Source organism: Streptomyces sp. NPDC040610, assembly GCF_055594065.1.
In genome coordinates, this window is sequence record NZ_JBVIXA010000001.1 from 198279 (window position 1) to 255189 (window position 56911).

52 protein-coding genes, 4 tRNA genes and 3 pseudogenes (2 of these 59 only partly in view) are annotated in these 56911 nt (G+C 69.2%); 41 read left to right on the top strand and 18 right to left on the bottom strand.

Translation table 11 applies throughout. The features are described 5' to 3' along the window. From ACZ6AA_RS00975 to ACZ6AA_RS00990, 4 genes are all read right to left on the bottom strand, one after another. On the bottom strand, positions 1-1522 hold the 5' portion of the coding sequence (locus tag ACZ6AA_RS00975) for a 2-oxoacid:acceptor oxidoreductase subunit alpha (RefSeq protein ID WP_471455693.1). It extends 413 nt beyond the left edge of the window; the window shows 1522 of its 1935 coding nt (coding positions 1-1522); it begins with the start codon at positions 1520-1522; the stop codon falls past the left edge of the window. Positions 1523-1826: 304 nt separating this feature from the next. Continuing rightward, positions 1827-2486 (bottom strand): response regulator, encoded by a 660-nt coding sequence (locus tag ACZ6AA_RS00980; protein ID WP_468451688.1) that lies wholly within the window; start codon positions 2484-2486, stop codon positions 1827-1829. A gap of 384 nt (positions 2487-2870) precedes the next feature. Next, complete coding sequence (locus tag ACZ6AA_RS00985) at positions 2871-4256, bottom strand: sensor histidine kinase (RefSeq protein ID WP_468450603.1); 1386 nt, start codon at positions 4254-4256, stop codon at positions 2871-2873. Between the two features lie 174 nt (positions 4257-4430). Then, positions 4431-5615 carry a sensor histidine kinase gene (locus ACZ6AA_RS00990; RefSeq protein ID WP_468450605.1) on the bottom strand — a complete coding sequence of 395 codons (1185 nt, stop codon included), beginning with the start codon at positions 5613-5615 and terminating at the stop codon, positions 4431-4433. Positions 5616-5875: 260 nt separating this feature from the next. On the opposite strand from ACZ6AA_RS00990, the gene ACZ6AA_RS00995 reads away from it, so the two are divergent. The 12 genes and pseudogenes from ACZ6AA_RS00995 to ACZ6AA_RS01050 form a co-directional block, all read left to right on the top strand. Continuing rightward, entirely contained in the window at positions 5876-6277 is a 402-nt protein-coding gene (locus ACZ6AA_RS00995) for an NADH-quinone oxidoreductase subunit A (RefSeq protein ID WP_468450607.1), read from the top strand. Next, positions 6268-6894 carry an NADH-quinone oxidoreductase subunit B gene (locus tag ACZ6AA_RS01000; protein ID WP_471455694.1) on the top strand — a complete coding sequence of 209 codons (627 nt, stop codon included), beginning with the start codon at positions 6268-6270 and terminating at the stop codon, positions 6892-6894. The genes ACZ6AA_RS00995 and ACZ6AA_RS01000 overlap by 10 nt, the downstream gene beginning before the upstream one ends. Further along, a complete protein-coding gene (locus tag ACZ6AA_RS01005; RefSeq protein ID WP_471455695.1) occupies positions 6891-7934 on the top strand; it encodes an NADH-quinone oxidoreductase subunit C in 1044 nt (347 codons plus the stop codon). The genes ACZ6AA_RS01000 and ACZ6AA_RS01005 overlap by 4 nt, the downstream gene beginning before the upstream one ends. After that, positions 7931-8899, top strand: a complete 969-nt coding sequence (locus tag ACZ6AA_RS01010) for a complex I subunit 1/NuoH family protein (RefSeq protein WP_471455696.1) — start codon at positions 7931-7933, stop codon at positions 8897-8899. Before ACZ6AA_RS01005 ends, ACZ6AA_RS01010 begins: the two co-directional genes overlap by 4 nt. Beyond that, positions 8899-9543, top strand: coding sequence for a NuoI/complex I 23 kDa subunit family protein (locus ACZ6AA_RS01015; RefSeq protein WP_471455697.1), 645 nt, complete (start codon positions 8899-8901; stop codon positions 9541-9543). The genes ACZ6AA_RS01010 and ACZ6AA_RS01015 overlap by 1 nt, the downstream gene beginning before the upstream one ends. Beyond that, positions 9540-10184 (top strand): NADH-quinone oxidoreductase subunit J family protein, encoded by a 645-nt coding sequence (locus tag ACZ6AA_RS01020; protein WP_468480372.1) that lies wholly within the window; start codon positions 9540-9542, stop codon positions 10182-10184. Before ACZ6AA_RS01015 ends, ACZ6AA_RS01020 begins: the two co-directional genes overlap by 4 nt. Then, positions 10184-10606, top strand: coding sequence for an NADH-quinone oxidoreductase subunit NuoK (gene nuoK / locus ACZ6AA_RS01025; protein WP_468450619.1), 423 nt, complete (start codon positions 10184-10186; stop codon positions 10604-10606). Before ACZ6AA_RS01020 ends, nuoK begins: the two co-directional genes overlap by 1 nt. Continuing rightward, positions 10603-12597 (top strand): NADH-quinone oxidoreductase subunit 5 family protein, encoded by a 1995-nt coding sequence (locus ACZ6AA_RS01030; protein ID WP_471455698.1) that lies wholly within the window; start codon positions 10603-10605, stop codon positions 12595-12597. The genes nuoK and ACZ6AA_RS01030 overlap by 4 nt, the downstream gene beginning before the upstream one ends. A 6-nt stretch (positions 12598-12603) precedes the next feature. Continuing rightward, positions 12604-14184, top strand: a complete 1581-nt coding sequence (locus tag ACZ6AA_RS01035; protein ID WP_471455699.1) for an NADH-quinone oxidoreductase subunit M — start codon at positions 12604-12606, stop codon at positions 14182-14184. Next, complete coding sequence (locus ACZ6AA_RS01040) at positions 14181-15719, top strand: NADH-quinone oxidoreductase subunit N (RefSeq protein WP_471455700.1); 1539 nt, start codon at positions 14181-14183, stop codon at positions 15717-15719. Before ACZ6AA_RS01035 ends, ACZ6AA_RS01040 begins: the two co-directional genes overlap by 4 nt. A gap of 173 nt (positions 15720-15892) precedes the next feature. Further along, complete coding sequence (htpX, locus tag ACZ6AA_RS01045) at positions 15893-16756, top strand: zinc metalloprotease HtpX (protein ID WP_030359066.1); 864 nt, start codon at positions 15893-15895, stop codon at positions 16754-16756. After that, a pseudogene (locus ACZ6AA_RS01050) lies at positions 16753-16881 on the top strand (YccF domain-containing protein); the annotation flags it as partial. The gene htpX and the pseudogene ACZ6AA_RS01050, both read left to right, overlap by 4 nt. Here the strand turns inward: ACZ6AA_RS01050 and ACZ6AA_RS01055 are convergent. Next, complete coding sequence (locus tag ACZ6AA_RS01055; RefSeq protein ID WP_471455701.1) at positions 16847-18814, bottom strand: recombinase family protein; 1968 nt, start codon at positions 18812-18814, stop codon at positions 16847-16849. The pseudogene ACZ6AA_RS01050 and the gene ACZ6AA_RS01055 overlap by 35 nt on opposite strands. 218 nt (positions 18815-19032) lie before the next feature. Further along, positions 19033-19404: a replication initiator gene (locus ACZ6AA_RS01060; RefSeq protein ID WP_471455702.1), complete on the bottom strand. Its 372-nt coding sequence runs from the start codon at positions 19402-19404 to the stop codon at positions 19033-19035. Between ACZ6AA_RS01060 and ACZ6AA_RS01065 the strand changes: the two are divergent. Continuing rightward, positions 19367-19513 (top strand): annotated as a pseudogene (locus tag ACZ6AA_RS01065) (GntR family transcriptional regulator); the annotation flags it as partial. The gene ACZ6AA_RS01060 and the pseudogene ACZ6AA_RS01065 overlap by 38 nt on opposite strands. 410 nt (positions 19514-19923) lie before the next feature. On the opposite strand, the gene ACZ6AA_RS01070 reads toward ACZ6AA_RS01065, so the two are convergent. Further along, a complete protein-coding gene (locus tag ACZ6AA_RS01070; RefSeq protein ID WP_471455703.1) occupies positions 19924-20220 on the bottom strand; it encodes a hypothetical protein in 297 nt (98 codons plus the stop codon). A 333-nt stretch (positions 20221-20553) separates the two neighbouring features. Continuing rightward, positions 20554-21114, bottom strand: coding sequence for an ATP-binding protein (locus ACZ6AA_RS01075; protein ID WP_468450632.1), 561 nt, complete (start codon positions 21112-21114; stop codon positions 20554-20556). 223 nt (positions 21115-21337) lie between these two features. Here ACZ6AA_RS01075 and ACZ6AA_RS01080 point away from each other — a divergent pair, with 223 nt between their 5' ends. The 3 genes from ACZ6AA_RS01080 (at position 21338) to ACZ6AA_RS01090 (ending at position 23948) form a co-directional block, all read left to right on the top strand. Further along, positions 21338-22630 carry a tetratricopeptide repeat protein gene (locus ACZ6AA_RS01080; protein WP_468450634.1) on the top strand — a complete coding sequence of 431 codons (1293 nt, stop codon included), beginning with the start codon at positions 21338-21340 and terminating at the stop codon, positions 22628-22630. A 137-nt stretch (positions 22631-22767) separates the two neighbouring features. After that, positions 22768-23460 (top strand): hypothetical protein, encoded by a 693-nt coding sequence (locus tag ACZ6AA_RS01085; protein WP_468450636.1) that lies wholly within the window; start codon positions 22768-22770, stop codon positions 23458-23460. After that, entirely contained in the window at positions 23457-23948 is a 492-nt protein-coding gene (locus ACZ6AA_RS01090) for a hypothetical protein (RefSeq protein WP_468450637.1), read from the top strand. Before ACZ6AA_RS01085 ends, ACZ6AA_RS01090 begins: the two co-directional genes overlap by 4 nt. Before the next feature lie 90 nt (positions 23949-24038). Here the strand turns inward: ACZ6AA_RS01090 and ACZ6AA_RS01095 are convergent, their stop codons facing one another. Then, positions 24039-24479, bottom strand: a complete 441-nt coding sequence (locus ACZ6AA_RS01095) for a YccF domain-containing protein (protein ID WP_468450639.1) — start codon at positions 24477-24479, stop codon at positions 24039-24041. Positions 24480-24602: 123 nt separating this feature from the next. Between ACZ6AA_RS01095 and ACZ6AA_RS01100 the strand changes: the two are divergent. Both ACZ6AA_RS01100 and ACZ6AA_RS01105 read left to right on the top strand, forming a co-directional pair. After that, positions 24603-24992: pseudogene (locus ACZ6AA_RS01100) on the top strand (YccF domain-containing protein); the annotation flags it as partial. A gap of 236 nt (positions 24993-25228) precedes the next feature. After that, a complete protein-coding gene (locus ACZ6AA_RS01105; protein WP_030359052.1) occupies positions 25229-25495 on the top strand; it encodes a GlsB/YeaQ/YmgE family stress response membrane protein in 267 nt (88 codons plus the stop codon). A gap of 92 nt (positions 25496-25587) precedes the next feature. Here the strand turns inward: ACZ6AA_RS01105 and ACZ6AA_RS01110 are convergent, their stop codons facing one another. Then, on the bottom strand, positions 25588-26076 hold the full coding sequence (locus ACZ6AA_RS01110; RefSeq protein ID WP_030359047.1) for a YajQ family cyclic di-GMP-binding protein: 489 nt from the start codon (positions 26074-26076) through the stop codon (positions 25588-25590). Between the two features lie 203 nt (positions 26077-26279). On the opposite strand from ACZ6AA_RS01110, the gene ACZ6AA_RS01115 reads away from it, so the two are divergent. Both ACZ6AA_RS01115 and ACZ6AA_RS01120 read left to right on the top strand, forming a co-directional pair. Further along, positions 26280-26361 (top strand) — tRNA-Tyr (locus tag ACZ6AA_RS01115). Positions 26362-26476: 115 nt separating this feature from the next. Beyond that, the gene (locus ACZ6AA_RS01120) at positions 26477-26701 is read left to right on the top strand and encodes a hypothetical protein (RefSeq protein ID WP_471455704.1); all 225 of its coding nucleotides are present in this window, start codon (positions 26477-26479) and stop codon (positions 26699-26701) included. Between the two features lie 26 nt (positions 26702-26727). Here ACZ6AA_RS01120 and ACZ6AA_RS01125 read toward each other — a convergent pair whose 3' ends face one another. Both ACZ6AA_RS01125 and ACZ6AA_RS01130 read right to left on the bottom strand, forming a co-directional pair. Continuing rightward, on the bottom strand, positions 26728-27384 hold the full coding sequence (locus ACZ6AA_RS01125) for an SDR family oxidoreductase (RefSeq protein ID WP_471455705.1): 657 nt from the start codon (positions 27382-27384) through the stop codon (positions 26728-26730). Between the two features lie 162 nt (positions 27385-27546). Continuing rightward, entirely contained in the window at positions 27547-28950 is a 1404-nt protein-coding gene (locus tag ACZ6AA_RS01130; protein ID WP_471455706.1) for an amidohydrolase family protein, read from the bottom strand. Positions 28951-29251: 301 nt separating this feature from the next. On the opposite strand from ACZ6AA_RS01130, the gene ACZ6AA_RS01135 reads away from it, so the two are divergent. The 8 genes from ACZ6AA_RS01135 (at position 29252) to ACZ6AA_RS01170 (ending at position 34235) form a co-directional block, all read left to right on the top strand. Continuing rightward, a tRNA-Thr gene (locus tag ACZ6AA_RS01135) sits at positions 29252-29324 on the top strand. 49 nt (positions 29325-29373) lie between these two features. Further along, positions 29374-29446 (top strand) — tRNA-Met (locus ACZ6AA_RS01140). A gap of 89 nt (positions 29447-29535) precedes the next feature. Continuing rightward, a complete protein-coding gene (gene rpmG / locus ACZ6AA_RS01145) occupies positions 29536-29700 on the top strand; it encodes a 50S ribosomal protein L33 (RefSeq protein WP_003956487.1) in 165 nt (54 codons plus the stop codon). A 135-nt stretch (positions 29701-29835) separates the two neighbouring features. Beyond that, on the top strand, positions 29836-30300 hold the full coding sequence (locus ACZ6AA_RS01150; protein WP_468450664.1) for an FAS1-like dehydratase domain-containing protein: 465 nt from the start codon (positions 29836-29838) through the stop codon (positions 30298-30300). A 2-nt stretch (positions 30301-30302) separates the two neighbouring features. Beyond that, complete coding sequence (locus ACZ6AA_RS01155; RefSeq protein ID WP_468450666.1) at positions 30303-30731, top strand: MaoC family dehydratase; 429 nt, start codon at positions 30303-30305, stop codon at positions 30729-30731. A 181-nt stretch (positions 30732-30912) separates the two neighbouring features. After that, positions 30913-31485 (top strand): TetR/AcrR family transcriptional regulator, encoded by a 573-nt coding sequence (locus tag ACZ6AA_RS01160; RefSeq protein WP_468450668.1) that lies wholly within the window; start codon positions 30913-30915, stop codon positions 31483-31485. Positions 31486-31617: 132 nt separating this feature from the next. Continuing rightward, a complete protein-coding gene (locus tag ACZ6AA_RS01165) occupies positions 31618-33051 on the top strand; it encodes an MFS transporter (protein WP_471455707.1) in 1434 nt (477 codons plus the stop codon). Between the two features lie 128 nt (positions 33052-33179). Then, complete coding sequence (locus ACZ6AA_RS01170; protein WP_471455708.1) at positions 33180-34235, top strand: UDP-N-acetylmuramate dehydrogenase; 1056 nt, start codon at positions 33180-33182, stop codon at positions 34233-34235. 40 nt (positions 34236-34275) lie between these two features. On the opposite strand, the gene ACZ6AA_RS01175 is transcribed toward ACZ6AA_RS01170, so the two are convergent. Continuing rightward, positions 34276-35295 (bottom strand): adenosine deaminase, encoded by a 1020-nt coding sequence (locus tag ACZ6AA_RS01175; protein WP_468450674.1) that lies wholly within the window; start codon positions 35293-35295, stop codon positions 34276-34278. Between the two features lie 133 nt (positions 35296-35428). After that, entirely contained in the window at positions 35429-36655 is a 1227-nt protein-coding gene (locus ACZ6AA_RS01180) for a pyridoxal phosphate-dependent aminotransferase (protein WP_468450676.1), read from the bottom strand. A gap of 193 nt (positions 36656-36848) precedes the next feature. On the opposite strand from ACZ6AA_RS01180, the gene ACZ6AA_RS01185 reads away from it, so the two are divergent. From ACZ6AA_RS01185 to ACZ6AA_RS01245, 13 genes are all read left to right on the top strand, one after another. Beyond that, positions 36849-36921: transfer RNA gene (locus ACZ6AA_RS01185), tRNA-Trp, on the top strand. Between the two features lie 106 nt (positions 36922-37027). After that, positions 37028-37315, top strand: coding sequence for a preprotein translocase subunit SecE (secE, locus tag ACZ6AA_RS01190; protein WP_030359036.1), 288 nt, complete (start codon positions 37028-37030; stop codon positions 37313-37315). Positions 37316-37392: 77 nt separating this feature from the next. Further along, entirely contained in the window at positions 37393-38361 is a 969-nt protein-coding gene (nusG, locus tag ACZ6AA_RS01195) for a transcription termination/antitermination protein NusG (RefSeq protein ID WP_471455709.1), read from the top strand. Between the two features lie 266 nt (positions 38362-38627). Next, positions 38628-39155, top strand: a complete 528-nt coding sequence (locus tag ACZ6AA_RS01200; RefSeq protein WP_468450680.1) for a hypothetical protein — start codon at positions 38628-38630, stop codon at positions 39153-39155. Between the two features lie 214 nt (positions 39156-39369). Then, on the top strand, positions 39370-39804 hold the full coding sequence (gene rplK / locus ACZ6AA_RS01205) for a 50S ribosomal protein L11 (protein WP_030359033.1): 435 nt from the start codon (positions 39370-39372) through the stop codon (positions 39802-39804). 106 nt (positions 39805-39910) lie between these two features. Next, positions 39911-40633 (top strand): 50S ribosomal protein L1, encoded by a 723-nt coding sequence (gene rplA / locus ACZ6AA_RS01210; RefSeq protein WP_055698213.1) that lies wholly within the window; start codon positions 39911-39913, stop codon positions 40631-40633. A 220-nt stretch (positions 40634-40853) separates the two neighbouring features. Continuing rightward, entirely contained in the window at positions 40854-41753 is a 900-nt protein-coding gene (locus tag ACZ6AA_RS01215; protein WP_468450683.1) for an SCO4651 family lipoprotein, read from the top strand. Between the two features lie 128 nt (positions 41754-41881). Continuing rightward, positions 41882-42739, top strand: a complete 858-nt coding sequence (locus ACZ6AA_RS01220) for an SCO4651 family lipoprotein (RefSeq protein WP_468450685.1) — start codon at positions 41882-41884, stop codon at positions 42737-42739. A gap of 334 nt (positions 42740-43073) precedes the next feature. Then, on the top strand, positions 43074-43601 hold the full coding sequence (rplJ, locus tag ACZ6AA_RS01225) for a 50S ribosomal protein L10 (RefSeq protein ID WP_030359029.1): 528 nt from the start codon (positions 43074-43076) through the stop codon (positions 43599-43601). 111 nt (positions 43602-43712) lie between these two features. Beyond that, positions 43713-44102 (top strand): 50S ribosomal protein L7/L12, encoded by a 390-nt coding sequence (rplL, locus tag ACZ6AA_RS01230; RefSeq protein ID WP_016645187.1) that lies wholly within the window; start codon positions 43713-43715, stop codon positions 44100-44102. Between the two features lie 599 nt (positions 44103-44701). Then, positions 44702-48187, top strand: coding sequence for a DNA-directed RNA polymerase subunit beta (gene rpoB / locus ACZ6AA_RS01235; RefSeq protein WP_016645186.1), 3486 nt, complete (start codon positions 44702-44704; stop codon positions 48185-48187). Positions 48188-48281: 94 nt separating this feature from the next. Then, on the top strand, positions 48282-52193 hold the full coding sequence (locus ACZ6AA_RS01240; RefSeq protein WP_468450688.1) for a DNA-directed RNA polymerase subunit beta': 3912 nt from the start codon (positions 48282-48284) through the stop codon (positions 52191-52193). 105 nt (positions 52194-52298) lie between these two features. Continuing rightward, positions 52299-52841, top strand: a complete 543-nt coding sequence (locus ACZ6AA_RS01245) for a DUF1707 and DUF4190 domain-containing protein (RefSeq protein ID WP_468450690.1) — start codon at positions 52299-52301, stop codon at positions 52839-52841. A gap of 40 nt (positions 52842-52881) precedes the next feature. Here the strand turns inward: ACZ6AA_RS01245 and ACZ6AA_RS01250 are convergent, their stop codons facing one another. The 4 genes from ACZ6AA_RS01250 to ACZ6AA_RS01265 all read right to left on the bottom strand — a co-directional run. Next, positions 52882-53721, bottom strand: a complete 840-nt coding sequence (locus ACZ6AA_RS01250) for a M48 family metalloprotease (protein ID WP_471455710.1) — start codon at positions 53719-53721, stop codon at positions 52882-52884. Positions 53722-54188: 467 nt separating this feature from the next. Next, positions 54189-54686, bottom strand: a complete 498-nt coding sequence (locus ACZ6AA_RS01255) for a Pycsar system effector family protein (protein WP_471455711.1) — start codon at positions 54684-54686, stop codon at positions 54189-54191. Further along, complete coding sequence (locus ACZ6AA_RS01260) at positions 54683-55825, bottom strand: PE-PGRS family protein (RefSeq protein WP_471455712.1); 1143 nt, start codon at positions 55823-55825, stop codon at positions 54683-54685. Before ACZ6AA_RS01260 ends, ACZ6AA_RS01255 begins: the two co-directional genes overlap by 4 nt. A 4-nt stretch (positions 55826-55829) precedes the next feature. Beyond that, positions 55830-56911 carry the 3' portion of a hypothetical protein gene (locus tag ACZ6AA_RS01265; protein WP_468450698.1) on the bottom strand. The gene runs 1114 nt beyond the window's last position, so 1082 of the gene's 2196 nt are visible here — the last part of the coding sequence; its start codon lies beyond the right edge, outside the window; its stop codon occupies positions 55830-55832.

The following is a 56911-nucleotide window of genomic DNA, read 5'->3' on the forward strand; positions in this document are numbered from 1 at the left end:
TGTTGCCCGTGCCGTCCTGCTTCTCGATGCCGCCGATGCGGTGCTCGAGACCCGGCGTGCCCGGGACCGCCCACGGCCGGGCGAGCGTCTTCGGGTCGCGCAGATACGGCCAGAAGACGTCGGTGCCGTCCTCCAGGGTGTGGTTGGGGCCGGAGGCGAACTGCACGCGCAGGTCGGGCAGTTCGTCGGTGTCCGGAACGCGCCACGGCTCGGAGCCGTTGGCCAGATAGCCGTCGGACAGCAGGAACACCGGCGTGCGGTACGTGACGGCGATCCGGGCCGCCTCGATGGTCGCGTCGAAGCAGTCCGCCGGGGTGCGCGGGGCGACGACGGGCACCGGGGCCTCGCCGTTGCGGCCGTACATCGCCTGCAGCAGGTCCGCCTGCTCGGTCTTGGTCGGCAGGCCCGTGGAGGGGCCGCCGCGCTGGATGTCGACGATCAGCAGCGGCAGCTCCAGGGACACCGCGAGGCCGATGGTCTCCGACTTCAGCGCCACACCGGGGCCGGAGGTCGTGGTCACGGCCAGCGAGCCGCCGAAGGCCGCGCCGAGCGCCGCGCCGATGCCCGCGATCTCGTCCTCGGCCTGGAAGGTCCGCACGCCGAAGTTCTTGTGCTTGCTCAGCTCGTGCAGGATGTCCGAGGCCGGCGTGATCGGGTACGAGCCCAGGTACAGCGGCAGGTCCGCCTGGCGCGCGGCCGCGATCAGGCCGTACGACAGGGCCAGGTTGCCGGAGATGTTGCGGTACGTGCCCGTGGGGAACGCCTTGGCCGCGGGTGCCACCTCGTAGCTGACCGCGAAGTCCTCGGTGGTCTCGCCGAAGTTCCAGCCCGCGCGGAACGCGGCGATGTTCGCGGCCGCGATCTCCGGCTTCTTGGCGAACTTGGTCTTCAGGAACTTCTCGGTGCCCTCGGTCGGCCGGTGGTACATCCACGAGAGCAGCCCGAGCGCGAACATGTTCTTCGACCGCCCCGCGTCCTTCCGCGAGAGGTCGAACTCCTTCAGCGCCTCCACCGTCAGCGTGGTCAGCGGCACCGGGTGCACCTGGAAGCCGTCCAGCGAGCCGTCCTCCAGCGGCGAGGTCTCGTACCCCACCTTCTGCATGGCCCGCTTCGTGAACTCGTCCGTGTTCACGATCACCTCGGCGCCGCGCGGCACGTCGCCGATGTTCGCCTTCAGGGCCGCCGGGTTCATCGCGACCAGCACGTTCGGCGCGTCGCCCGGGGTGAGGATGTCGTGGTCCGCGAAGTGCAGCTGGAACGACGACACACCGGGCAGCGTCCCGGCGGGGGCACGGATCTCGGCGGGGAAGTTCGGCAGCGTCGACAGGTCGTTGCCGAAGGACGCCGTCTCGGAGGTGAACCGGTCACCCGTGAGCTGCATGCCGTCACCGGAGTCACCCGCGAACCGAATGATCACCCGGTCGAGGCGGCGCACGTCCTTCTCGCCCGCAGCGGCCTTGCGCTGCTCCCCTACGACGGCTTCGTCGGCCTGCTCGGCCGGGCTACTGACCTGGCTGGTCACTGAACTGGACCTCCCTCGAGGCGGCTGTGCGGGAGCGGCAGGCCGCCCTGCCCTCCCATCGCCCACCCTACGTCTGTAAGGGTCACCTTCTTAGGGCCGCTCGCATGGTGGACGCACCTTTGAGACGGCTGGATGCCCTGGTTTGTCATGCTGTGACTCGCCCCCCGGCCTTTCATGAAGACGCTCTCCGCTCATCCTTTGGTTCTAGGACCGTGTTGCGGTGGTGCGGTGTCGCTGTGCGTGACCTTGTCCCGGTGGCGGGACGAAGGGCCCCTCGGTTCAGGAGCTCGGTTCGGAAGCCCGGTCAGGAATTGAGATAGGTCAGGACCGCGAGTACCCGCCGGTGGTCCCCATCACTGGGCGAGAGCCCGAGCTTCAGGAAAATGTTGCTGACGTGCTTCTCGACCGCCCCGTCGCTCACGACCAGCTGGCGTGCGACGGCCGAGTTGGTCCGCCCCTCCGCCATCAGACCGAGGACCTCCCGCTCGCGCGGAGTGAGGCCCGCCAGGACGTCCTGCTTGCGGCTGCGCCCGAGCAGCTGCGCCACGACCTCGGGGTCGAGCGCGGTGCCGCCCTGGGCGACGCGCACGACCGCGTCCACGAACTCCCGGACCTCGGCGACCCGGTCCTTGAGCAGATAGCCCACGCCCCGGCTCGACCCGGCGAGCAGCTCCGTCGCGTACTGCTCCTCCACGTACTGCGAGAGCACGAGCACGCCGAGCCCCGGATGGCGCTGCCGCAGCAGCACCGCCGCGCGCACCCCTTCGTCGGTGTGCGTCGGCGGCATCCGTACGTCCGCGACCACGACGTCCGGCAGCGTGCCCTGTGCCGCCAGCTCCGTGATCGTCTTGATCAGCGCCTCCGCGTCACCGACCCCCGCGACGACGTCGTGCCCACGGTCGGTCAACAACCGGGTCAGGCCCTCCCTGAGCAGCACTGAATCCTCGGCGATGACCACCCGCACCTTGTCCTCCACGATGTTCTGGACCCCCACAGCCTGTCCCCGCCCCATTGACAGGCTCCAGCATCCCAGCATTCGGACGAGCCCGCGCCGGGCTGAGGTGAAGAGTGTCGTACGACTCCGAGAAGGTCCTCGCCAAAAGCCGAGGGCGACCACTCAGCCCGTCCGGCGCTTGAGGACGAGGCCGAAGGCCGATCGGCGCAGGCTGTCCCACCCGCACGACCGGCCCGCTCCGGCAATTCTCAGCCCGTCCGGCGCTTGAGGACGAGCGCGTAGCGCGATCGGGGGCGCCCCCGTCCCACCCGAAGGGGAACACCCACCCCCGGGGTCCAGGGGCGGAGCCCCGGTTTCGGGAAGGGGCGGGACTGGGGAATGCCCCGCGAGGGCTCAGCCCCGCCAGGGCAACTCGGCCGTGATCAACGTAGGCCCGCCCACGGGCGACTCGACCACCAGAATCCCGTCCACCGCGTCAAGCCGCTCGGCGAGCCCCGCAAGCCCGGACCCGGCGGAGACATCGGCCCCACCCCGCCCGTCATCACCGACCTGCAACATCAGCCGATCCTCGACCTTCCACACATCCACAGAAGCCCGCCCCGCCCCACTGTGCTTGCTGATGTTCTGCAGCAGCTCGGACACGGTGAAGTAGGCGATCCCCTCGATCGCGGCAGCGGGCCGCGCCACCAGATCCACCTCGACCTCCACCGGCACGGTGCACCGCGCGGACAGCGCGGACAGCGCGGCGTCGAGCCCCCGGTCGGTGAGAACGGCGGGATGGATCCCCCGCGCCAGATCCCGCAGCTCCTGCAACGCGACCTTCACCTCACCGTGCGCCTCGTCCACCATCCGCGCGGCCGCCTCCGGATCCTCGGCCAGCTTCTCCTTGGCGAGCCCGAGGTCCATGGCGAGGGCGACGAGCCGCGCCTGCGCCCCGTCGTGCAGATCCCGCTCGATGCGCCGCAGGTCCGCCGCGGCGGTGTCCACGACGACCCCCCGGTCCGACTCCAGCTCGACGACACGTGACACCAGGCGCGAGGGGCCGAGGAGGCCGAGGACGAGCAGCCGGTCGACGGTGGTCAGGGCGCGGACGATCCAGGGCGTGGCCAGCGTGACGAGAAGGCCCGTACCGGCGGTGAGGCCGATTTCAAAGGGGTTGTCCAGGTATATCCGGTGGCCGTCGTCTCCGTAGAGCTGGATCCCGTCCTGCCCTCCGTAGACCGGGAACAGCCAGAACCACAGCGGGTACGTCAGCATCGCCCAGCCGTACGTCCAGAAGAACGCCGTCACCACGAACGAGAACATCGCCCAGGGCATGTGGAGCAGCGAGTACAGGACGTGCCGCCAGGAGACACCACTCTTGAGGACGGCCCCCATCCACGCCATGGCGCCCTTGTCCCGGGGCTTCAGCGGGTGCGGGTCCTTGACGTCCACGCCGAGCAGCGTCCGGGCCCGGACCCGCTCCAGGGCGCCGAAGCCGCGGCAGGCCATGAGCCCCAGGGCGAGCACGGGGATGCCGACGAACGTGATCAGCAGCCCCACCCCGACCGACAGCATCATGATCGCGAAGATGAAGCCGATGATGCTGATCGGGAACGAGAGGAGCACGTAAAGGAGTTCACGCCAGGTGCGCCCCTCAAGCGGTGCGCGCAGGGCGACCGGGAGGCGGTGCAGCCGGCTCTCGCCGCGCCCGTCGCCCCGGTGGCTGCCGTGGCCGCGGTGGCCCTCGACGTCGGCTTCCATGACGTGTCCGTACCCCTGTCCGTAATCCGTGGCCATCAGTGTCATCCGTTCTGCTCGGCCCCGCGCGGGTTCGTGCCTGCTCCGCGTGAGCTTCTCCTTGTCGTACCCCCAGCGTGCGCCCCGGCGCCCGGTCGCGGCCATGGAGTGGGTCGGCGTCTTGAGCGGGGGGTTTTCCCTACCCCGCGGGGGTGCGCGGCACCCTGAGGGCCCTCAGCCCTCGCCCCGGTCGCGCCACGGCAGCTCCGCCGTGATGGTCGTCGGCCCACCTGCCGGCGAGTTGATGACGAACAGGCCGTCCACCGCGCCGAGCCGGTCCGCGAGGCCCGCCATGCCGCTGCCACCGTCCAGGCTCGCGCCGCCGCGGCCGTCGTCCCACACCTGTATCAGCAGGCGCTGCTCGGAGCGCCACACCTCGACGCTCGCCGTCCGCGCCCCGCTGTGCTTGCTCACGTTCTGCAGGAGTTCGGAGACGGTGAAGTACGCGATGCCCTCGATCGCGGCCGCGGGGCGCGTCGGCAGGTCGGCCGTCACCTTCACCGGCACCGTGCACCGGGAGGCGACCGACGAAAGGGCGGCGTCGAGGCCGCGGTCGGTGAGGACGGCCGGGTGGATGCCGCGCGCCAGGTCCCGCAGCTCCTGGAGGGCCAGCTTCACCTCGCCGTGCGCCTCGCCGACCATCGCCGCCGCCGCTTCCGGGTCCTCGAGGAGCTTCTCCTTGGCGAGGCCGAGCCCCATGGCGAGCGCCACCAGCCGTGCCTGCGCGCCGTCGTGCAGGTCCCGCTCGATGCGCCGCAGGTCGGCCGCGGCGGTGTCCACCACGACTCCGCGGTCCGACTCCAGTTCGGCGATGCGCCGCTCCAGTTCGTCGGAGCGCGACAACAGGCCACGCACCATCGCCCGGTCGGCGTTGGCGAGCAGCCGCGCGATGAACGGCAGCACCGGCCACAGCACGAACACGCCGACGGACATGACGGTGAACGTCACCACGGCCCACGGCAGCCGGATGAAGCAGTACAGCATCGTGCGCCAGCCCACCGGGTCCTTGAGGGTGGACCAGAGCCAGGTGAGGAAGCTGCCGTCGCGCCGTGACGGCGACGGCATCGGGCTCGGCTCCTCGATCCGCACGCCGAGAAGCAGCCGCGCCCGCCAGCGCTCGGCCTTGCCGAGCAGCCGCGCGCCGAACAGCGCGAACGCGAGCAGCGGCAGGCCGATCACCGTGACCGACAGTGCGCCGCCGATGCCCAGCGCCGCCACCACGTACACGAAACCGGCGATCCCGATCGGCAGGTTCACCAGGAGATGCACGATCTCCTTCCAGGTGTGCACGTCATAGGCGAAACGGGCAGGCGGTGGGCCCTGTGGCGGGGCTTCCGAGGTCGTGGTGCTCGCGGTCATACCGCAAAGGGTGCCCGGCTCGCCGCGCTCGCGCCATGAGGGGGGCCGCCGGATCGCACTGTGGATAACCCCACCCCGCCCATGCTTGGCCATGACGGTCTGCTTACCGCGTCTTTAGCAGGCCCTAGACTCCCGTGCGTACAGATCGTCGAACGGACGTGACGGCAAGCTGCTTCGTGGACCCGGTGTGACGGCGAATCGGCGAGACACGGGTGAGACGTGAGTGATGCACGCGTGAGTTTCGGGAGTGAGGGGCTGAGGTGCCAGTGACGACGCACCGCACGGACGTCGCGGCGAGCTACTTCGAGTCGTACTCCGTCGTCGGGCTGCTCGCCGTCGTGGGCGTGCTGTTCGTCGCCGTGGCCTTCGGCGCGGGCCGGCTCCTGCGGCCGGTCGTACCGACCCCGGAGAAACTGCTCACCTACGAATGCGGCGTCGACCCGGTCGGCGACGGCTGGGCCCACACCCAGGTCCGCTACTACGTCTACGCGTTCCTCTACGTCATCTTCGCCGTCGACTCGATCTTCCTCTTCCCGTGGGCGACGGTCTTCGCCGCGCCCGGTTACGGCGCCGCGACCCTCGTCGAGATGTTCATCTTCCTCGGCTTCCTGGCCGTGGGCCTGCTGTACGCATACAAGAAGGGCGTCCTCGCATGGACGTGAACCAGGAGCCCGCGGCGGAGCCCGTGCTCCTCCCGGAGCCGAAGCGCCTCGGCGTCCTGTCCCGCCTCGCCCCCGAGCCGATGAAGGTGGTCCTCAACTGGGGCCGCCGCTACAGCCTGTGGGTCTTCAACTTCGGCCTCGCCTGCTGCGCCATCGAGTTCATCGCGGCGTCCATGGCCCGGCACGACTTCATCCGCCTCGGCGTGATCCCGTTCGCGCCAGGACCGCGCCAGGCCGACCTGATGGTCGTCTCCGGCACGGTCACCGACAAGATGGCGCCCGCCGTGAAGCGGCTCTACGAGCAGATGCCCGAGCCCAAGTACGTGATCTCCTTCGGCGCCTGCTCCAACTGCGGCGGCCCCTACTGGGACTCGTACTCCGTCACCAAGGGCGTCGACCAGATCATCCCCGTCGACGTGTACGTCCCCGGGTGCCCGCCGCGCCCGGAGGCGCTGCTCCAGGGCATCCTCAAGCTCCAGGAGAAGATCGCCCGCGAGTCGCTCGGCGAGCGCTACGGAGCGAACGGGACGCGGCCGTCCACGACGGCGCTGCAAAGCGGCCTGGTCGCGCCGCCCGTGCCGGGCGCCGCGCCGGTGACGGGGGAGGACGCCGGATGACCGGCTGGCTGCCCGCTCCCGTCGAGGAGCTGTTCGGCGCCGAGGCGAGCGCCGAGGAGTCGTACGAGGTCCTGACGGTGGACGTGCCCGTGGCCTCCTGGCTCGACGCCCTGCGCACCGCCCGCGACGACCTCGGCTGCACCTACTTCGACTGGCTCAGCGCCGTCGACGAACCGGGCACCGGCTTCCGCGTGTCCGCCCACGTCGTCGCCCTTGCCCCGGTGCGGAGGCTGCTCGTCCGCACGACCGTGCCGCACGAGGCCCCCGTCCTGCCGACCGCCGTCGACGTCTACGCGGGCGCGGCCTGGCACGAGCGCGAGACCCACGAGATGTTCGGCGTCGGCTTCGACGGCCACCCCCATCTCGTACCGCTGCTGCTGCCCGAGGGCTTCGAGGGCCACCCGCTGCGCAAGGACTTCGTGCTCGCGGCGCGGGTGGCGAAGGCCTGGCCCGGGGCGAAGGAGCCGGGGGAATCCGAGCACGGCGGGCCCAAGCGCCGTCAGATGCTGCCGCCGGGCGTGCCCGACCCCAACGAGTGGGGCCCGCTGAAGGGACAGCTTCCGGCCGCTCCCGCACGGCCCGCGCGCGGGGCGGGGCGGGCCGCGGGGGAGCGCCCGGCCCGGCGCACGCGGACCGCGGGCGAGGGGTCCGCGAGCCAGGCGGAGGCGGCCCCGGCACGGCGGGCACGCAGCGTGTCGCAGGGGTCGGCTTCGCAGCGGGAGGAGGGCGCCGCGGCGGAGGCGGCGACTCCGGTGACCCCGGCCGCGGAACCTGTGGAGCCCCCGAAGGCGAAGGACGAAGCCCCCTGGCACAACGCCCGCCCGGCCTTCGACGAGACCAAACCGGAAGGCGCGCAGCCCGTGCAGCCCGCGAAACCGGAGGCTCCGGAAGCGCCGAAGGCCGCAGAGGCCCCCGCCGCCCCGGAAGCCGCAGCGGCCCCCGAAGCCCCGGAAGCCGCAGAGGCCCCCGCCGAGCCCACCGCCCCGGCCGAGCCCACCGCCCCCGACGACCCTGACAACCGCCCAGGAGGCCCGCAGTGAACGACGCCCTCGACGTCACGCTGCGACTCCTCGTCGTCTTCGTCGTCTTCCTGACGTTTCCCCTGATCATCGGCCAGACCGAGCACAAGGTGATGGCCCACATGCAGGGCCGCCTCGGCCCCATGTACGCGGGCGGCTTCCACGGCTGGGCCCAGCTCGTCGCCGACGGCGTCAAGTTCGCCCAGAAGGAAGACATCGTCCCGGCCGACGCCGACCGCCGGGTCTTCCAGCTCGCCCCGGCCGTGGCCCTGCTGCCGTATCTGCTCGTGCTGCTCGCCATCCCGATCGGCCCCGGCGAGGGCGCCGTCGGGCAGGTCGTCGACGCGGGCATCTTCTTCGTACTCGCCGTCATGGGCGTCGGCGTCCTCGGCTCCCTGATGGCGGGCTGGGCGTCGGCCAACAAGTTCTCCCTCCTCGGCGGCCTGCGCACCGCGGCCCAGCTCCTCGCGTACGAGCTGCCGATGCTGCTCGCCGCCGCTTCCGTGGCGATGGCCGCGGGCACGGTCTCGCTGCCCGGCATCGTGGACGCCTTCGAGTGGTGGTGGCTGCCCTGGCAGATCGTCGGCGCGATCGTCTTCTTCGTCGCCGGACTCGCCGAACTCCAGCGCCCGCCCTTCGACATGCCGGTCGCCGACTCCGAGATCATCTTCGGCGCGTACACCGAGTACACGGGCCTGCGCTTCGCCCTCTTCCTGCTCGCCGAGTACGCCGGGATCGTCGTCCTGTGCGGTCTGACCACCGTCCTGTTCCTCGGCGGCTGGCACGGGCCGTGGGGCGCCGACGGGCTCGGCTGGGTGTGGACGCTCCTGAAGACCGCCGTCCTCGCGTTCGTCGTGATCTGGCTGCGCGTCACCTACCCCCGCCTCCGTGAGGACCAGCTCCAGAAGCTCGCCTGGGTCCTCCTCGTCCCGCTCGCCCTCGCGCAGATCGCGCTCACCGGAATCGTGAAGGTGGCGATCAACTGATGCCCCCGGTCCCCGGTTCAGGCCTCGCCAAGGGCCTCGCCGTCACCCTCCGCACGATGACGAGGAAGACCGTCACCGAGCAGTACCCCGAAGTGCAGCCCGAACTGCCGCCCCGTACCCGTGGCGTCATCGGCCTGTTCGAGGAGAACTGCACGGTCTGCATGCTGTGCGCCCGTGAGTGCCCGGACTGGTGCATCTACATCGACTCCCACAAGGAGACGGTCCCGGCCGCCGCCCCCGGCGGCCGCGAGCGCAGCCGCAACGTCCTCGACCGCTTCGCCATCGACTTCTCCCTCTGCATGTACTGCGGTATCTGCATCGAGGTGTGCCCCTTCGACGCGCTGTTCTGGTCCCCGGAGTTCGAGTACGCCGAGACCGACATCCACGAACTCACCCACGAGCGCGACAAGCTCCGCGAGTGGATGTGGACCGTCCCCGCCCCGCCCGCGCTCGACCCGGGCGCCGAGGAGCCGAAGGAACTCGCTGCCGCCCGCAAGGCCGCCGACAAGCTGGCCGCCGAGGCCGAGAAGTCGGCCGCCGAACAGGACGCGAAGCCGGAGCCCGAGCCGAAGCCGGAGCCCGAGCCGAAGCCGGAGCCCGAGCCGAAGCCGGCCCCCGAGGCCGCGCCGGAGGGGGACGCGTGAACCTCCACATCGCCGCCGACGCCCCCCAGGGCTTCCTCTCTCCGACCGGCGTCGAGATCGCCTTCGTGCTCGTCGGACTCGTCACCCTGGGCGCCGCGGTCATCACCGTCACCACCCGCCAGCTCGTGCACGCCGCGCTCTGGCTGGTCGTCGCGCTCGGCGGCCTCGCCGTCGAGTACCTGCTCCTGACCGCCGAGTTCATCGCCTGGGTCCAGGTCCTCATCTACGTCGGCTCCGTCGTCGTCCTCCTCCTCTTCGGCCTGATGCTCACCAGGGCGCCCATCGGCCGCTCCCCGGACGCCGACTCGGGCAACCGGCCCGTCGCGCTCGCCGTCGCCCTAGCCGCGGCCGGCGCCCTGGTCTGGGTCGTCGTGGACGCCTTCCGCACCCAGTGGATCGAGCTCGACAAGCCCCAGGGCACCACCGACGTCACCGGCTCGATCCTGTTCCGGCACTGGGTCCTGCCCTTCGAGGCGCTCTCGGTTCTGCTCCTCGCCGCCCTCGTCGGCGCGATCGTGCTGTCCCGCAAGTCCAAGGACGAGCAGGACGACAACGGCCGCCAGAACCGCAACGGCCCCAAGGCCCCCAAGACCCCGGCCGACCAGAAGGCACCGAAGGACCAGAAGGAGAGGACCCGCTGATGCACCTCGCCTATCCCGCCGTCCTCGCCGTCCTCCTGTTCTGCGTGGGCCTGTACGGCGTCCTCGCCCGCCGCAACGCGATCCTCGTCCTGATGTCCGTCGAGCTGATGCTCAACGCCGTCAACCTCAACCTGGTCGCCTTCGACGTCTGGCTGCGCGACGCCCTGCACTCCGGCCAGGCCCTGACCCTGTTCACCATCGCCATCGCCGCCGCCGAGATCGGCATCGGCCTCGCGATCGTCCTCGCCGTCTACCGCAACCGCGGCACCTCCGCCGTCGACGACCTCCGCGACACCGCCGAACTGCCCGACGGCGGCGACGGCGACGACGGCGATGACGACAGTGACTCCGAAGGCGCCGCCGCCGAGGAACCCGACGAGCCCGCCCCCGGGGCGTCGCAGAAGGCTGAGGCCACCGCGTGACCACGACCACCCTCGCCGTCCTCGTCCCCCTCCTGCCGTTCCTCGGCGCCGTCGCCGGTCTGCTGCTCGGCCGCACGGTGCCCGGCCTCGTCCGCCCCCTCGCGGTGCTGCCCGCCCTGACGTCGCTCGGGCTCGCCGCCGTCGTGGCCGTGCGCCAGGGCGGCGACAAGGCCGTGGACGCGGCCACCCAGCTCACGCCCACCGGCTCGGTCCCCATCGACCTCGCCCTGCACATCGACGGCTTCGCGGCCCTCGTCGCCGTCCTCGTCGGCGTCGTCGCCTCCTGCGTGCAGATCTACTCGACGGCCTACCTGCGCGACGACCCGCGCTACCCCTCGTACGCCGCCCTGGTCTCGCTCTTCACCTCCGCGATGCTGCTCGTCGTCTACTCCGGCGACCTGATGGTGCTCCTGGTCGGCTGGGAGATCATGGGCATCTGCTCGTACTTCCTCGTCGGCCACTACTGGGAGACGCCCGAGGCGCGCGCCGCCTCCCTGAAGGCCTTCCTGGTCACCAAACTCGGCGACGTCCCCTTCCTGATCGGCCTGTTCGCCCTCGCCGTGGACGCGGACTCGTTCCGGATCACGAAGATCCTCGCCACCGTCGCGAACGGCGGCCTCGACCACCCCACCCTCATCGCCCTGCTGCTCCTCGCGGGCGTCGCGGGCAAGTCCGCGCAGTTCCCGCTGCACACCTGGCTGCCCGACGCGATGGCGGGCCCGACCCCCGTCTCCGCGCTCATCCACGCCGCGACGATGGTCGCCGCCGGTGTCTACTTCGTCGCCCGGCTCCTCCCGGTCTTCGCCGCCTCGGCCGCCGCCCTGGTCGTCCTCGCCGTCATGGCCGCCGTGACCATGGCCGGTTCGGCGCTCGCCGCGCTCGCCCAGGACGACATCAAGCGCGTCCTCGCGTACTCGACGATCGGCCAGCTCGGCTACATGACCGGCGCCCTCGCCGTCGGCGACCGCGGCGCCGCCGTCTTCCACCTCCTGTCTCACGGCGCCTTCAAGGCGCTCCTGTTCCTCGCCGCGGGCGTGATCATCCACGCCGCGGGCACCAACTCCCTCGCCGCCATGTCCCGCATGAAGGACCTGCGCGACCGCGTCCCCGACGCCTACTGGACGATGACCGTGGCGCTCCTCGCACTCGCCGCGATCCCGCCCTTCAGCGGCTTCTTCTCCAAGGAGGCCGTCCTCGGCGCCGCCGAGCACACGGCCACCGGCCACGCCGAGTCCGCCCCCGTCGCGGCGGGCTGGATCGTCCTCGTCGCGGGCCTGGTCGCGGCCCTCCTGACCGCCGCGTACGCGACCCGCCTGTGGCTGCTCGCCTTCCACGGCAGGGGAGCCGACGCCCCGGACCACGGCAGGCAGCCGGTCGCCATGACCGCCGTGCTCTGGGTGCTCGCCGTTCCGTCGCTGGCCTTCGGCGTGACCGTCGGCACCCTCCCGGACTGGTTCGACGGCCACAAGCTCGCCCCGACCCTCACCACCTCCGTCCTCGGCACGGGCGTCGCCCTCGTCGGCGCCCTGGTCACGTACGGCGCGTGGCGGCACACCACCGCGCTCGCCGCCCGCGTCCCGATCGGCGCGGTCGCCGCGCACCCCGACGCCGACGCGGGCCAGGTCGAGGCGGAGGCCATCGCGACGCACGCCCCGGCATACGGAGATGTCGCGAGCGCCCCCGACCCGGCGGACCCGGGCCGCCTCCTGCTCGGCCCGCTGCACCGCCACGCCGCCGTCGGCTTCCACCTCGACGCCCTCTACGCGGCCCTGTTCGTCCGCCCCGTCCAGGCCGGCGCCCGTCTCGTCCGCTTCCTCGACCGCGAGGTCGTCGACACGTACGTACGCGGCGCGGGCACCGCACCCCGCTGGCTCGGCGCGGCCGTCCGCCGCGCGCAGACCGGCAACGTGCAGACCTATCTGAGCGCGCTGCTCGCGGGCACCGTCGTCCTGGCGGTCGCCGCCGTCCTCGTCGCCACCGCCGGAGCGTGAGCAGCCGTGATCGGTATCAGTGAGTCAGTGATGCAGTTCCTTCTCGCGTTGATCGTCGTCGGCCCGCTCATCGGCGCCGTGGCCGCGCTCCTCCCGGCCCCGCCCGGGCTGAAGGGGAAGTCCCCGGACCAGGCCGTGCTGCGCCACGGCGTGACCGTGACCGGCGTGATCCTCATCGCCGCGATCGTCCTCGCGCTCGGCTTCGACCACGACCATCCGTCGAAGATGCAGGCCACGACGGACATCAGCTGGATTCCCGCACTCGACGTGCGCATCCACCTCGGCATCGACGGCATCTCCCTCCCCCTTCTGGTCCTGACCGCGCTGCTGACCTTCCTCTGCGCGCTGTACTCCTACTTCAAAATGCCGACCGGGCCGTCCCCCAAGGCATTCGTGGCGCTGATCCTCGTCCTGGAGTCCGGCACCCTCGCGACCTTCGCCGTCCTCGATCTGCTGCTGTTCTTCCTCGCGTTCGAGATGGTCCTCATCCCGATGTACTTCCTCATCGCCCGCTGGGGCGGCGCCCAACGGACGCAGGCCGCCTGGAAGTTCATCCTCTACACGCTGCTCGGCTCCGTCGTCATGCTGCTCGGCCTGCTCCTCATCGGGTTGCGGGCGGGCACATTCGACATGGTGGCACTCGCCACTGACAACGACCGGCAGTTGAGTACATCGGTGCAGGTCATCGCCGTTCTGGCGATCGGGATCGGGCTCGCGGTCAAGACGCCGATGTGGCCGCTGCACAGCTGGCTCCCCGACGCCCACACCGCCGCGCCCACCGTCGGTTCGGTCCTGCTCGCCGGCGTCCTGCTGAAGATGGGTACGTACGGATTCGTCCGGATCCTGCTGCCGATCGCGCCCGACGGGATGGAGACGTTCGCGCCCTACCTCGCCGCGTTCGCCGTCGTCGGGATCATCTACGGATCCCTCGCCTGCCTCGCCCTCGCCAGGCCCGGCGCGAAGGGCGACCTCAAGCGCCTCATCGCGTACTCCTCCGTCGGCCACATGGGCTTCGTGCTCCTCGGCATCTCGACCATGACGCCGACCGGCGTGAACGGCGCGCTCTTCGCCAACATCGCCCACGGCCTCATCACCGGCCTGCTGTTCTTCCTGGTCGGCGCGCTCAAGGACCGCACCGGCAGCAGCGACCTCGACACCCTCGCCAAGGAGTCCGGCGCGGCCCTGTACGGCAAGGCTCCGCGCCTCGGCGGCCTGCTCGCCTTCGGTGCCGTCGCCTCGCTCGGACTGCCGGGACTCGCCGGGTTCTGGGGCGAGATGCTCGCCCTGTTCGGCGCCTTCGAACCCGCCGACGACCTCAGCCGCCCCGCCTTCCTCACATTCATGGCGATCGCCGCGTTCGGCACCCTGCTCACGGCCGCGTACATGCTCATCGTCGTACGCCGCGTCTGCATGGGCCCGACGGCGGCGACCCAGGAGGCGCCGAAGCTCGCCGACGTCCAGGGCTACGAATTCGCCGCCTGGACCCCGCTCGTCGCCCTCACCGTCCTCGCCGGCCTCTGGCCCGCGGCCCTCCTCGGCCTCACCGACCCGGCCGTCCAGCAGCTCCTCGCAGGAGGCAAGTCGTGATCGCCGCCGAATCCACCACGAGCCTCGTCCAGTCCGTCGACTGGGTGGCCGTCGCGCCGCCCACGATCGTGGCGGTCGTCGGCCTCGCGGTCCTCGTCGCCGACCTGTTCCTGAGCGAGCGCAACAAGCACCTGCTCGGCTGGGTCTCCCTCGCGGGCCTGACCGTGGCGGGCCTGTTCCTGCTGCCCCTCACCGACTCGCACCGTTCGACGTTCTGCCTCAGCGGCCCGCGAGCCACCGCCTGCAGCTACACGGTCGACGAGTTCACCCTCGTCATCCAGCTCCTCGTCATCGGCGGCGCGCTGCTCACCGCCCTGCTCTCGATGACCGCCCTCAAGGACGCGCGGAACGCCGACAAGGAACTCCCCGAAGGGGAGTACTGGTTCCTGCTGCTGTCCTCGGCCGCGGGCGCCGCCCTGCTGCCCGCCTCCCGCGACCTCGCGACACTCGTCGTCGCCCTGGAGGTCGCCTCCCTGCCCGCCTTCGCGCTCGTCGGCCTCAAGCGCGGCGACAAGCGCTCCTCCGAGGCGGCCCTGAAGTTCTTCCTCTCCTCGGTGACCGCGACCGCCGTGACCCTCCTGGGCGTCAGCTTCGTGTACGCCGCGACGGGCACCATGCACCTCACCGAGGTGGGCGAGAAGCTCGGGAACGTCGACGGACAGCTCGACACGCTCGCGCAGACCGGTGTGGTCCTGACCCTGGTCGGCTTCGCCTTCAAGGTGGCCGCCGTCCCCTTCCACTTCTGGGTGCCCGACACCTACGTAGGCGCGCCGTTGCCCGTCGCCGCGTACCTCTCCGTCGTCGGCAAGGCCGTCGGCTTCACCGGCCTGATCCTCGTCACGGTCGTCGCCTTCCCGGAGTACGCCGACGTCTGGGGGCCCGCGCTCGCCGGGCTCGCCGCCCTCACCATGACCGTCGGCAACGTCGCCGCCCTGCGCCAGCAGTCCACGCGCGCGTACAGCGCGGTCCGGCTGCTCGCCTGGTCCTCGGTCGGCCAGGCGGGCTACCTCCTGGTGCCGATCGCGGCGGCCGGGTACGCCGACCGCCACTCCGACGTCCTGGAGACCACCGGCGCGACCGTCGCGTACGCCCTGATGTACGCCGCCGTGAACCTCGGAGCGTTCGCCGTCGCCGCCCTGGTCGGCCGCACGCAGAAGCTGAACCGTGTCAGCGACTACCGGGGCCTGTACGCCAAGAGCCCCCTGTCGGCCCTGGTCCTCGCCTTCTTCCTGCTCTGCCTGGCCGGTCTGCCGCCGGGCATCATCGGCCTCTTCGCGAAGGTCACCGTGTTCTCCACGGCGGTCGACGCGGGCCTGGGCTGGCTCGCCGTCGTCATGGCAGCCAACGTGGTGATCGCGCTCTACTACTACCTCCAGTGGACGGCGCTGCTGTTCCGCGCCCCCGAGGGCGAGCCCGCCAAGCACCACGTCCCGGCCCCCCTCACCGCGGCCATCGCGGTCACCGCCGTCCTCGGCGTCGCCCTCTCCGGGGCACCCCAGCTCGTCCTCCAGTTCGCGGAACACGGCGTGCGCTGAGCCCGGACGCACGGCCCGGATCGCCGCCGTCACCCGCGCGGCCCACACCGCTCCTGAGCGCACAAGGGAACTAGCACCCTCCGCCTGGCGTTGACCAGTAAGGGAGGGTCCACTGAACAGTGGAAGCACCAGCAAGCAGAGGGTTCCCCCGCGCACCACCAGGAGGGCGTACCGTGCACCGCCGGACCAACGGGCTGAAGACCGCCGTACTCCTCGGGGGACTGTCCGCACTCATCATCGTCATCGGCAGCTTCTTCGGGCGTATGGGCCTGATCGTCGCGCTCTTCGTGGCGGTCGGCACGAACGCGTACGCGTACTGGAACAGCGACAAGCTGGCCCTGCGCGCGATGAGGGCCCGCCCGGTGAGCGAGTTCGAGGCCCCCGAGCTGTACCGCATGGTGCGCGAGCTCTCGACGCAGGCGCGGCAGCCCATGCCCCGGCTCTACATCTCACCGACCGAGGCGCCGAACGCCTTCGCGACCGGCCGCAACCCGCGCAACGCCGCCGTCTGCTGCACGGACGGCATCCTGCGCATCCTCACCCCGCGCGAACTGCGCGGCGTGATCGGCCACGAACTGAGCCATGTCTACAACCGCGACATCCTGATCTCCTCGGTCGCGGGAGCACTCGCCTCCGTCATCATGTTTCTGGTCAACTTCGCCTGGCTGATTCCGATCGGACGCTCGAACGACAACGAAGGCCCCGGCATCTTCGGGATGCTGCTGATCATGCTGCTCGGTCCGCTCGCCGCGTCCATCATCCAGCTCGCCATCAGCCGTTCCAGGGAGTACGAGGCCGACGCGTCCGGCGCGCAACTCACCGGCGACCCACTGGCTCTGGCCAGCGCCCTGCGCAAACTCGACGCCGGTACGAAGCAGTTGCCGCTTCCGCCGGAGCCCCGGCTCGAAACGGCGAGCCATATGATGATTGCCAATCCGTTCCGGCCCGGCCAGGGCATGTCGAAGCTGTTCTCCACCCACCCGCCGATGGCGGAGCGCATCGCCCGGCTCGAACAGATGGCAGGTCGTCAGCAGTGAAGACAGTTCTGAACGTCATTTGGCTCATCCTGTGCGGCCTGTGGATGTGCTTGTTCTATCTGTTCGCGGGCGTGCTGCTGTGCATCACGATCATCGGCATCCCGTTCGGGGTGGTTCTTCTGCGTGAAGCATCGCGCTCGGGTCGACTCGCCCTTCGATGAACAGCGGAGGCAGCAACTCAGGCTCCGGAAGCGGGACCCGTTTCGTATCTGCCAGGGCCGCGTTCACACGCTCCCAGGTGTCGCCGGACGTCCAGACATTGAAGTGCCTTGAGGCTTGAACGGTGACGCCTGTGTCCTTGATGACTTGGGGCCACGACTTCCCCGTCCGCGCCTTGTAGAAGATGGCGTCCACGGACCGGCGGACTGTGTCCTTGCGGCCAGTCGGCAGCAGAGAGGAAACCCTGGCCCACTCGTCGTCTGAGAGCGAAACTGCGGGTACGTGGAGGCCAGCAGCGGCGTACCAGGCCCGCACGGTGCAGGGAACACCGCCCCGGCGATCAACGGGAACGGGACCAGTCACCGTCGCCTTCAACTCCAGCATGGACAGGATGTCCGCCTGCTGCTCGGCTTCCATGCTGGGGAACGAGTCCTTTGCCATGCTGACGAATGCTTGGATGTTGCGAGCACGGCGGTCTGACTCCTCCATCTCAGCAAGCCATTCGGCCGCTTCGTCACGTAGATTTTGAAGCTGCTGAAGTTCTTCGTTCAGGGCCGCCGTCGCGGCCTCGATAGCGTCCGCCGACTTGCTCTGCTTCGCTGTGGCCACGATCACGGCTGTGATCGACGCGTTCATTCCCTCGATCTGTTCGTCCAGGTCTGAGATCCGATCAGTCAGAGCGGACTTGTCGCCCTCCGCCATACCGATCCATTCGGCGGCCAACTGTTGGAGCTTCTCGCCGTCGCTCGCAATCTCTGTGACCTTCTCCCAGACGTGTGCTTCGAGAGCGTCAGCTTCGATGTACGAGCAGCCGCAGGACTTCTCACCAGGCGCTCGGGACATGTTGCCTCCGCATCGGTAGTAGCGGGCACCTTCCCGTTCCGAAGCACGGCTGATCCCTGTGTACGTTTTCCCGCACAGGCCGACGACACGACCACTGAGAGCATAGAACTCTCGCTTCCCACTGCTCTTCTTCGCTGTCTCAGAGACCTTGCGGCGCAGCTCCGCACTCTGCTCCTCGGTCAGGATGCGAGGCAATTTGATCGTGACGGACTCGCCCCAGACGGGGTTACCTTCCTCGTCTCTCTTTGCGTGCTTGCCACGGAAGACCAGCATGCCGTCAAGCACTGGCGTCGACATGATCCGGTCACGCAGATTCTCGCGCCTCCATGCCTTACCTGAACGAGTCTTGATTCCTTCGGACTGGAGGCGAATGGCGACCTTGCGGAGGTTGAGCCCTTCGCCGACCACGAGTTCGTACACGTACCGAATGACTGTCTCTTCGGTCTCGTCGATCGCCAAGTGCGATTCAGGTGTCCCCTTTTGGGCGACGTAGTAGCCGTAGGGAGGTGGGCCGCCGATATGGGCAGCAGGGATCAGCTCGGCTTTCTCTTGCAAGCCGCCCTGCGTGCGGTCGCGGATCGTCTCCCATTCAGTTTCGGCGTAGTCCGCGTCGCGGCGCATCTTCTTGCGCCCCTCGGTGGTGGTGTTGTCGTAGTCGTCTGCGACGACAGCGACGTATACCCCAATATCCTCAAGCGCCCAGACCCAGCGCCAGAATGCGCGGCCTTTGCGGCCGATCACGCGGCCATCCGGCACAACCACAATGTCGAAAGGGCGTGGGGTTTGCTGGGCGTCTTCCATCAGACGCTTCAGGTCACCTCGCTCCGCTGCTTCAAGGGAGCCCGAAACACCTTCGTCCTTGTACGTGCTGACGTGGGCCCATCCCTTGACGGCGATGTGCCGCGTGGTCTTCTTGCTCTGCCTGGCTACGCCATAGCCCTTCTTCTGCTCCTCAGTTGACACCCGCAGGTAGTCGACGGCGCGCAGGGTGCGTGCGCCAGTTACCGAAGAAGCCGTGTTGATGGCTAAGGGCAGGGGTGTGCTTCCATTGGACATGTCGACTCCTAGTCAGTCGGCCAGCCCCGGGGCGGTGCCAGCCGCTGCCGGGGCGTCTTCGTCAACTGCCATGATATCTGCGAGATGTGACACGTCGTCGGATCTCTCGCGATGTCCGCCGCCATGAGTACGTGATCGGAACAGAATCCGTAGAAGCCGTTGCCGCTCGGCCGGTGACAGTGTCTTGTCCGGAGTCCAGATGACCTTGGTCTCGGGCACTATGCCCACCCCCAGTCGGCCATGGCCTCGCGAGCACTCTCGCGGCTGGTGGTGAGGTCTTCTGCGATTCCTGCGGCGAGTTGGGCGGCCCCGGGGGTATGGCCAGAGCCGATGTAGTGCCAGGCGGACTCTGTGGTGGTGTGTGGATCGGCGGCCAGCGTCCTAGTCGCGGCGCGCAGATGGTTGACGCGATCGGCACGCAGCGCCGCGTACGTGGTGGAGTAGGCGCGGGACTTGGTGAGGATGTGCCCGCGAAAGCCGAGGGCGTGGGCCCAGGCCCGCAGGCGTAATGGCGCGTACTCCGCGAGCCCGCCGAGACGCCAGCAGGTGCGAACGCCGATCCTGCACCTGGCCCGCGTCACGTACGGCACCAACGACCGCCCGCTGATCCTCGAAGAACTGCGCGTCGGTGCGGACCGTGCCGAACTCGCCTACCGGATCACCGCCGAAAAACAGCCCGCGCGGCGCGCTCGCACCTGATCGCCAACGGCCATCGGTCGAAACCTTCTTCACTTCCTCAAGGGCGCGCCTGCGGCGCGCCGGGCCGCTCGGGCGCCCCGGCCGGGCGTGCGGCGTGGCCGCCGGTCCCGGCCGGTCGCCCGGCGCCCTGGTCCACGTCGCGCAGGGGAAGGGCGTGCGTCGGTCGGCTGACACGGGCCGGGGCGCACGTGGCTGGGGGTCGACGGCCTCCGAGGCTTTAGGCAGCTCCCATGGGGCGAGCCTCGAAGAACAGGGGGCCAATCGGGCACTAACGCGGGCAAGGCAGGTGCCTGCCCGATTCGCCGGGCGAGCGTAAGGCCCCCTGTTCACTCGCCCCATGGCAGCTACCACCCAAAGCCTCTGCGGCCGGCGACGTGCCCACCTGCGGCGCTCATCAGCGAAAAGGCACCTCATACCACACTGCCGTCCGCGCCTGTGGCCGACTCCAGGAACCCGGCAAGGCGGTCCACCGCTCCCGGCCAGCCCGTGACGCGCACGACCCCGCGACCGTCGCCCCCCGTCGACGCGACCGCCCGCACCTCCGACAGACCGAAGCCTGCGCCAAGGAGCGCGCGGTTCAGCCGATCAGCAGCCTCCCGCGCATCGCGCCAGCCCGTCACGTAGCCCACGCCGGGAACCCACAGACCGCAGTCATCGCTCTCCACGTCGAGGCCGTCGCTCAGCCAGTCCTCACCCGCGCCAGTCACCCTGCCCACCTCTGCCTTGATCTAGATATCGGATCCTCAACTCCCTTTGGCCAAGGCCCAGATGCACGACAGCGGCCCCGGTACCATCAGGCACCGGGGACCGCTGCGTCCCCCTCCCGGACCACCCCAGTTGCTGCCACGCGCGGGGGTGGTCCGGTCTCGGTATGAGGTTGTGAAGCGCGGCCCCTCCTCAGGAAGGGAGCTCCCGAGGCGTCCGAAGGAGCCGCGCTCCTCGCAGCCGGGCTGGGTCGGCAACCGGCTGCAAATCCAGCTCGTCGCCCACTCCTCCCCAGCGCGCAGGAGGGCGTACAGGCAGCGACGGGCCGGAGATCTCTACGGCGGCCGCTCGTCGGTCACGGCGTCAAGATCGAAGCGGCACCACACCGTCTTGCCTCCCGGCTGCTCCGGCGACCACCAGACGGAGTCGGCCAGGCGCTGAACGATCAGCAGCCCACGCCCCCGGTCCGGTAACAGGGCCTCCGGGAAGTCGCCGACCAGAGCAGGCGAGACGGACTGACCCGCTGGAAGGTCCGGCGGAGTCGAGTCTTCATCGGCTACGCCGATGCACAGCAAGCCGGGCCATGTCATCAGCGATACGTCCACGCGCCGACTGGCACCAGGGCACGCGAGGCAGCCGTCCGGCACGGCATGCTGCACGACGTTCCCGACCAGCTCCGAGACGGCGAGCCGAGCATCATCGGCCAGGCGGTCAAGCCCCCAGTCCTGAAGGCACGTTTGCACCATCTCCCGCGCCACGCGGACCGCGTCCGCTGACTCGGCGAAGAGCGTCAGCGCCCGGAAGTGCCCTGGGTTCGTGGACACCGCACGCTGTGAGGTACTCGCGTCCTGCTCGCTCTCCAGGCGCCCGCTCTGACGTAATCCCCTCGCACTCATGCCACGGCCCACCGTCCGATCTGTCGGGACGTTCCCGGCAGAGTCCGCTGAGAGTGCACCCTCTGTACCGACGGCCGCTCCCCCCTCTTGGGGACCCCCCTCGTGGGTACACTCGCGAAACGGGCAAACGAGAACGTCAGGTCTTTCACGATGGGGAAGTGAGATGGCCGGAGTCGCTCCGACACCAGCAGCGCTACCGCCGCACGTTCTAGAGCGCGCCGACGTGCGCGCAGCGATCGCCAACCATGACTTCGGCGAGGTCTTCAGGCTCGCGAGGGTGCACGGCAAGATCAGCTACGCCAAGATCGCCGAAGCCGTCGGCTACAAGCGCGAGCACATCGGCAAGATGGCCCGGCCCGAAACCAACGGCACGGGTGTGCGGCCCCGGATCACGCAGCATTTCAAGATCCTCGAAGTGGTGGACGGGCTGCGTATCCCCGGTCACCTTGCAGGGCTCGCCCCACGGCCGTGGGAGCTGGAACGAGCACCGGCCGCTTCCCGGGCGGAGGACCCGAGCACTCTCCTCGCGCAGGGCGGCGCAGGCCTGTGGGACGTTGCCGAGCTGCTACGGCGGACGGAGATGTCCAACATCAACAGCGCGGCCCTGGAGTCGATTGAGCAAGGCATCGACCAGTTGGCCCGCGCCTATCCCTACGCCGACGCCGACTACCTGCACCAGCGCACCCGCAACGGCTTGCAGTACGTCACCAAGCAACTCGAAGGCCGCATGACCCTGCGGCAGCACCGAGAACTCCTCGTCGACGCCGGATGGCTGTTCCTGCTGAACGCGTGCGTCCAGTACGACCGGGGTCAGCGCGAGGCCGCCAACCTCAGCAAGGTCGCAGCGCTCCGGATCGGCGACGAGGCCGGACACGGTGAGATCAAAGCGTGGGCATGGGAGATAGAGGCGTGGTTCGCCCTCACCCAATGCCGGTGGGACGACATGGTCACGGCCGTCGAGGCCGGGCACGCCGCTGACCAAACTCACTCTGTCGGCGTGCAGTTGTACGCACACAAGGCCCGCGCCGCTGCCCGCATGGGAGACGCCCGCTTGGTCCGCGACTCCCTGGACGCCGGGCGCGCGCGGCTGGAACGGCTTCCGCGTCCGGGCCATCCCGAGCACCACTTCATAATCGACCCGGACAAGTGGGACTTCTACGAGATGGACGCCTACCGCCTCCTCGGAGACGACGAGCGCGCCGCCACCCACGCCCGGTCAGTGATTCGGATCAGCACGGGACCCGACGGGACCAAGATCTCGCCCATGCGCGCGGCAGAGGCCCGCCTCACCCTCGGAGTTGCCGCCGCTCGCACTGGCGAGATCGAAGAAGCAGTGGGCATGGGGACCGCAGCCCTTGAAGCCAACCGGAAGTCGCTCCCGTCGCTGCTCTTGGTCGCGGACGAGTTGGACAGAGAACTCCGCTCCCGCTACCCCCGCGAAGCCACAGCGCGCGACTTCCACGAGCAGATCACAACCATCAAGCGCGGCGCAGCCAGGCCGGAACTGCCCTTCTGACGCGCAGGCCTAGGCGGCTCCTCCACCGCTGTCTCAAATCTTGCTCAGAAGATCCACTGAGTGATCGACCGTGACCGGTGAGTAGCTATACGTTTTCCCCGACCCGCCTGACCAGGCGAAACTAAGAGGGGGAAACCATGCGCAGAACGTCGATGCGGCGTGTGCTCATACCGGCTGCGGCCCTTGTCCTCACTACGTCGCTGGCGGCCACTGCCAACGCCGAGGAATCCGCTGCGGACGCGGCGCCCGAGGAGGTCAGCTCCGAGCAGATTGCCAGCGAGGAGACTGCCGACAGCGTGGTGGAAGGCCCCAGCATGTCGGCAGAGGAAGTAGCCAGCGAGGACAAGCTCGACGCTCTGCCCGAGGTAAGCGATGACGCGTCTGCCCCGCCCCGGTGCGACTACCCGTACAAGAAGTGGTACAAGATCACCAGCAAGAAGAATTACCACGTACCTTCGCGCTGGAACGGCACCACGTTCAAGGACGGCCCCGGCGGCACGATGAAGGTCAAGGTCGAGAAGTCCGGCAAGATCGGTGTCGAGTTGAGCGGCAGCGTTGAAGCCAGCACCAATGCCATCATCGCCAAGTCCAAGGTGACGTTCGGCGTCAAGGTCGTCGGCGAGGTAGGGGTCACCGTCGGCCACGAATACAGCCACGACATCCCTGGCCGCAAGTACGGCCACTTGCAGTACGGCTCATGGGGCTACAACGTCAAGTGGACTAAGTACGCGACGAGTGCGGACCGTTGCGGCAAAGTGAAGCTTGGGTCAGGCTCGGCCAAGCTCCCCACCAAGTCGACCGGCTGGCGATACTGGTCGACGAGTTCATGAGTACCTCGCAGCGGTGCGCATGGGCCCTCTGCACCACGCTGACCCTCGCGCTCGTCTCCGGGTGCTCGGGTGACTCGGACGGGTCGGGGGAGTCAACCGAAAAGGGCAGCCCAAAGCCCACCAGGACCGCGCCCGTCCAGGACGATCCGAAGCTCGGCCAGCGCGTGAAGGAGGCGCTGGGCACGGACGAACTCGAGGACACCGGCCCGTTGGTCGAATCCGGCCTCGAACGTGTCAGCGACGGTGTTCACACACGACCGAAGCTGTCCCCGGGAAGGTCGTACCAGGTGGCGGTCGCTTGCGCCGGGAAGGGCAAGATCAGCCTGTCCATCCGTGCGGAAAAGCACACTCGTGAAACCGTGAACTGCGACGGCGTCCCGGTGACGCAGCGCACTGTGGGACCGCGAAGCAATCTGGAGATCGACACGAGCGGGCTGTCCGGAGCCACGGGCATGGTCGGTTGGCGCGTCAGCAAGGTTGCGAAGTAGACGCATCCGTCTGCGCAGCACCAACTGTGCCCCGCACCTCGAAGCAGATGCGGGGCACAGCCCGTTAGCTTTCCCGTCTTGCCGCGCGGGCTACCAGCCGGGGTTCTGAGGGTGGCCTGCCGGAGCCGGGCCGCGAACAGATGCCGCGCTGAACGGCTGGTCCGTGGGAACGATGTCGCGACCAAGCGGCATGAGTGAAATCGGGATCAACTTGAAGTTGGCGAGGCCCAGCGGGATGCCGATGATCGTGAGGCACAGCAGGACTCCGGTGACGATGTGGCCGAGGGTCAGCCACCAGCCCGCGACGATGATCCAGACCACGTTTCCGATGAGCGAAGCCACCCCTGCCGTGGGCTTCTCGACCGTCGTACGGCCGAACGGCCAGAGCGCAAAGCCAGCGATACGCAGCGCAGCGATGCCAAACGGGATGGTCACGATCAACACGAAGCAGATGAGCGCCGCGACGGTGTACGCCAATGCCATCCAGATTCCGCAGAAGATCAACCAGATGATGTTCAGGATCAGCTTCACGATCGTTTCTCCTTCGCGGCCACCGCTCGTACCCGGCCCCACCAGTAGTACCCGATCTGGTCATTCAGATGTGCGACCCGAACCGGAACGGTCGTACATGCTCATGCGGAGTGTCGCGCAACGATCCCGTTCGGCCTCGCGTCGTTCCGCATCGGCCTGTTCGCGCTGTGGCCCTTCGGACGCAAGGCGGTCGAGCGCGGGGACGCGGGCGCGCCCTCGCTGATCGGCAACATCCTCTGGCTGATCCTCGCGGGCTGGTGGCTCGCCCTCGGCCACGTCTTCACCGGCCTGCTGCTCTGCATCACGATCATCGGCATCCCGCTGGGCCTCGCCAACTTCAAGATGATCCCCATCTCGCTGCTGCCCCTCGGCCGCGAAATCGTGCCCACGGACGAGCCGTTCACGGCCGCAGGCCCGATCGGCGCTCCCGCCCGCGCAGGCGCCGGACCGTCCCCGTACGGCGCTCCGGGCGGCCAGCCGCCGTCCGGCTCCCTGCCGCCCGGCCGGGACTGACCACAGCCCACCGGGCGGGACTCCACCCCACCCGGACTGCACCCCACCCTCACCTCACAGCCGCCGCCCTGCCGCGCCCGCTGCGCCCCCGCACGCCCCTGCGCTCAGCTGTGTCCTGCGCCGCATCCAGCGGGCGCCCGGGAACCGCGCACGCCCCCCACCACGTCCTTCAGGACAACACCCCACGAAAAGGTACGAAGAGCCACCCGCACGACAGCACGAAAAGGCAGGTCACCATGGGCATCATCAGCTGGATCGTTCTCGGGCTGCTCGCCGGTGCCACCGCCAAGCTCCTGCTCCCCGGCCGCGATCCGGGCGGCTTCATCGGCACGACGCTGATCGGCGTCGCGGGAGCCTTCGTAGGCGGCTGGATCTCGGCGCGCTTCCTCGACCGCCCGATAGCCGACCACTTCTTCGACGGCGCGACCTGGGCCGCGGCCATCGGCGGCTCCCTCGTCCTCCTGATCGCCTACCGCATCCTCTTCGGCCACTCACGCCGCTGACGACGACACAGACTGCAGCCAGCAGCAAGGGCGGGCACCCGATCCGGGTGCCCGCCCTCCGTCGTACGTCAGCGAGCCGAACGGCCCACGAACTACCGATAGTTCACAAACTGCAGGGCGAAGTCGAAGTCCTGGCCCTTCAGGAGCGCCTGCACGGCCTGCAGGTCGTCACGGCTCTTGGAGCTGACACGCAGCTCCTCGCCCTGGACCTGCGCCTTGACGCCCTTCGGGCCCTCGTCGCGAATGATCTTCGCCACCTTCTTCGCGTTCTCCTGGGAGATGCCCTCCTGGATCGTGGCGAAGATCTTGTACTCCTTGCCGGACAGCTGCGGCTCGCCCGCGTCCAGCGCCTTCAGGGAGATGCCACGCTTGATCAGCTTGGACTGGAAGACGTCGAGGATCGCGTTGACCCGGTCCTCCGAGTTGGCCTCCATCAAGATCTTCTCGCCGGACCAGGAGATCGAAGCACCGACGTTCTTGAAGTCGTAGCGCTGCGAGATCTCCTTGCCCGTCTGGTTGAGGGCGTTGTCGACCTCCTGCCGCTCGACCTTCGAGACGATGTCGAAACTGGAGTCGGCCATGTCCTGTGGCTCCTTGTATCGGGGTCTGCGTACTCAGCGGGTACACGGCCTTCTAGTCGCCGACCGCATCCGTAAAGCCTAGCCACTGCCTCCCCGCCGGGTGCCGATCAATCGGGTGGCGAAGCACCCCCGGTCATCAGGTATCGTTTACGTCGTTGCCACGGAGCACCGCGAGAGCGGACAGCCCCGGAGCAGCATCCCCTGGCGGTGTGCCCGAGCGGCCAAAGGGAGCAGACTGTAAATCTGCCGGCTTCGCCTTCCCAGGTTCGAATCCTGGCGCCGCCACATGAAGGAAACCCCCTTCGTCCTGCGACAAAGCAGGCACGGAGGGGGTTCTTCGTTTTCTGCTTCCGGGACCGGTTGCCGCAGGTCCGGCCCCGGCGTGGGCACACTGGGACGTATGTCGTCGTCCAGCTCGTCCCGTCGCAGACACTGCCCCGTGTGCTGTCGTGAAATCGCGGTCGTGGGCGGGAGGTTCGCCCGCCACGATCCGCCCGGGCCGCGTGGCGCCGGGGACCTCGTCTCGTGCCCCGGGTCCCGGCAGCACGCCCAGCTCGGCGCCGCGCAGCCCGCGCTCGACGGGTACGTGGTGCCGGAGTTCCCGGGGCAGCTGCCGCTGTTCTGACGCTTCGGCCGGGACAGCGGCGCGCGTCAGTTGCCCGCGACCGACTTCGCCGCCACCGAGACCGGCGTCGAGCCACTGATGAGTTCGAGGGTGAGCCCCGCCGTCGCCGGGGTCTCCAGGAGCTCCGCGAGCACCGCGGCCACGTCGTCGCGCGGGATCGGGCCCCGTCCGGTCGACGCCTCCAGGCGTACGAGACCCGTCCCGGCGTCGTCCGTCAGCATGCCGGGACGCAGGACCGTCCAGTCCAGGGCGGCACGGCTGCGTACGTACGCGTCGGCCTCGCCCTTGGCCCGCAGATAGGCGTCGAAGATCTCGTCGCCGGGGTGGTCGGGGTCCGCGCCCATCGACGACACCACGATGTACCGGCGGGCCCCGGCACGCTCCGCGGCGTCCGCGAACAGGACGGCGGCGTCACGGTCCACCGTGTTCTTGCGGTCCGCCCCGCTGCCGGGCCCCGCGCCCGCCGCGAACACCGCCGTGTCCGCGCCCTCCAGATGCCGGGCGACCTCCTCCACGGACGCCGACTCCAGGTCGCACAGCACCGGTTCGGCGCCGGCGTCCCGGAGATCGGCCTCGTGGGCCGGGTTGCGGATGAGCCCTGCGGCTTCGTCACCGCGCGCGGCGAGCAGTCGCTCCAGCCGCAGCGCGATCTGACCATGACCTCCAGCGATGACAATGCGCATGCTCCCGACCGTACGGCAGCCCGCGCGTGATCGCGGCCGGAACGTCCCGCACCAGGCCACATGCCGTACGGGCCACCCCCTGGAGACGTACGGGCCACTCGGAGGCGTACGGGCCACTCGGAGACGTAGCGGGACGCGCACAGCCCCGCCGCCCCGGCCCCCTCACGACACCACCCCACCCCCCTTCCCCCGCCCCTGCCGCGGCAGATCGAGCGCCACCGCGGCCGCCGAGTCGCAGTACTCCCGCACCGCGCTGGTCCGCGCCACCACGCGCCCCCGGTGCACCACGACGCGGCTGTACGCCAGCGACAGCGCCCCGGCGAGGGTGTCGCCGCGCACCGCGAGGAGTTCCGCGGGGAACCCCGCCTCCACCCTGACCTCGGGCAGCCCCATCGCCGCCCGCGCCGCCGAACTCACCGCGTCGTACGCCTCCTCGGGGCGCAGCCCCTGCCGGGACGCGAGGAGGTACGCCGCCTCCAGCGGATCCCCGCGGCCCACCGGGTTCGCCGCGTCCCGCAGCGCCCCGCTGCCCGCCGCGACCCGCACCCCGGCGGCCCGCAACAGCCGCACCGGGACCGCCCCGCCGTCCGCCACCCCCGCGGGCGAGGCCCCCGCCCCGTGCCCCGTGCCCCCGCAGTCGCCCTGCGGCAGGCACACCACCGTCACACCGGCCGCCGCCAACTGCTCCGCGGTCCGCGCCGCCACGTCGGACGGCAGCCGCCCGAGCCCGCCGCACGGCCCGATCGCCACCCCGGGCCGCAGCCCCCCGGCCGCCGCCGCGAGCCGCGCCAGACGGGCCGGATCCCCGCCGTCCGTATGCAGGTCGACCGCGCAGCCGTGCTCCGCAGCCAGGTCGAGGACCGCCTCCGCGTACCCCGTCGGATCGGGGTCCAGATCCGGACAACCGCCCACTACGGAGGCGCCCATTTTCACCGCGTCCCGCAGCATCGCCATCCCGTCGGCGCCCGCCACCCCGGTCAGCAGCCGCGGCACCGCCACTACGGAGAGGTCGGTGAGCCCGCGCAGCGAACGCCGGGCCTGGAGCACCGCCTGCAGCGAGTCCAGGCCCTGGACGTCACCGATCCGCACATGCGAGCGCAGCGCCGTCGCCCCGTGCCCGAGCTGCAGCAGCGCCGCCTCGGTGGCGCGCCGCTGCACGTCCTGGACGTCCCCCGCGACCGGGCCGTCCGTGAGCGCGCTCAGCGCCGTGTCGCTGTGCGCGTGCGGCTCCGCCGCCGCGGGCAGCAGGAGATAGCCGCTCAGGTCCACACGCCCCGCGTACGCGGCCAGACTGCCCGCCGTACCGACGGCCTCGATACGGCCCTCAGCGAGCCGTACGTCCACGGTCCTGCCGTCCGTCAGCCGCGCCCCGCAGAGCAGCAGCGCGGAGGGCGCGGCGGGGGCCGGGGAGGGCGAGGGGGCGGACGACGGCGATGGCGAGGGTGATGGCGACGGTGCCGGGGAGCCCGCGGCGCTCCGGGCGTCGTGGGCGTCCTGGGAGCCGGGGGACTCCCGGGGGCCGGGGGAGTCGGGCGAAGAGGGCTGCTGCGGCTGGCTGTCGGGCATCGCGCTCCTGGTGCTCGGGGGCGGCTGCGGGCGGCTCGAGGCGTGCCGGGACGCGACCCGAGGGCGCGCGTGGGCGGCGGCGACGAGGCACGCAAGATCACGCAGCCGGGTCGAGCCTAGGGCGGCGTGGAGCCCGCTTCGCGGAGGAGCGCAATAGTCGTACTGCTGTGGTGCGAGGGCCTGGTGATCCCTGGTGAGGCGGGTGAGGCGGCCTTTTGTGGGCCTGCGCCATGCCCCCGGACGGCCCTGGCGAAACGGATTTGGGCGATCGGCGGGCGACCGTGTAATGTCTTCATCGCTCGCCCCAATAGCTCAGTCGGTAGAGCGTCTCCATGGTAAGGAGAAGGTCTGCGGTTCGATTCCGCATTGGGGCTCTGATGTGTGAGGTTCCTCGCTTCCGGGCGGGGAGCCGAAGCGCATCGCAGCGGTGTAGCTCAGTCGGTAGAGCAAGCGGCTCATAATCGCTGTGTCACCGGTTCAAGTCCGGTCACCGCTACCCTTCAGTAGCCGATTGTGGGGTCGGTCCTTCGATCGGCTACTCTTTTATGCGTTCATCCGTCCATCCGTCCGTCAAGGAGCACTCACGTGGCTGCCACCGACGTCCGCCCGAAGATCACGCTGGCCTGCGTGGAGTGCAAGGAGCGGAACTACATCACCAAGAAGAACCGGCGTAACAACCCGGACCGACTGGAGATGAAGAAGCACTGCCCGCGTTGCAACTCGCACACCGCGCACCGCGAAACGCGATAAAAACAGGCTAGTACTCGAGGCCGCCCCCGATCACTCGGGGGCGGCCTCGAGTCATTTCCGGACCCACCCCGCCCGCCGCACCGGCGGCCCCGTCCGGTCCCTACCGAGAACCCAGCTGCCAGGAGGTGCCGAGCCATGGCGCTCGACCAGTCCTTCGTGGGGCGGTCCTACCCGCCCACCGACCCCTATGAGGTCGGCCGCGAGAAGATCCGCGAATTCGCGGTCGCGGTGGGTGACGCCAATCCCGCGTACGCCGACCCGGAAGCCGCCAAGGCGCTCGGCCACCCCGATGTACTCGCCCCGCCGACCTTCGTGTTCGCCATCACGTTCAAGGCCGCGGGCAAGGTCATCGAGGACCCGCAGCTGGGCCTCGACTACAGCCGAGTCGTGCACGGCGACCAGAAGTTCGCGTACACGCGTCCCGTGTACGCGGGCGACCGGCTCACGGTGACCTCGACCATCGAGAACATCAAGTCGCTCGCCGGCAACGACATCCTGGACATCCGCGGCGAGGTCCACGACGAGGCCGGGGAGCACGTCGTGACCGCCTGGACCAAGCTCGTCGCGCGCGCGGCGGAGCCCGCCGCAGAGGGGGCGTGACCATGACCGCGAAGATCGCATACGACGACGTCGAGGTCGGCACCGAACTCCCGGCCCAGACCTTCCCCGTGACACGCGCCACACTCGTGCGGTACGCGGGCGCCTCCGGCGACTTCAACCCGATCCACTGGAACGAGAAGTTCGCGGTCGAGGTCGGCCTTCCCGACGTCATCGCGCACGGCATGTTCACGATGGCCGAGGCCATCCGCGTCGTGACGGACTGGGCGGGCGACCCGGCCGCCGTCGTCGAGTACGGCGTGCGCTTCACCAAGCCCGTCGTGGTCCCGAACGACGACAAGGGCGCCACGATCGAGGTCAGCGCGAAGGTCGCCGCGAAGCTCGACGACCAGCAGGTGCGGGTCGACCTGCTGGCCAAGAGCGGCGACCAGAAGGTGCTCGGCATGTCCCGGGCGGTCGTGCGGCTGGCCTGAGGGGCTGGCTGTCCGGCCGACGGCACGGCCGCGAGCCGCGTAGAAGTAGTAAGGGGCGCCCGCCATTGCGGACGCCCCTTACTCGTACCCCCGGAGGGCCACCCTTCGGAGGGCCGCCCCTCGGCACCTCCCGGAAGGTCACCCCTTGACTTGGTTAGTGATTGGACACTAACTTAGTCGCATGGTCAGGATGAGCGCAGAAGAGAGGCGCGAGAGCGTCATCCGCGCGGCGATGAGCGAATTCGCCCGCGGTGGGTATCACGGGACGTCGACCGAGGCGATCGCCAAGCGCGTCGGAGTCTCGCAGCCCTATCTCTTCCGGCTCTTCCCGAGCAAGAAGGCGATCTTCCTGGCGGCGTCGGCGCGCTGCCTGGAGGACACCCGCAAGGTCTTCGCGGAGGCGGGCGAGGGGCTGCACGGCGAAGAGGCCCTGCACGCCATGGCCATCGCGTACTCGAAGCTCATCGCCGACGACCCCGACAAGCTGCAGATGCAGCTCCAGACGTACGTCGCCGTGGCGGCCGCCGAGGCCGCCGGGGACCACGAGTTCGGCGAGATGGTGCGCGCCGGATGGATGGAGATCTGGGAGGCCGCGCACCTGCCGCTCGGGGCGGACGTGGATGGGACGACGCAGTTCATGGCCTACGGGATGCTGATCAACGTCCTGTCGGCCATGGGGTTCCCCGCCGACCACCGGGTCTGGGAAGGGTTCTACATGTCGGCCCAGCCTCAGGAGAGGTCCGCGCAGTCGTAGTGGCCGAAGTGGCTGTCGTGACAGCCGTAGTAGCTGTAGTGGTCGTGGCCCGGGATTCGGGCCTCGTCATGACCATGAAAGTTAGTCATCAATTACTAACCTGACATCCGACACTCACCGTCCGGGGGAGACATGTCACAGCAAGCAGCATCCCGCGGGGGAACCGTCTGGGCCCTCGTCATCACCAGCGTCGCCGGTTTCATGGCGGCTCTCGACAACCTCGTCGTCACCATGGCGCTGCCCTCCATCCGCAAGGATCTGGGCGGCGCCCTCGAAGACCTCGAATGGACGGTGAGCGCCTACACCCTCACCTTCGCCGTGCTGCTGATGTTCGGCGCGGCCCTGGGGGACAGGTTCGGGCGCCGCAGGCTCTTCGGCATCGGCCTCGCGATCTTCACCGGCGCCTCCGCCGCGGCGGCCCTCGCGCCCGGCATCAACGAACTGATCGCCGCCCGCGCGGTACAGGGCGTCGGCGCCGCGATCATGATGCCGCTCACGCTGACGCTGCTCACGGCCGCCGTACCGGCAGCCAAGCGCGGCATGGCGTTCGGGATCTGGGGCGCCGTCAACGGCCTCGCGGTCGCCAGCGGGCCGCTCATCGGGGGCGCGCTCACCGAGCACGTCTCCTGGCAGTGGATCTTCTGGCTGAACGTCCCGCTGGGCCTGGCCCTGCTGCCGCTCGCCCGCATACGCCTCGCCGAGTCCTACGGCACCGGCGCCCCGCTCGACTTCCCCGGCACCCTGCTCGCCAGCGGCGGCCTCTTCGGGATCGTGTACGCCCTGATCCGCGGCAACATCGACGGCTGGACCAGCGCGCCCGTTCTCACCGGCCTGATCGCGGGCACCGCGCTGCTCGGCGGCTTCGTGCGGCACGGCATCCGTGCCAAGAACCCGATGCTGCCGATGCGGCTCTTCCGGAGCCGGGCGTTCTCCGCGATCAACGCGGCCAGCCTGCTGATGTTCGTCGGCATGTTCGGCTCGATCTTCCTGCTCAGCCAGTTCCTCCAGGGAGTGCTCGGGTACTCGCCGACCGAGGCGGGGCTGCGGCTGCTGCCCTGGACCGGCATGCCGATGATCGTCGCGCCGATCGCGGGCTATCTGTCCGACCGCATCGGGGGCCGGCCGATCGTCACCGCGGGGCTCGCCCTCCAGGCCGTCGGCCTCGGCTGGTTCGCACTCGTCCTCTCGCCCGACGTGTCGTACGCCGCCCAACTGCCCGCCCTGATCATCAGCGGCGTCGGCATGGCGCTCTACTTCGCCCCGGCCGCCAGCCTGGTCATGGCCAGCGTCCGGCCGTCCGAGCAGGGCATCGCCTCCGGGGCGAACAACGCGCTGCGTGAGGTGGGCGGGGCGCTCGGTGTCGCCCTGATGGCCTCCGTGTTCTCCGCGCAGGGCGGGTACGAGTCGCCGGTGGCGTTCGTGGACGGGCTCGAGCCCGCGCTGTGGGTGGGGGCGGGGGTGGTGGCCCTTGGGGCTGTCGCCGCGGGCCTGCACCCCCGGCGGGGGGCGGCTGCTGGGGGCGCCGGGGCTGCTGTGGCCGAGGAGCGGGTGCCTGTGTCCGTGTGACGGGGGTTCTTATGGGGCTGCGCCCCTGTCCCCCCTTGTTGGCCCTTCGGGCCTCGTCCTCAAGCGCCGGACGGGCTGACATCAGCCCGTCCGGCGCTTGCCGTGCAGGCGCCCGTACCCTTGTGCCTGTGCAGGTACTCCACGACGCCCCCCTCGCCCCGCTCACCACCTTTCGGCTCGGTGGGCCCGCTGCTCGGCTGATCACCGCGACGACCGATGCCGAGGTGATCGCGGCTGTTCGCGAAGCCGACGACTCCGGGACCCCGCTGCTGATCGTCGGCGGCGGATCGAACCTGGTCATCGGCGACAAGGGGTTCGACGGCACCGCCCTGCGCATCGCCACCACCGGCTTCGCCCTGGACGGCACCCGCCTCGAGCTCGCGGCCGGTGAGGTCTGGACGGACGCCGTGGCGCGCACCGTCGACGCGGGCCTCGCGGGCATCGAGTGCCTGGCCGGTATCCCGGGCTCCGCGGGCGCGACGCCGATCCAGAACGTGGGCGCGTACGGCCAGGAGGTCTCCTCGACGATCACCGAAGTGATCGCGTACGACCGCAAGGACCGCGAGACGGTCACCATCGCGAACGCGGACTGCGAGTTCTCGTACCGCCACAGTCGTTTCAAGGCCGATCCCGACCGCTTCGTGGTCCTGCGCGTGGGCTTCCAGCTGGAGGACGCGGGCGGGATGAGCGCCCCGATCGCCTACCCGGAGACGGCCCGCACGCTGGGCGTCGAGGCCGGGGACCGGGTGCCCGCGGCCGTCGCCCGCGAGACCGTCCTGAAGCTGCGCGCGGGCAAAGGCATGGTGCTCGACCCCGAGGACCACGACAGCTGGTCGGCCGGGTCGTTCTTCACCAACCCGATCCTCACGGACGAGCAGTTCGCCGTCTTCCACGCGCGCGTGGCGGAGCGGCTCGGCCCGGACACCGCACCGCCCGCGTTCCCGGCGGGCGAAGGGCGCGTGAAGACCTCCGCGGCCTGGCTCATCGACAAGGCCGGCTTCACCAAGGGCTACGGCCAGGGCCCGGCCCGCATCTCCACCAAGCACACCCTGGCCCTCACCAACCGCGGCGACGCCACCACGGAGGACCTGCTGGCCCTGGCCCGCGAGGTCGTCGCGGGCGTGCGGGACGCCTTCGGCATCACGCTGGTCAACGAGCCGGTGACGGTGGGCGTCAGCCTGTAGGGCCGCGCCAGGGCGCTCCAGGGCCGCCTTCAGGACCGCGTCAGGACGCCAGCCACTCCTCGATCCCCGCGAGCAGCTTCTCCTGCACGCCCGCGGGCGCCGCCGACCCCCGCACCGACTGCCGCGCCAGCTCGGCCAGTTCGGCGTCGCCGAAGCCGTGGTGCCGCCGCGCGATCTCGTACTGCGCGGCCAGGCGCGAGCCGAAGAGCAGCGGGTCGTCGGCGCCGAGCGCCATCGGCACCCCGGCGTCGTAGAGCGTCCGCAGCGGCACGTCCTCGGGCTTCTCGTAGACCCCGAGGGCCACGTTGGACGCCGGGCACACCTCGCAGGTCACGCCCCGCTCCGCGAGCCGCTTCAGGAGCCGCGGGTCCTCGGCCGCCCGCACACCGTGCCCGATGCGCCGCGCGTACAGGTCGTCGAGGCAGTCCCGCACCGAAGCGGGCCCGTTCAGCTCGCCGCCGTGCGGGGCCGCGAGCAGGCCGCCCTCGCGGGCGATGGCGAAGGCGCGGTCGAAGTCCCGCGCCATGCCCCGCCGTTCGTCGTTGGAGAGCCCGAAGCCGACCACGCCCCGGTCGGCGAACCGCACCGCGAGCCGGGCCAGCGTGCGTGCGTCCAGGGGGTGCTTCATGCGGTTCGCGGCGACCAGGACGCGCATCCCGAGCCCGGTCTCGCGCGAGGCCGTGTCGACGGCGTCCAGGATGATCTCCAGGGCCGGGATGAGCCCGCCGAGCCGGGGCGCGTACGACGTCGGGTCGACCTGGATCTCCAGCCACCCCGACCCGTCCCTGATGTCCTCCTCGGCCGCTTCCCGCACCAGGCGCTGGATGTCCTCGGGCTCGCGCAGACAGGACCGCGCCATGTCGTAGAGCCGCTGGAAGCGGAACCAGCCCCGCTCGTCGGTCGCCCGCAGCTTCGGCGGCGTCCCCCCGGTCAGGGCCTCCGGCAGATGGACCCCGTACTTGTCGGCGAGCTCAAGCAGCGTCGAGGGCCGCATCGACCCGGTGAAGTGCAGGTGCAGATGGGCCTTCGGCAGCTCTCTTACGTCTCGTACGCGCTCCATTCCAGGATCTTGCCGTATGCACCCCGCGTCCCGGTAGCCGCTTTTTCCCATGGGGTACGCGCCTGAACAAAGAAACGGACGGACCAGTGCCGCATATGCGGCACTGGTCCGTCCGTCGCGCGCTGCGGACGACTCAGTCGCGCGCTTCCGCAAGGAGCTTCTGGATCCGCGAGACACCCTCGACCAGGTCCTCGTCACCCAGGGCGTACGAGAGCCGCAGGTAGCCCGGCGTCCCGAAGGCCTCGCCCGGGACCACCGCGACCTCGACCTCCTCCAGGATGAGCGCGGCCAGCTCGACGGAGTTCTGCGGGCGCTTGCCGCGGATCTCCTTGCCGATGAGGGCCTTCACCGAGGGGTACACGTAGAACGCGCCCTCGGGCTCCGGGCACACCACGCCGTCGATCTCGTTCAGCATCCGCACGATCGTGCGGCGGCGCCGGTCGAAGGCCTCGCGCATCTTGTCGACGGCCGTCAGATCGCCCGAGACGGCGGCGATGGCGGCGGCCTGCGCGACGTTGGAGACGTTGGACGTGGCGTGCGACTGGAGGTTCGTCGCGGCCTTGACGACGTCCTTCGGGCCGATGATCCACCCCACGCGCCAGCCGGTCATGGCGTACGTCTTCGCGACGCCGTTGACGACCACGCACTTGTCGCGCAGCTCGGGCAGCAGGGCGGGCAGCGAGGTGAACTCCGCGTCTCCGTAGACGAGGTGTTCGTAGATCTCGTCCGTCATGACCCACAGGCCGTGCTCCAGGGCCCAGCGGCCGATGGCCTCCGCGTCCTCACGGCTGTAGACGGCGCCGGTCGGGTTCGACGGGGACACGAAGAGCACGACCTTCGTGTTCTCGGTGCGCGCGGCCTCCAGCTGCTCCACGGAGACGCGGTAGCCGGTGGTCTCGTCGGCGACGACGTCGACCGGGACGCCGCCCGCGAGGCGGATCGACTCCGGGTACGTCGTCCAGTACGGCGCCGGGACGATGACCTCGTCGCCCGGGTCGAGGATCGCGGCGAACGCCTCGTAGATGGCCTGCTTGCCGCCGTTGGTCACCAGGATCTCGGAGACCTCGGGCTCGTACCCGGAGTCGCGCAGCGTCTTCGCGGCGATCGCGGCCTTCAGCTCGGGCAGGCCGCCCGCGGGCGTGTAGCGGTGGTACTTCGGGTTCTTGCAGGCCTCGACGGCCGCTTCGACGATGTAGTCCGGGGTCGGGAAGTCCGGCTCGCCCGCGCCGAAACCGATCACCGGGCGCCCGGCGGCCTTGAGGGCCTTGGCCTTGGCGTCGACGGCGAGGGTCGCGGACTCGGAGATCGCGCCGACTCGGGCGGAGACCCGGCGCTCGGTGGGAGGAGTGACAGCGCTCATGCGCCCATCGTTCCAGACCCGAAACGGCCCCGACACACGGGTTTCCAGGACCGTCCGATCCGGAGCCGGATCCCATCGTGTTCGACGGGGCGCCCCGGACCACGTACACTCACTGGTCGTTGGCCCTCACCGGCCGCACCTTCCAAGAGCACTCGGTGCACATGGTCGGATGCTGTAGGTTGGGGGAAATCAAAGGGTCGTAGCTCAATTGGTAGAGCACTGGTCTCCAAAACCAGCGGTTGGGGGTTCAAGTCCCTCCGGCCCTGCTACACACACCTTCGCCAGGATGTGTGCGCATGTACGTACTGCAATGCACCGCCGTGCGGCTCAACCGGGCGCGGCACGGCCACGACCCGGAATCAGGTGAGACGAGTGACGGACGCCGTGGGCTCCATCGACATGCCTGATGCCCAGGACGAGGCGCCGGACTCCAAGAAGAAGGCGCGCAAGGGCGGCAAGCGAGGCAAGAAGGGTCCGCTGGCCAGGCTGGCGCTCTTCTACCGCCAGATCGTTGCCGAGCTCCGCAAGGTCGTCTGGCCGACGCGCAGCCAGCTCACGACGTACACCACGGTCGTGATCGTCTTCGTCGTCATCATGATCGGTCTGGTGACCGTGATTGACTATGGGTTCAGCAACCTCATCAAGTACATCTTCGGCTGAGCCGAGAGCGAAGGGCGCCGCACCAGGCGCCCCTTTCGCGTGTTCCACCCCCTTGTATCCAGGAAGAAGCAGCCACCGTGTCTGACCCGAACCTGAACGACGCCGTCGAGCCTCGCGCAGAGCACGCGGAGTCCGTGGAGTCCGTGGAGGACCAGCTCGACATCGTCGAGGCGGCGGACGCCGAGGACCCGGACCAGGCCGAGGCTGCCGACGTCGCCGCGGGCGAGCCCGCCGAGGAGGCGGCCCTGCACGTGGAGTCCGACGAGGAAGCGGCGGCCGGTGGCATCGACGTCGCCGAGACCGACGAGGACGCCGACGCGGCCGAGGCCGTCGCCGACGAGGAGTCCGACGAGTCCGACGAGGACACTGCCTCCGACGAGGACACCGAGGACGTCGAGGACGCGGCCCCCGCCGAGGAAGCCGAGCCGGTCGACCCGATCGCCGCCCTGCGCGAGGAACTCCGCGGCCTGCCCGGCGAGTGGTACGTCATCCACACCTACGCCGGTTACGAGAACCGCGTGAAGACCAACCTCGAGCAGCGCGCCGTCTCGCTCAACGTCGAGGACTTCATCTTCCAGGCCGAGGTGCCGCAGGAAGAGGTCGCCCAGATCAAGAACGGCGAGCGCAAGACCATCCGTCAGAACAAGCTCCCCGGCTACGTGCTGGTGCGCATGGACCTGACGAACGAGTCCTGGGGCGTCGTCCGCAACACCCCCGGTGTCACCGGCTTCGTCGGCAACGCCTACGACCCGTACCCGCTGACGCTGGACGAGATCGTCAAGATGCTCGCCCCGGAGGCCGAGGAGAAGGCCGCCCGCGAGGCCGCCGAGGCCGAGGGCAAGCCAGCTCCGGCCCGCAAGGTCGAGGTCCAGGTCCTGGACTTCGAGGTGGGCGACTCGGTCACCGTCACCGACGGCCCGTTCGCCACGCTGCAGGCCACGATCAACGAGATCAACGCCGACTCGAAGAAGGTCAAGGGCCTCGTCGAGATCTTCGGCCGCGAGACCCCGGTCGAGCTGAGCTTCGACCAGATCCAGAAGAACTAGCTCGAAGATCTTCGGGCAGAGCCCCTGACCGGCGGGAAACCGCTGGTCGGGGGCTTTGTCGTGGTCCCCGGCGAACAAATGTGTTCCACGCCACAACCATCGGGTGTCCCGGGCTGTCTCACTTGTAGACGGAAACGCCCGGTCCCTTCCTCCACGACACCTCAGCACGCTTATGTGGATCTCTGTCACCATGAGCGGCGATTTGTGGTGTTCTGCGGGGGTATGGCAGCCGGGCTCCTGCACCGACGAGCAAGGGGGACCACCTGATGCGTGCCCGCAAGACTGCGATTGCTGCCTCCGCCTGCGCCTTCGTCCTGTTCGGCGCCGGCTCGGCGCTGGCCGGAACCGGCCCCGCGCCCGCGCCCGACGCCAGAAAGGCCGCGCCCCAGTCGACCGCGCCCTCGGCGGACGGCAACCCGCGGAGCCTCAAGGCCCAGGCGGCCGGGGTCTGTTCCGACGCCTACCAGATCGGCACCACCGCGTACATCGACCGGAAGGGCGCGCACGCCGCGTCGGTGAAGCAGTTCTACTCGCCCACGTGCAAGAAGAACTACGGCTACGTCTGGGTGTGGAAGAGCTTCCGCGACAAGGTCAAGGACTACGACGTCAGCACCGGTGTGTACAGCTACTCCCGGGACGCGGTCGTCGGCCAGGACTGGTGGAACAAGACCAACGTCCAGGAGTTCTGGTCGCTGCCCGCCGACACCGCCAAGGAGTGCACCGCCGCGATCGGTGAGCTGCGCGCCCCCGGCGACCCGCTCCCGGGGCACGCCATGACGTCCAAGCGCTGCTGAGCGCACCCGCTGCCCGGTGGTCGCGGCCGGGTGCCGAGGGCCATGGGCCCTGCCCTCCCGGGGGTGGGGCCCGCGGTCTGTTCCGATACTGGTTTGGGCCCCGCCGAGATACCCGTTATCGTAGTGCGGTATGCCTCCATCCGGATGATCGCGACTATCGATGATCATCGCCACGGATGCGGCTCAACACTCTCACTAGGACCCGGAGAGAGCAATGCCTCCCAAGAAGAAGAAGGTCACGGGGCTCATCAAGCTCCAGATCCAGGCCGGTGCCGCCAACCCGGCGCCGCCGGTCGGCCCCGCGCTGGGCCAGCACGGCGTGAACATCATGGAGTTCTGCAAGGCGTACAACGCCGCGACCGAGTCGCAGCGTGGCTGGGTGATCCCGGTGGAGATCACGGTCTACGAGGACCGTTCCTTCACCTTCATCACCAAGACGCCGCCGGCCGCCAAGATGATCCTCAAGGCCGCGGGCGTGGAGAAGGGCTCCGGCGAGCCGCACAAGACCAAGGTCGCCAAGATCACCCAGGCGCAGGTCCGCGAGATCGCCACCACCAAGATGCCCGACCTCAACGCGAACGACCTGGACGCCGCGTCGAAGATCATCGCCGGCACCGCCCGTTCCATGGGCATCACGGTCGAGGGCTGATCCCAGCTCCCCGCGACGGAGTCGCACGTCGACCCCGTGACCTCAAGTGGCAGGGCCAGGCGCTGGCCCGGACCACGAACTCCAAACCTGAACCTCAGGAGTAGAAGTGAAGCGCAGCAAGACTCTCCGCGCTGCGGACGCCAAGATCGACCGGGAGAAGCTGTACGCCCCGCTCGAGGCCGTCCGTCTCGCCAAGGAGACCTCCGCGACCAAGTTCGACGGCACCGTCGAGGTCGCCATGCGTCTGGGCGTCGACCCGCGCAAGGCCGACCAGATGGTCCGTGGCACCGTGAACCTCCCGCACGGCACCGGCAAGACCGCCCGGGTCCTGGTCTTCGCGACCGGTGACCGTGCTGCGGCCGCGGAAGCCGCTGGGGCCGACATCGTCGGCGCCGACGAGCTGATCGACGAGGTCGCGAAGGGCCGCCTGGACTTCGACGCCGTCGTCGCCACCCCGGACCTCATGGGCAAGGTCGGCCGCCTCGGCCGCGTGCTCGGTCCGCGTGGTCTGATGCCGAACCCGAAGACCGGCACCGTCACCCCCGACGTCGTGAAGGCCGTCAACGACATCAAGGGCGGCAAGATCGAGTTCCGCGTCGACAAGCACTCGAACCTGCACTTCATCATCGGCAAGGTGTCCTTCGACGACACCAAGCTGGTGGAGAACTACGCCGCGGCCCTGGAGGAGATCCTCCGTCTGAAGCCGTCGGCCGCCAAGGGTCGTTACATCAAGAAGGCCGCCATCACCACCACGATGGGCCCCGGCATTCCGCTGGACTCCAACCGCACCCGCAACCTCCTCGTCGAGGAGGACCCGGCCGCCGTCTGAAACTGACGGCAGCCGCGCCTGGCGCGATTGTGACGGGCCCCGCAACCATTTCCGGTGCGGGGCCCGTCCCGTTTTTCGGGTACATGCCCGGGGGACGGGCGGTGCCGGTGCGCGCGCTGCGGTGCGCACGGACCGCGTACGGAGATGGACACGGGAGACACGCGGACGAGCGGGCTGCGCTAGCGTGCTGGCTCTCCATGGACGCAAGGGGTGGGACGACATGAACAGCACGACTGTGCGACGCCTGGCGCTGGCGGTCGCGGCCGCGGCGGCCCTGACCGGCGGGGTCACGGCCTGCGGCTCCTCGGACGACTCGGGGGACTCCGACGACGCCAAGGGGTCCGGCAAGGGCGGCCTGAGCGTCAGCCCCATAGCCGCGCTGCGCACCATCGAGAACACCACCGACAAGGCGGATTCGGCCAAGGTGGAGTCCGAGACCACCATGGGCTCCGTGATGTCGATGAAGGCCAAGGGCGCCCTCGGCTGGGCCGACGGCCTCACCGGCAACATGACCATCACGTACACCGGTGGCCAGATGGCGGAGACGATGCGCCAGGCCGGCACCACGTCGATGGAGGCCCGCTATCTGCCCGAGGCCTACTACGCGAAGATGGGCGAGCGGTTCGCCGCCCAGGCCGACGGCAAGCACTGGGTGAAGTACGCCTACGACGACCTGGAGCGGATAGGCGGCGGCTCGGGCGCGTACATGAAGGACGCGATGCAGAACAGCACGCCGCACCAGTCGGTGAAGATGCTGCTCGCCTCCGGTGACGTGAAGAAGGTCGGCGAGGAGAAGGTGCGGGGCGTGGACACCACGCACTACTCGGGGACGGTCAACGTCGCCGAGCTCGCGGAGCAGAGCTCCGGCCTGAGCGAGTCCCAACTCGCCGACATGAAGAAGCAGTTGGAGCAGGCCGGGATCACCACCGAGACCATCGACATCTGGGTCAACGACGAGAACCTGCTCGTGAAGAAGACCGAGCGCGGCCAGATGAAGACGGGCCGGCTCTCCGCCACCGCGTACTACAGCGACTACGGCACCGAGGTCTCCGCCGAGGAGCCCCCGGCCGGTGACACGGCGGACTTCAAGGACCTGATGAACAGGCAGCCGAGCATGTAGGACCGCCACGGCCCCGCCCCGCACCACTGGTGCGCCCGGCCGCCCGAGAACCCGGAGGAAGGCCCCGCCTACCTTCGGGTAATCTCAGCCGGGCAATAAGTGGATCAAATGTTCCTAGGGGTGGGGTCATGAGCATTTCCGTACGTACGGGACGTAAGAGAACCGCGGGCGCCGCGCTCGCGGCCGTGCTGCTCGCCGGTGGCGCGGTCAGCTGCGGGTCGGAGAAGTCCGACAAGGCGGGGGGCGACATGGCGCCCGCGGCGGCCGTGAAGAAGGCCGCGGCCAAGAGCGAGGACCTGACCTCGTTCACCTTCCGCATGGACGGCAAGGTCCCGGGCGACGGCCGGGTCAAGGCGGAGGCGGCTATGAGCACCAAGCCGCTCGCCATGCGGATGGAGATGAGCGCGACCGACAAGGGTGTCCCGCAGAAGGCGGAGATCCGGCTCGTCGGCGGCGGCCTCTACCTCGGCGGCGGCAAGGAAGCCGCCAAGGAGATGGACGGCAAGAGCTGGATCAAGTTCCCCGCCAAGGGCCTGGGCAAGGGCACGGACAAGCCCGGCGGCACCTCGCTCTCCGCCCAGGCCGACAACAACCCGGCCGACCAGTCCACGCTCCTCACCGGCTCCGACGACCTGAAGAAGGTCGGCACCGAGAAGGTCGAGGGCGTCGAGACCACCCACTACACGGGCACGGTCACGATGGACCGGCTGCGCGAGCTCATGAAGGACGAGGACGCGGCCACCAAGAAGCGCCGGGAGAAGAGCTTCAAGCAGTACGAGGACATGGGCGTCGAGAAGCTCACGATGGACATGTGGATCGACGGCGAGGACCACACCAAGCAGTTCCGCGCCCGCGGCAAGGGCGACAAGGGACCCCTCGACATGACCATCACCTTCATCGACTACAACAAGAAGGTGACCATCACGGCCCCGCCGGCGAGCCAGGTCATGGACATCGCCAAGGAGATGAAGGGCGCCCAGGGCTGATCCCCGGCCGGCCCGGGCCGACCCGATTTGCCTGACGCGGATCCGTTCGCGTACTCTTCCACAGAAGCCAAAGACCGCTGGTCGTTGCCGTGCGCTCGCAAGAGGGCGCGGTGGCCGAAGGATCCGCTGAAGCTGCGGACGACCCGCGTAGGTGACTGTGGAAGTGCTCCCGGACGGTTCTCCGTCAGGTCGAGCTCACGCCCCGTGCGCCTGCGCCGGGGCGTTTCGTTTTGTGCAGAACCCCTTCCTGTGTGCCTGATTCAGGCGGTCCGGCGACACGTGGCTGATCGAAAGGTCAGTCGAGGATCATCACCCCGGAAGGAGGCCGAGGCTCATGGCGACGTCCGACAAGGTCGCAGCCGTCGAGGAGATCACGCAGAAGCTGCGCGACTCCAACGCTGCTGTTGTCACTTCTTACACCGGACTGTCCGTGGCGCAGCTCAAGGAGCTTCGCCGTTCTCTCGGCGAGAACGCTCAGTACCGTGTGGTGAAGAACACGCTGACCAAGATCGCGGCCAACGAGGCCGGGATCCAGCTGGACGAGCACCTCAAGGGCTCGACGGCTGTCGCCTTCGTGACCGGTGACCCGGTCGAGGCGGCGAAGGGTCTTCGTGACTTCGCCAAGGACAACCCCTCTCTCGTCATCAAGGGCGGTGTCCTTGACGGCAAGGCGCTGACCGCCGACGAGATCAAGAAGCTTGCGGACCTCGAGTCCCGCGAGGTTCTGCTCAGCAAGCTGGCGGGTGCCATGAAGGGCAAGCAGTCCCAGGCTGCCTCTGTCTTCCAGGCGCTCCCGTCGAAGCTCGTCCGCACCGTGGACGCGCTTCGCGCCAAGCAGGCCGAGCAGGGCGGTGCCGAGTAATTCGGCTCGCACAGTGACCGCCGCCTGAGGCGACGGTCGTATGCGGGCCACTAGTACGCCCGCTTCTCATGTACATCCGGCACCCGCCGAATTAGTGGAAGGACCGCCATCATGGCGAAGCTCAGCCAGGACGACCTGCTCGCTCAGTTCGAAGAGATGACCCTCATCGAGCTCTCCGAGTTCGTGAAGGCCTTCGAGGAGAAGTTCGACGTCACCGCCGCCGCTGCCGCGCCGGTCGTCGTCGCCGGTGGTGCCGCTGGTGGCGCCGCCGCCGAGGCCGCCGAGGAGCAGGACGAGTTCGACGTCATCCTCACCGGCGCCGGCGACAAGAAGATCCAGGTCATCAAGGTCGTGCGTGAGCTGACCTCCCTGGGTCTGAAGGAGGCCAAGGACCTCGTCGACGGCACCCCGAAGCCGGTCCTCGAGAAGGTCGCCAAGGACGCCGCGGAGAAGGCCGCCGAGGCCCTCAAGGGCGCCGGCGCCTCCGTCGAGGTCAAGTAACACCTCGCCGCGCGCCCACGGGCGCGTGGCACGGAGTCTTCCGACTCTTCCGTGTGGTCGCGGCCCCAGGGCTGTAACGCACACACACCGAACGGCGATCACCCATGTGGGTGGTCGCCTTTCGGCGTTCCCGGGCACGCGTGCGGCGGCTGCCTTGCACTGTCGGTCGCGGCGAGTATGGTGATCTTCGTTGTGCCTGGCGACAGGCCGTGACGGCGACGACGCCAGGCCTCGTCCGGGCATGGGGGCCTTGACGAACCGCACGCAGCGCGCAATTCTCAGGACGCGTCGTCACAACGATCCGCATCCGAGGCATGGATCGGCGACGAAGAGGGCAGTATCGATGTGCGTTGAGGACGTGGCTTGCCGCAGGTGTTGAGAACAACGAGGGTCTCCAGAAACCGAGACTGGACATCAGTGGGCCAGGTGGCTACACTGACCCTTTGCGCTGCCTGTTAGCTGCCTCCTGCCCGTCACCAGGGGCATGCCCATGCTTGAGCACCGTGGACTGAAACCACCCTGACCTGGGATTTCCGTCTCTCTGCCAGCTTGGGACCGGTACGCGCGTAGTGAGTCCGAGCCCTCGGAAGGACCCCCTCTTGGCCGCCTCGCGCACTGCCTCGACCGCGAATACGAACAACGGCGCCAGCACCGCCCCGCTGCGCATCTCCTTTGCAAAGATCAAGGAGCCCCTCGAGGTTCCGAACCTTCTTGCGCTGCAGACCGAAAGCTTTGACTGGCTGCTCGGCAACGACGCGTGGAAGGCTCGTGTCGAGGCGGCTCTGGAAAGCGGACAGGACGTCCCCACCAAGTCCGGTCTGGAGGAGATCTTCGAGGAGATCTCCCCGATCGAGGACTTCTCCGGGTCGATGTCGCTGACCTTCCGCGACCACCGTTTCGAGCCCCCGAAGAACTCCATCGACGAGTGCAAGGAGCGCGACTTCACGTTCGCCGCCCCGCTCTTCGTCACCGCCGAGTTCACCAACAACGAGACCGGTGAGATCAAGTCCCAGACGGTCTTCATGGGCGACTTCCCGCTCATGACGAACAAGGGCACCTTCGTCATCAACGGCACCGAGCGTGTCGTGGTGTCGCAGCTCGTCCGTTCGCCCGGCGTCTACTTCGACTCCTCGATCGACAAGACGTCCGACAAGGACATCTTCTCCGCCAAGATCATCCCGTCCCGGGGTGCCTGGCTGGAGATGGAGATCGACAAGCGCGACATGGTCGGTGTCCGCATCGACCGCAAGCGCAAGCAGTCGGTCACCGTGCTCCTGAAGGCTCTCGGCTGGACCACCGAGCAGATCCTCGAGGAGTTCGGCGAGTACGAGTCCATGCGCGCCACCCTGGAGAAGGACCACACCCAGGGCCAGGACGACGCGCTGCTCGACATCTACCGCAAGCTCCGTCCGGGCGAGCCGCCGACCCGTGAGGCCGCTCAGACGCTGCTTGAGAACCTCTACTTCAACCCCAAGCGCTACGACCTCGCGAAGGTCGGCCGCTACAAGGTCAACAAGAAGCTGGGTGCGGACGCGCCGCTCGACGCGGGCGTCCTGACGGTCGAGGACATCATCGCCTCGATCAAGTACCTGGTGAAGCTGCACGCCGGTGAGACCGAGACCGTCGGTGACAGCGGCGTCGGCATCGTCGTCGAGACCGACGACATCGACCACTTCGGCAACCGCCGCCTGCGCAACGTCGGCGAGCTCATCCAGAACCAGGTCCGCACGGGTCTGGCTCGTATGGAGCGCGTCGTGCGCGAGCGCATGACGACGCAGGACGTCGAGGCGATCACGCCGCAGACCCTGATCAACATCCGCCCCGTGGTGGCGTCGATCAAGGAATTCTTCGGCACCTCGCAGCTCTCGCAGTTCATGGACCAGAACAACCCGCTGTCGGGTCTGACGCACAAGCGTCGTCTCTCGGCGCTGGGTCCCGGTGGTCTGTCCCGTGAGCGGGCCGGCTTCGAGGTCCGTGACGTGCACCCGTCGCACTACGGCCGCATGTGCCCGATCGAGACGCCCGAAGGCCCGAACATCGGTCTGATCGGCTCGCTCGCGTCCTACGGCCGTGTGAACGCGTTCGGCTTCGTCGAGACCCCGTACCGCCGGGTCGCCGACGACCAGGTCACCGACGAGGTGGACTACCTGACCGCCGACGAGGAGGACCGCTTCGTCATCGCCCAGGCCAACGCGCCGCTGACCGACGACATGCGGTTCGCCGAGAACCGCGTCCTGGTCCGCCGCCGTGGTGGCGAGGTCGACTACGTCGCCGGTTCCGACGTGGACTACATGGACGTCTCGCCGCGCCAGATGGTGTCGGTCGCGACGGCCATGATCCCCTTCCTCGAGCACGACGACGCCAACCGTGCCCTCATGGGCGCGAACATGATGCGTCAGGCCGTGCCGCTGATCACCGCCGAGGCCCCCCTCGTCGGCACCGGCATGGAGTACCGCTGCGCGGTCGACGCCGGTGACGTGATCAAGGCCGAGAAGGCGGGTGTGGTCCAGGAGGTCTCCGCGGACTACGTCACCGTCACCAACGACGACGGCACGTACACCACGTACCGCGTCGCCAAGTTCTCCCGCTCCAACCAGGGCACCTCGGTGAACCAGAAGGTTGTCGTCGAGGAGGGTGCCCGCGTCATCGAGGGCCAGGTCCTCGCCGACGGTCCGGCCACCGAAGAGGGCGAGATGGCCCTCGGCAAGAACCTGCTCGTGGCGTTCATGCCGTGGGAGGGTCACAACTACGAGGACGCGATCATCCTGTCGCAGCGCCTCGTGCAGGACGACGTCCTCTCCTCGATCCACATCGAGGAGCACGAGGTCGACGCCCGTGACACCAAGCTCGGCCCGGAGGAGATCACCCGGGACATCCCGAACGTCTCCGAGGAGGTCCTCGCCGACCTCGACGAGCGCGGCATCATCCGTATCGGTGCCGAGGTCGTCGCCGGCGACATCCTCGTCGGCAAGGTCACGCCCAAGGGCGAGACCGAGCTGACGCCGGAGGAGCGCCTGCTCCGCGCGATCTTCGGTGAGAAGGCCCGCGAGGTCCGTGACACCTCCCTGAAGGTCCCGCACGGCGAGATCGGCAAGGTCATCGGCGTCCGCGTCTTCGACCGCGAGGAGGGCGACGAGCTTCCCCCCGGTGTGAACCAGCTGGTGCGCGTGTACGTGGCGCAGAAGCGCAAGATCACCGACGGTGACAAGCTCGCCGGCCGTCACGGCAACAAGGGCGTCATCTCGAAGATCCTGCCCATCGAGGACATGCCGTTCCTCGAGGACGGAACTCCGGTCGACATCATCCTCAACCCGCTGGGTGTCCCGTCCCGAATGAACCCGGGACAGGTCCTGGAGATCCACCTCGGCTGGCTCGCCAGCCGCGGCTGGGACGTCTCCGGGCTCGGGGACGAGTGGGCGCAGCGCCTGCAGGCGATCGGCGCCGACTCGGTCGCCCCGGGCACCAACGTCGCGACCCCGGTCTTCGACGGCGCCCGCGAGGACGAGCTGGCCGGTCTGCTCCAGCACACGATCCCGAACCGCGACGGCGAGCGCATGGTGCTCCCCTCCGGCAAGGCGCGCCTGTTCGACGGCCGCTCCGGCGAGCCGTTCCCGGACCCGATCTCGGTCGGGTACATGTACATCCTCAAGCTGCACCACCTGGTCGACGACAAGCTGCACGCGCGCTCGACCGGTCCGTACTCGATGATCACCCAGCAGCCGCTGGGTGGTAAGGCTCAGTTCGGTGGCCAGCGCTTCGGAGAGATGGAGGTGTGGGCCCTTGAGGCATACGGCGCCGCCTACGCCCTCCAGGAGCTGCTGACGATCAAGTCCGACGACGTGACCGGCCGCGTGAAGGTCTACGAGGCCATCGTCAAGGGCGAGAACATCCCCGAGCCCGGCATTCCCGAGTCCTTCAAGGTGCTCATCAAGGAAATGCAGTCGCTCTGCCTCAACGTGGAGGTGCTGTCCTCGGACGGCATGTCCATCGAGATGCGCGACACGGATGAGGACGTCTTCCGCGCGGCGGAGGAGCTCGGTATCGACCTGTCCCGGCGCGAGCCGAGCAGCGTCGAAGAGGTCTGACGGGAGTCCGGCGGGCTCAAGCATGAGCCCGCCGGCCCCAGGACCCCCGTTTCAGACCCCTAAGACTTACAACCCTGAGAGGGATTGACGCATAGTGCTCGACGTCAACTTCTTCGATGAGCTCCGGATCGGTCTGGCCACCGCTGACGACATCCGTCAGTGGAGCCACGGCGAGGTCAAGAAGCCCGAGACCATCAACTACCGCACCCTCAAGCCCGAAAAGGACGGACTCTTCTGCGAGAAGATCTTCGGTCCGACCCGGGACTGGGAGTGCTACTGCGGCAAGTACAAGCGCGTCCGCTTCAAGGGCATCATCTGTGAGCGCTGCGGCGTCGAGGTCACTCGCGCCAAGGTGCGTCGTGAGCGGATGGGCCACATCGAGCTTGCCGCTCCCGTCACGCACATCTGGTACTTCAAGGGCGTCCCGTCGCGCCTCGGCTACCTCCTCGACCTCGCGCCGAAGGACCTCGAGAAGGTCATCTACTTCGCCGCGTACATGATCACGTTCGTGGACGAGGAGCGCCGCACCCGCGACCTGCCCTCCCTGGAGGCGCACGTCTCCGTGGAGCGCCAGCAGATCGAGAACCGCCGTGACGCGGACCTCGAGGCCCGTGCCAAGAAGCTCGAGACCGACCTGGCCGAGCTGGAGGCCGAGGGCGCCAAGGCCGACGTGCGCCGCAAGGTGCGCGAAGGTGCCGAGCGCGAGATGAAGCAGCTGCGCGACCGTGCGCAGCGCGAGATCGACCGTCTCGACGAGGTGTGGAACCGCTTCAAGAACCTCAAGGTCCAGGACCTCGAGGGCGACGAGCTGCTCTACCGCGAGCTGCGTGACCGCTTCGGCACGTACTTCGACGGCTCGATGGGTGCCGCGGCGCTGCAGAAGCGCCTGGAGTCCTTCGACCTCGACGAGGAGGCCGAGCGCCTCCGCGAGATCATCCGCACCGGCAAGGGCCAGAAGAAGACCCGTGCGCTCAAGCGCCTCAAGGTCGTCTCCGCGTTCCTGCAGACCAGCAACAGCCCCAAGGGCATGGTTCTGGACTGCGTGCCGGTCATCCCGCCGGACCTGCGTCCGATGGTGCAGCTGGACGGTGGCCGCTTCGCGACCTCCGACCTGAACGACCTGTACCGCCGTGTGATCAACCGCAACAACCGCCTGAAGCGCCTTCTCGACCTCGGTGCGCCCGAGATCATCGTGAACAACGAGAAGCGCATGCTCCAGGAGGCCGTCGACGCGCTGTTCGACAACGGCCGTCGTGGTCGCCCGGTCACCGGTCCCGGCAACCGCCCGCTGAAGTCCCTGAGCGACATGCTCAAGGGCAAGCAGGGCCGCTTCCGTCAGAACCTTCTCGGTAAGCGTGTGGACTACTCCGCGCGTTCCGTGATCGTCGTCGGCCCGCAGCTGAAGCTGCACCAGTGCGGTCTGCCCAAGGCCATGGCCCTGGAGCTCTTCAAGCCGTTCGTGATGAAGCGCCTGGTCGACCTGAACCACGCGCAGAACATCAAGAGCGCCAAGCGGATGGTCGAGCGCGGCCGCACGGTCGTGTACGACGTCCTGGAAGAGGTCATCGCCGAGCACCCGGTTCTCCTGAACCGTGCGCCGACGCTGCACCGCCTCGGCATCCAGGCCTTCGAGCCGCAGCTGGTCGAGGGCAAGGCCATCCAGATCCACCCGCTCGTCTGCACCGCGTTCAACGCGGACTTCGACGGTGACCAGATGGCCGTGCACCTGCCGCTCTCCGCGGAGGCGCAGGCCGAGGCCCGCATCCTGATGCTGTCCTCGAACAACATCCTCAAGCCCGCCGACGGCCGCCCCGTCACCATGCCCACCCAGGACATGGTGCTCGGCCTCTTCTTCCTCACCACGGACGAGGAGGAGCGCGAGGTCAAGGGCGAGGGTCGGTCCTTCGGCTCCACGGCCGAGGCGATCATGGCGTTCGACGCCAAGGAGCTCTCGCTCCAGGCGAAGGTCGACATCCGCTTCCCGGTGGGCACCTTCCCGCCCCGCGGCTGGACCCCGCCGGTCGACGAGGACGGCGACGACGCCCTCGGCGGCGTGTACCAGCAGGGCGACAGCTTCCGGCTGCGGACGACCCTGGGCCGCGCGCTCTTCAACGAGCTGCTGCCCGAGGACTACCCGTTCGTCGACTACTCGGTGGGCAAGAAGCAGCTCTCCGAGATCGTCAACGACCTGGCCGAGCGCTACCCCAAGGTCATCGTGGCGGCGACGCTCGACAACCTGAAGGCGGCGGGCTTCTACTGGGCGACCCGTTCCGGTGTCACCGTGGCCATCTCCGACGTCGTGGTCCCCGAGGCCAAGAAGGCGATCGTCGCGGGCTACGAGGCGCAGGACGAGAAGGTCCAGAAGCAGTACGAGCGCGGTCTGATCACCAAGGAAGAGCGCACGCAGGAGCTCATCGCGATCTGGACCAAGGCGACCAACGAGGTCGCCGAGGCGATGAACGCGAACTTCCCCAAGACCAACCCCATCTTCATGATGGTTGACTCGGGTGCCCGAGGAAACATGATGCAGATGCGGCAGATCGCCGGTATGCGTGGTCTGGTGTCGAACGCGAAGAACGAGACCATCCCGCGTCCGATCAAGGCGTCCTTCCGCGAGGGTCTCTCCGTGCTCGAGTACTTCATCTCGACGCACGGTGCCCGTAAGGGTCTTGCGGACACCGCCCTTCGTACCGCCGACTCCGGTTACCTCACCCGTCGTCTGGTCGACGTCTCCCAGGACGTCATCATTCGCGAGGAGGACTGTGGCACCGAGCGCGGTCTGAAGCTGAAGATCGCGGTCCGTGGCGAGGACGGCGTGCTCCGCAAGACGGAGAACGTCGAGACGTCCGTGTACGCCCGCATGCTGGCCGAGGACGTCGTCATCGACGGCAAGGTCATCGCGCCGGCCAACGTCGACCTCGGTGACGTGCTCATCGACGCCCTGGTCGCCAACGGCGTCGAGGAGGTCAAGACCCGCTCGGTCCTGACCTGTGAGTCCGCGGTCGGCACCTGCGCCTTCTGCTACGGCCGTTCGCTCGCCACCGGCAAGCTGGTCGACATCGGTGAGGCGGTCGGCATCATCGCCGCCCAGTCCATCGGTGAGCCCGGTACCCAGCTGACGATGCGTACCTTCCACACCGGTGGTGTGGCCGGTGACGACATCACCCAGGGTCTGCCCCGTGTCGTCGAGCTCTTCGAGGCTCGTACGCCGAAGGGTGTCGCCCCGATCTCCGAGGCCGCGGGCCGTGTCCGCATCGAGGAGACCGAGAAGACCAAGAAGCTCGTCGTCACCCCGGACGACGGCAGCGACGAGACGGCGTTCCCGATCTCGAAGCGTGCCCGTCTCCTGGTGGGCGAGGGCGACCACGTCGAGGTGGGCCAGAAGCTCACCGTGGGTGCCACCAACCCGCACGACGTGCTCCGGATCCTCGGCCAGCGCGCGGTCCAGGTCCACCTGGTCGGCGAAGTCCAGAAGGTCTACAACTCGCAGGGCGTGTCGATCCACGACAAGCACATCGAGATCATCATCCGGCAGATGCTGCGCCGCGTGACGATCATCGAGTCCGGCGACGCCGAGCTGCTGCCCGGCGAGCTCGTGGAGCGCTCGAAGTTCGAGACCGAGAACCGTCGTGTGGTCACCGAGGGCGGTCACCCCGCCTCCGGCCGTCCGCAGCTGATGGGTATCACCAAGGCCTCGCTGGCGACGGAGTCCTGGCTGTCGGCCGCCTCCTTCCAGGAGACGACCCGAGTCCTGACGGATGCGGCGATCAACGCCAAGTCCGACAGCCTCATCGGCCTCAAGGAGAACGTCATCATCGGTAAGCTCATCCCGGCCGGTACGGGTCTCTCCCGCTACCGCAACATCCGGGTCGAGCCGACCGAGGAGGCCAAGGCCGCGATGTACTCGGCCGTCGGCTACGACGACATCGACTACTCGCCCTTCGGGACGGGTTCGGGTCAGGCCGTGCCGCTGGAGGACTACGACTACGGTCCCTACAACCAGTAGGCGCGTACAGCACCATCCGCAGGGCGGTCACCCGACGAGGTCGGGTGGCCGCCCTGCGGCGCGTTGGCGCATCATGGAGTCAGACAACTTCCGGGGGAGGCGCGCGTGACGAATCCGTCGTGGCAGCCGGGGCCGTGGCCGCCGAAGCAGGGGCTGCCCGCGCAGATGGGTCAGCCGGGCCAGCCGTCGATGCTCGCCGGGCACTCCGACCGCGAGCGCGCGGTCGACGTGCTGCGCGCGGGGTTCGCCGAGGGGCGGCTCCAGCAGGACGAGTACGAGCGGCGGGTGGGCCGCGCCTATGAGGCCCGCACGGTGGGGGAGCTGGGCCTGCTGGTCGCCGACCTGCCGCAGGGCCCGACCGGGTTCCAGCAGCCCGTGGCGCAGCACGTGCCGGCCACCTTCATGCCCGTGGCACCGCCCACGAACGGCAAGGCCACGGCGGCGCTGGTCTGCGGCATCGGCACCTTCTTCACCGTCGGCCTGACCGCCGTGCCCGCGGTCATCCTGGGCCACATGGCCCGCTCGGAGATCCGCCACACCCGCGAGAGCGGCGACGGCATGGCGGTGGCGGGCCTGGTCCTGGGCTGGCTGGCCATCGCGGGGTGGACGCTGCTGTTGCTGCTGATCGTGTCGGCTTCTTCGGGCTGAGGTAGGGGCGGGCGTTCCGGGCGGATCGAGCCCGTTCGTGTCAGCGGGGCACCGTGAGGTGGCGTTCCAGGGCCCGCAGCCGCGTGTAGTGGTCGGGGTGGTTCGACAGCAGGAGGGCCAGCCTGCCGGGCCGAGGAACCCGGCGTCCCGTGGCGACGGGGTGAGCTCGCTCCGCTGCCTCCTGCGCCTCCATGTCGTGCAGGACTTCCGTCAGCATCGGTGCGAAGCCGAGTGCGGCGGCCTGCTGGTCGGCCCGCAGTTCGGCGCGACGCCCCAGGAAGGCGAGCAGATACGGTGCGGCCATCAGCGGAATGACCACGAACCACAGAGCGGCCGCGATCACCAGTAGGTAGCCCCCCAGGCAGAAGAGGACCATCCCCGTCGCCAGCAGGGAGACGCGGCGTGTGTGGGCGAGGACGACCCGGGTCACACGTCGGGCCAGGCTCCACACCAGGCGTCCCGGCAGTGAGTACCAGTGGCCCAGCAGCCCGGCCCACGCATGGCCGCCGATGTGGTGACCGAGCTCATGGGCGAGCACGGCGCCGAGCTTGCTGCTCGGCAGCCTGTTCAGGGAGTACGTCGTGACACCGACGACGTGGCCCGCGGCCGCCATGGCATTGAGGTCGTCGCTGTTCTCCACCATCAGCTCGTACGTGTGTGCCTCGATGCCCGCGCGGGCGGTGACCTCACGCCACACCGGTTCGAGGCGGGAACGCTCCTCCACCAGCGGTGTGCGCAGGCCGAGCACATGGCGGGCGAAGGCCAGCTCCGTGGGCCGATGGAAGACGAGGGCGCCCGAGGCCAGCCAGCCGAGAACGACCACCCAGCCGATGCTCCCCATGATCCCGAGGGCGAGCGACGCGACCAGGAGGAGGCTCACACAGAACCCTGGCAGGTGCACCACAAGACGACCCACGGCGGCCGCGTCGGCCCCCCGCTGGTGCGCCGCCACGTGGACGCGTGAGCCGAGGTGGCGGTAGTCGAGATCGTCGGCGGCTCGGGGCGCCGGGACGCCTCCTGCCCAGGGAGCGGCCTGAGAGGCGGGGGAGGGGGTGGGGGCAGGGGGAGGCGCAGGTGGTGAGGCGGGCGGTATGAGCTGCTGGCCCGTCGGAGGGTCGGGAGGGGCGGGACGTGAGGGCTCGGGGGAGAGCTCTGTGGGGTACTGCGGCTCCGGGTACTCGGGCTCCGGGTACCGCGGCTCCGCGTACTCGGACTCCGGGTACCACGGTTCCGGGTACCGCGGCTCCGGGTACGTGGGCTCGGGGTACGGCTCCGGGTGTTGTGGCTCCGGCGCAACGGGGTCGGGTGGCTGGGGCACGGGCAGAGGCTCCTTCGGTGGAGGCGTCGTCAGCCGAGCAGTAGGGACAAGGGGAGGAGCGTCACGCCCGCGCAGAACGAGATCAGTCCGACACGCATCCACTGGTGCTTGCGGGCGGCTATGCGGCTGGTCTCGGTGAGGGCGACCGTGAACCCGGCGGCGGTTCCGCGTTCCGTCTCGGAGAGCGCGGCCGCGAGTTGTTCCTGCCGGGCCGCCTGTTGGATGTCGCCGAAGTGAGCCAGAGGCTGGCCCGGAGCCCACGTTCCGTTGCGGTAGCGGGGCAGGACGGCAAGGAGCAGCGCGCACATAGAGAAGACAAGCGCCGATACCCCGGCCCACCAGGTGACGGCGGCACCCGTGGAGAGCCCACTGAGCCGTGAGTCGTGGCGGGCGAGCAGTCCGGTGAACAACCCGACGGTCGTTCCCAGCGCGGCCACCAGGACCGACGCCTTGCTGTCGGCCCGGGCGATCTCGGCCCGCACCTCGGTGAGCAGCCGTTCGGCGACCTGGCTGCCGGGTGCGGTCATACGCGCTCCGAACCGGGGTGGTCGGGCGGGGCCGGCGCGGGGACCTCGGCCTGAGGGGGTTCCGGAGAGGTCGCGGTGTGCTCGACAGGGACGGAAGGAGGGCTCGTGGGGGCGGAGGCGGGCTGCGCGTGCGTCTCCTGGGGTGCGGCCGCGGGCGGCAGCGCCTCCTGAGGCGGAGGTTCGGCCGGGGTGAGGCCCTGCTGGCGTATGAGCTCGTTGACGGCGTTGAGGACGAACTTGGCCGACTCTGTCCGCTGGTAGTCCTCCAGGCTGTCGCCGCTGATCAACTCCAGCTGGCCCTTGATGAGGGACAGTTGGTCCTCGCGGATGCCGTTCATGACCAGTCGGGTGTCCTCGGGGTGCGCGGCGAGGTGCACTGCCCAGGCGGCCACTCCCTTCTGCCGCAGCTGATAGTCGTAGAACTCGACCTTCTGAGCCAGCAACTCCTGAGCCTGCCGCTGGCGCAGCAACTCCAGCTTGTGGCTCTGATGTGCCTCCTGCACCTGGAACTGGTACTGAGGGGCGAGCATTTCGGTCTCGTAGCGCAGTGTCCGCTGGCGCTGCCGATGGGCGATCGCTTCGTCGTCGAGCCGCAACCGCACCGTGCAGGTCACCGCGAGGCCGCTGTCCGCAGCGAGCGTTCGGGCCTCCAGAGCCTGCTGCACCGCGGCTTCGGCCGCCGAGCTCTCCTCGATCGGGAAGCGGCGGCTGACCGGCCGGGCGAACTGGTGCAGTTCGCGGGTCAGCCGGGTGGGCACATCGCGCTCGCCACTCCGTACGTAGCCGATCGGATCGGTGACTCGCCAGGTCAGGTCGGCGGTGACACCGAACGCGAAGGCGTCGTCGTCGCTCGGCAACCGCAGGTCGAGCTGGAGCGAGTGATGGCCCGTGTCGACCTCGTACACGGAGACATAGCGCCCGGCCGCGGCGTTCGCGCGGGTGGGCCGGTGCGGAGGGATGAAGGCCTCGTACGCGCCTGCGGCGGTGGCGAAGACCAGGGCGTGGTCGATCGCGGTGACGGGTCTGCGGGTCGTGTAGTCGAAGCGGGAGATCGGACGCACGGTGAGGACCGGGTCGATCAATTTGCTGTGCCGGTCGGCCTGTTGCTGCCATTCCGGCTGACGGCGGGTGTCCGCCATGGGGTCAACTCCTTGAGGACGTGGGGAACGGTTCGGGATACGGGCCGCCGTGATGCGGGCTCGTATCGCGAAGAGCGGTCAGCAGGCGGTCGGCGATCTCGGGCCGTGGCCCACCGTCCTGGGGGCGCAAGGTGTGCAGCAGGTGGCTCAGCCGGTCGTGGTCGGTCGCCGTTCTGCTCAACGACGGCAGCAATCGGTGCAGGGCGTACTCCGCCTCGGGGCGCTGCTCGGCGACGTACACCCATGTACGCAGGGCGTCGAGTGCCTGGCGGGTGTGGGCGCGCTCGCCCAGCGCGGTACGCCACAGGGTGGCGAGATCCTGCGACCAGTCCTCGCTGTGCACGCCGGACTCCGCGTACCACTCGACGAGGCCGTCTTCCTCCGGGTTGTCGCAGGCACGTACGAACGCGGCCAGGGCGAGGGAGCGGACGGCGGGTGTGTCCAGGTACAGCAGTCGGACGAGTTCGGAGAGCATCTCGCCGCGGCTGCCGGCCGACAGCAGCAGTGCCGTCGATTCGATGAGGTTGTGACGCTCGGCCTCGCTGCTGTCGTCGGCGCGAGCCCGGGCCATGAGGGCGCCCAGGGCGGGTCCCGCCAGATCGGGGCGGAGCGGCGCGAGCAGCGCGAAGGCACGGATCGCCGTCCACCGACGGGCCCAGTGGGCGTCCGTGCACCACTGGGAGAGCAGGGGCACCACCACGGGAGCGCCACAGAGCTCGGCCAGGGTGAGGGTGTTCGCCGCCGTGACGCGTGGTCCGAAGGAACGGGAGACGGCCCACCCGTCGACGAGGAGAGCCATCGTCGAGGCCAGATCCGAGGCGGCGAGCAGCGCGGCGGCGGCGGCCGCACGTGTCCGGACCAGCGGCCGGCCGTCACGGGCCAGCTGCTTGAGCCAGCCGACCAGGGCGGGACGGGCCGACGGATGCCCCGTCCACACCTCCGTCAGGAGGGCCTTCGGAGTACGTCCTTCGGTGAAGCGCGCCATGTACTGCGGGACGCGGCCCCATTCCGTGTGTTCGTCACGCCATTCGCCGCTGGCGCGTGCGAGCTGGAGCCGGTCGTCCATGGCGGGCCCGAACACCGGGA

Excerpts from the sequence above, each read along its gene's own strand:
- ACZ6AA_RS01165 (WP_471455707.1), top strand. The coding sequence starts at position 31,618 with ATGTCACAGCAAGCAGCATCCCGCGGGGGAACCGTCTGGGCCCTCGTC.
- ACZ6AA_RS01180 (WP_468450676.1), bottom strand. The coding sequence starts at position 36,655 with ATGAGCGCTGTCACTCCTCCCACCGAGCGCCGGGTCTCCGCCCGAGTC.
- ACZ6AA_RS01110 (WP_030359047.1), bottom strand. The coding sequence starts at position 26,076 with ATGGCCGACTCCAGTTTCGACATCGTCTCGAAGGTCGAGCGGCAGGAG.
- rplL (WP_016645187.1), top strand. The coding sequence starts at position 43,713 with ATGGCGAAGCTCAGCCAGGACGACCTGCTCGCTCAGTTCGAAGAGATG.
- ACZ6AA_RS01120 (WP_471455704.1), top strand. The coding sequence starts at position 26,477 with ATGTCGTCGTCCAGCTCGTCCCGTCGCAGACACTGCCCCGTGTGCTGT.
- ACZ6AA_RS01200 (WP_468450680.1), top strand. The coding sequence starts at position 38,628 with ATGCGTGCCCGCAAGACTGCGATTGCTGCCTCCGCCTGCGCCTTCGTC.
- ACZ6AA_RS00990 (WP_468450605.1), bottom strand. The coding sequence starts at position 5,615 with ATGACCGCGAGCACCACGACCTCGGAAGCCCCGCCACAGGGCCCACCG.
- ACZ6AA_RS01075 (WP_468450632.1), bottom strand. The coding sequence starts at position 21,114 with ATGAGTGCGAGGGGATTACGTCAGAGCGGGCGCCTGGAGAGCGAGCAG.
- ACZ6AA_RS01125 (WP_471455705.1), bottom strand. The coding sequence starts at position 27,384 with ATGCGCATTGTCATCGCTGGAGGTCATGGTCAGATCGCGCTGCGGCTG.
- ACZ6AA_RS01005 (WP_471455695.1), top strand. The coding sequence starts at position 6,891 with ATGACCGGCTGGCTGCCCGCTCCCGTCGAGGAGCTGTTCGGCGCCGAG.
- ACZ6AA_RS01105 (WP_030359052.1), top strand. The coding sequence starts at position 25,229 with ATGGGCATCATCAGCTGGATCGTTCTCGGGCTGCTCGCCGGTGCCACC.
- ACZ6AA_RS01055 (WP_471455701.1), bottom strand. The coding sequence starts at position 18,814 with ATGTCCAATGGAAGCACACCCCTGCCCTTAGCCATCAACACGGCTTCT.
- rplJ (WP_030359029.1), top strand. The coding sequence starts at position 43,074 with ATGGCGACGTCCGACAAGGTCGCAGCCGTCGAGGAGATCACGCAGAAG.
- rplK (WP_030359033.1), top strand. The coding sequence starts at position 39,370 with ATGCCTCCCAAGAAGAAGAAGGTCACGGGGCTCATCAAGCTCCAGATC.
- ACZ6AA_RS01130 (WP_471455706.1), bottom strand. The coding sequence starts at position 28,950 with ATGCCCGACAGCCAGCCGCAGCAGCCCTCTTCGCCCGACTCCCCCGGC.
- ACZ6AA_RS01255 (WP_471455711.1), bottom strand. The coding sequence starts at position 54,686 with ATGACCGCACCCGGCAGCCAGGTCGCCGAACGGCTGCTCACCGAGGTG.
- ACZ6AA_RS01175 (WP_468450674.1), bottom strand. The coding sequence starts at position 35,295 with ATGGAGCGCGTACGAGACGTAAGAGAGCTGCCGAAGGCCCATCTGCAC.
- ACZ6AA_RS01000 (WP_471455694.1), top strand. The coding sequence starts at position 6,268 with ATGGACGTGAACCAGGAGCCCGCGGCGGAGCCCGTGCTCCTCCCGGAG.
- ACZ6AA_RS01220 (WP_468450685.1), top strand. The coding sequence starts at position 41,882 with ATGAGCATTTCCGTACGTACGGGACGTAAGAGAACCGCGGGCGCCGCG.
- ACZ6AA_RS01015 (WP_471455697.1), top strand. The coding sequence starts at position 8,899 with ATGCCCCCGGTCCCCGGTTCAGGCCTCGCCAAGGGCCTCGCCGTCACC.
- ACZ6AA_RS01085 (WP_468450636.1), top strand. The coding sequence starts at position 22,768 with ATGCGCAGAACGTCGATGCGGCGTGTGCTCATACCGGCTGCGGCCCTT.
- ACZ6AA_RS00985 (WP_468450603.1), bottom strand. The coding sequence starts at position 4,256 with ATGGCCACGGATTACGGACAGGGGTACGGACACGTCATGGAAGCCGAC.
- nuoK (WP_468450619.1), top strand. The coding sequence starts at position 10,184 with ATGCACCTCGCCTATCCCGCCGTCCTCGCCGTCCTCCTGTTCTGCGTG.
- ACZ6AA_RS01090 (WP_468450637.1), top strand. The coding sequence starts at position 23,457 with ATGAGTACCTCGCAGCGGTGCGCATGGGCCCTCTGCACCACGCTGACC.
- ACZ6AA_RS01260 (WP_471455712.1), bottom strand. The coding sequence starts at position 55,825 with ATGGCGGACACCCGCCGTCAGCCGGAATGGCAGCAACAGGCCGACCGG.
- ACZ6AA_RS01155 (WP_468450666.1), top strand. The coding sequence starts at position 30,303 with ATGACCGCGAAGATCGCATACGACGACGTCGAGGTCGGCACCGAACTC.
- ACZ6AA_RS01215 (WP_468450683.1), top strand. The coding sequence starts at position 40,854 with ATGAACAGCACGACTGTGCGACGCCTGGCGCTGGCGGTCGCGGCCGCG.
- ACZ6AA_RS01150 (WP_468450664.1), top strand. The coding sequence starts at position 29,836 with ATGGCGCTCGACCAGTCCTTCGTGGGGCGGTCCTACCCGCCCACCGAC.
- ACZ6AA_RS01160 (WP_468450668.1), top strand. The coding sequence starts at position 30,913 with ATGGTCAGGATGAGCGCAGAAGAGAGGCGCGAGAGCGTCATCCGCGCG.